The 49,165-nt window shown below is 56.3% G+C and carries 49 protein-coding genes, 1 tRNA gene and 2 pseudogenes (1 of these 52 running past the window's edge); 37 read left to right on the top strand and 15 right to left on the bottom strand.

Going from position 1 to position 49,165, the window contains the following annotated elements; all coding sequences use genetic code 11:
* Positions 1-14 precede the first annotated feature (14 nt).
* Positions 15-920 (top strand): annotated as a pseudogene (locus N6P30_RS17270) (IS3-like element ISEc52 family transposase); the annotation flags it as partial.
* Position 921: 1 nt separating this feature from the next.
* Here N6P30_RS17270 and N6P30_RS17265 read toward each other — a convergent pair.
* The 4 genes and pseudogenes from N6P30_RS17265 to N6P30_RS17250 all read right to left on the bottom strand — a co-directional run.
* A pseudogene (locus N6P30_RS17265) lies at positions 922-1,320 on the bottom strand (Arm DNA-binding domain-containing protein); the annotation flags it as partial.
* 233 nt (positions 1,321-1,553) lie between these two features.
* Complete coding sequence (locus tag N6P30_RS17260) at positions 1,554-2,753, bottom strand: tyrosine-type recombinase/integrase (protein WP_007851503.1); 1,200 nt, start codon at positions 2,751-2,753, stop codon at positions 1,554-1,556.
* Positions 2,754-2,928: 175 nt separating this feature from the next.
* Positions 2,929-3,003: transfer RNA gene (locus N6P30_RS17255), tRNA-Arg, on the bottom strand.
* Between the two features lie 75 nt (positions 3,004-3,078).
* Positions 3,079-4,008 (bottom strand): formate/nitrite transporter family protein, encoded by a 930-nt coding sequence (locus N6P30_RS17250; protein WP_008502620.1) that lies wholly within the window; start codon positions 4,006-4,008, stop codon positions 3,079-3,081.
* 315 nt (positions 4,009-4,323) lie between these two features.
* Between N6P30_RS17250 and mlaA the strand changes: the two genes are divergently transcribed.
* Complete coding sequence (mlaA, locus tag N6P30_RS17245) at positions 4,324-5,076, top strand: phospholipid-binding lipoprotein MlaA (RefSeq protein ID WP_008502619.1); 753 nt, start codon at positions 4,324-4,326, stop codon at positions 5,074-5,076.
* 44 nt (positions 5,077-5,120) lie between these two features.
* Here mlaA and fadL read toward each other — a convergent pair whose 3' ends face one another.
* On the bottom strand, positions 5,121-6,404 hold the full coding sequence (fadL, locus tag N6P30_RS17240) for a long-chain fatty acid transporter FadL (RefSeq protein ID WP_008502618.1): 1,284 nt from the start codon (positions 6,402-6,404) through the stop codon (positions 5,121-5,123).
* 372 nt (positions 6,405-6,776) lie between these two features.
* On the opposite strand from fadL, the gene N6P30_RS17235 reads away from it, so the two are divergent.
* From N6P30_RS17235 to sixA, 4 genes are all read left to right on the top strand, one after another.
* Positions 6,777-7,061 (top strand): YfcZ/YiiS family protein, encoded by a 285-nt coding sequence (locus N6P30_RS17235; protein WP_023294142.1) that lies wholly within the window; start codon positions 6,777-6,779, stop codon positions 7,059-7,061.
* A 278-nt stretch (positions 7,062-7,339) separates the two neighbouring features.
* The gene (fadI, locus tag N6P30_RS17230; RefSeq protein ID WP_023294141.1) at positions 7,340-8,650 is read left to right on the top strand and encodes an acetyl-CoA C-acyltransferase FadI; all 1,311 of its coding nucleotides are present in this window, start codon (positions 7,340-7,342) and stop codon (positions 8,648-8,650) included.
* Complete coding sequence (gene fadJ, locus N6P30_RS17225) at positions 8,650-10,797, top strand: fatty acid oxidation complex subunit alpha FadJ (RefSeq protein ID WP_023294140.1); 2,148 nt, start codon at positions 8,650-8,652, stop codon at positions 10,795-10,797. Before fadI ends, fadJ begins: the two co-directional genes overlap by 1 nt.
* Positions 10,798-11,006: 209 nt before the next feature.
* The gene (gene sixA / locus N6P30_RS17220; protein ID WP_014884683.1) at positions 11,007-11,492 is read left to right on the top strand and encodes a phosphohistidine phosphatase SixA; all 486 of its coding nucleotides are present in this window, start codon (positions 11,007-11,009) and stop codon (positions 11,490-11,492) included.
* 46 nt (positions 11,493-11,538) lie between these two features.
* Here sixA and smrB read toward each other — a convergent pair whose 3' ends face one another.
* A complete protein-coding gene (smrB, locus tag N6P30_RS17215; RefSeq protein WP_008502613.1) occupies positions 11,539-12,090 on the bottom strand; it encodes an endonuclease SmrB in 552 nt (183 codons plus the stop codon).
* Positions 12,091-12,235: 145 nt separating this feature from the next.
* On the opposite strand from smrB, the gene prmB reads away from it, so the two are divergent.
* From prmB to N6P30_RS17185, 6 genes are read left to right on the top strand one after another with little or no spacing between them, the layout of a single operon-like run.
* Positions 12,236-13,168 (top strand): 50S ribosomal protein L3 N(5)-glutamine methyltransferase, encoded by a 933-nt coding sequence (prmB, locus tag N6P30_RS17210; protein WP_008502612.1) that lies wholly within the window; start codon positions 12,236-12,238, stop codon positions 13,166-13,168.
* Positions 13,169-13,228: 60 nt separating this feature from the next.
* Positions 13,229-14,314, top strand: coding sequence for a chorismate synthase (aroC, locus tag N6P30_RS17205; RefSeq protein ID WP_021241578.1), 1,086 nt, complete (start codon positions 13,229-13,231; stop codon positions 14,312-14,314).
* Positions 14,315-14,316: 2 nt separating this feature from the next.
* Positions 14,317-15,141 (top strand): penicillin-insensitive murein endopeptidase, encoded by an 825-nt coding sequence (gene mepA / locus N6P30_RS17200; protein ID WP_023294138.1) that lies wholly within the window; start codon positions 14,317-14,319, stop codon positions 15,139-15,141.
* On the top strand, positions 15,141-15,950 hold the full coding sequence (locus N6P30_RS17195; protein ID WP_021241577.1) for a sulfite exporter TauE/SafE family protein: 810 nt from the start codon (positions 15,141-15,143) through the stop codon (positions 15,948-15,950). The genes mepA and N6P30_RS17195 overlap by 1 nt, the downstream gene beginning before the upstream one ends.
* Entirely contained in the window at positions 15,950-16,495 is a 546-nt protein-coding gene (locus N6P30_RS17190; protein ID WP_023294137.1) for an elongation factor P hydroxylase, read from the top strand. The genes N6P30_RS17195 and N6P30_RS17190 overlap by 1 nt, the downstream gene beginning before the upstream one ends.
* Before the next feature lie 13 nt (positions 16,496-16,508).
* The gene (locus N6P30_RS17185) at positions 16,509-16,784 is read left to right on the top strand and encodes a YfcL family protein (RefSeq protein WP_008502607.1); all 276 of its coding nucleotides are present in this window, start codon (positions 16,509-16,511) and stop codon (positions 16,782-16,784) included.
* A 97-nt stretch (positions 16,785-16,881) separates the two neighbouring features.
* Here N6P30_RS17185 and mnmC read toward each other — a convergent pair whose 3' ends face one another.
* Positions 16,882-18,879 carry a bifunctional tRNA (5-methylaminomethyl-2-thiouridine)(34)-methyltransferase MnmD/FAD-dependent 5-carboxymethylaminomethyl-2-thiouridine(34) oxidoreductase MnmC gene (gene mnmC / locus N6P30_RS17180; RefSeq protein WP_023294136.1) on the bottom strand — a complete coding sequence of 666 codons (1,998 nt, stop codon included), beginning with the start codon at positions 18,877-18,879 and terminating at the stop codon, positions 16,882-16,884.
* A gap of 158 nt (positions 18,880-19,037) precedes the next feature.
* Here mnmC and fabB point away from each other — a divergent pair, with 158 nt between their 5' ends.
* Entirely contained in the window at positions 19,038-20,255 is a 1,218-nt protein-coding gene (fabB, locus tag N6P30_RS17175; protein ID WP_008502605.1) for a beta-ketoacyl-ACP synthase I, read from the top strand.
* Positions 20,256-20,462: 207 nt separating this feature from the next.
* A complete protein-coding gene (locus N6P30_RS17170) occupies positions 20,463-21,641 on the top strand; it encodes an MFS transporter (RefSeq protein WP_023294135.1) in 1,179 nt (392 codons plus the stop codon).
* Positions 21,642-21,731: 90 nt separating this feature from the next.
* Here the strand turns inward: N6P30_RS17170 and flk are convergent, their stop codons facing one another.
* Complete coding sequence (flk, locus tag N6P30_RS17165) at positions 21,732-22,736, bottom strand: flagella biosynthesis regulator Flk (protein ID WP_008502603.1); 1,005 nt, start codon at positions 22,734-22,736, stop codon at positions 21,732-21,734.
* Between the two features lie 113 nt (positions 22,737-22,849).
* Between flk and pdxB the strand changes: the two genes are divergently transcribed.
* The 15 genes from pdxB to hisP all read left to right on the top strand — a co-directional run bounded on the left by pdxB (position 22,850) and on the right by hisP (position 36,871).
* A complete protein-coding gene (gene pdxB, locus N6P30_RS17160) occupies positions 22,850-23,986 on the top strand; it encodes a 4-phosphoerythronate dehydrogenase PdxB (protein ID WP_023294134.1) in 1,137 nt (378 codons plus the stop codon).
* Between the two features lie 67 nt (positions 23,987-24,053).
* Positions 24,054-25,067 (top strand): aspartate-semialdehyde dehydrogenase, encoded by a 1,014-nt coding sequence (locus N6P30_RS17155; RefSeq protein ID WP_023294133.1) that lies wholly within the window; start codon positions 24,054-24,056, stop codon positions 25,065-25,067.
* Positions 25,067-25,879, top strand: coding sequence for a tRNA pseudouridine(38-40) synthase TruA (truA, locus tag N6P30_RS17150; protein WP_008502600.1), 813 nt, complete (start codon positions 25,067-25,069; stop codon positions 25,877-25,879). Before N6P30_RS17155 ends, truA begins: the two co-directional genes overlap by 1 nt.
* A gap of 28 nt (positions 25,880-25,907) precedes the next feature.
* Entirely contained in the window at positions 25,908-26,567 is a 660-nt protein-coding gene (locus tag N6P30_RS17145) for a DedA family protein (RefSeq protein ID WP_008502599.1), read from the top strand.
* Positions 26,568-26,721: 154 nt separating this feature from the next.
* Positions 26,722-27,627, top strand: coding sequence for an acetyl-CoA carboxylase, carboxyltransferase subunit beta (gene accD / locus N6P30_RS17140; RefSeq protein WP_008502598.1), 906 nt, complete (start codon positions 26,722-26,724; stop codon positions 27,625-27,627).
* Between the two features lie 70 nt (positions 27,628-27,697).
* A complete protein-coding gene (gene folC / locus N6P30_RS17135; protein ID WP_023294132.1) occupies positions 27,698-28,966 on the top strand; it encodes a bifunctional tetrahydrofolate synthase/dihydrofolate synthase in 1,269 nt (422 codons plus the stop codon).
* Positions 28,956-29,654 carry a cell division protein DedD gene (gene dedD, locus N6P30_RS17130; protein WP_008502596.1) on the top strand — a complete coding sequence of 233 codons (699 nt, stop codon included), beginning with the start codon at positions 28,956-28,958 and terminating at the stop codon, positions 29,652-29,654. Before folC ends, dedD begins: the two co-directional genes overlap by 11 nt.
* Before the next feature lie 165 nt (positions 29,655-29,819).
* Positions 29,820-30,308, top strand: a complete 489-nt coding sequence (cvpA, locus tag N6P30_RS17125) for a colicin V production protein (RefSeq protein WP_000262116.1) — start codon at positions 29,820-29,822, stop codon at positions 30,306-30,308.
* A gap of 33 nt (positions 30,309-30,341) precedes the next feature.
* Positions 30,342-31,859, top strand: a complete 1,518-nt coding sequence (gene purF / locus N6P30_RS17120) for an amidophosphoribosyltransferase (protein WP_021241570.1) — start codon at positions 30,342-30,344, stop codon at positions 31,857-31,859.
* A gap of 89 nt (positions 31,860-31,948) precedes the next feature.
* Positions 31,949-32,518 (top strand): UbiX family flavin prenyltransferase, encoded by a 570-nt coding sequence (locus N6P30_RS17115; protein WP_032663144.1) that lies wholly within the window; start codon positions 31,949-31,951, stop codon positions 32,516-32,518.
* 291 nt (positions 32,519-32,809) lie between these two features.
* Entirely contained in the window at positions 32,810-33,592 is a 783-nt protein-coding gene (argT, locus tag N6P30_RS17110) for a lysine/arginine/ornithine ABC transporter substrate-binding protein ArgT (protein WP_008502593.1), read from the top strand.
* A 226-nt stretch (positions 33,593-33,818) separates the two neighbouring features.
* Positions 33,819-34,601 carry a histidine ABC transporter substrate-binding protein HisJ gene (hisJ, locus tag N6P30_RS17105; protein ID WP_008502592.1) on the top strand — a complete coding sequence of 261 codons (783 nt, stop codon included), beginning with the start codon at positions 33,819-33,821 and terminating at the stop codon, positions 34,599-34,601.
* A gap of 88 nt (positions 34,602-34,689) precedes the next feature.
* Positions 34,690-35,376, top strand: coding sequence for a histidine ABC transporter permease HisQ (locus N6P30_RS17100; protein ID WP_008502591.1), 687 nt, complete (start codon positions 34,690-34,692; stop codon positions 35,374-35,376).
* Positions 35,373-36,089, top strand: a complete 717-nt coding sequence (locus tag N6P30_RS17095) for an ABC transporter permease (protein ID WP_008502590.1) — start codon at positions 35,373-35,375, stop codon at positions 36,087-36,089. Before N6P30_RS17100 ends, N6P30_RS17095 begins: the two co-directional genes overlap by 4 nt.
* Before the next feature lie 8 nt (positions 36,090-36,097).
* Positions 36,098-36,871, top strand: a complete 774-nt coding sequence (gene hisP / locus N6P30_RS17090; RefSeq protein ID WP_014832781.1) for a histidine ABC transporter ATP-binding protein HisP — start codon at positions 36,098-36,100, stop codon at positions 36,869-36,871.
* 98 nt (positions 36,872-36,969) lie between these two features.
* On the opposite strand, the gene N6P30_RS17085 is transcribed toward hisP, so the two are convergent.
* The 4 genes from N6P30_RS17085 to yfcG all read right to left on the bottom strand — a co-directional run bounded on the left by N6P30_RS17085 (position 36,970) and on the right by yfcG (position 39,504).
* Positions 36,970-37,479, bottom strand: a complete 510-nt coding sequence (locus tag N6P30_RS17085) for a GNAT family N-acetyltransferase (protein WP_023294130.1) — start codon at positions 37,477-37,479, stop codon at positions 36,970-36,972.
* Positions 37,480-37,523: 44 nt separating this feature from the next.
* Positions 37,524-38,417 (bottom strand): TIGR01777 family oxidoreductase, encoded by an 894-nt coding sequence (locus tag N6P30_RS17080; protein WP_023294129.1) that lies wholly within the window; start codon positions 38,415-38,417, stop codon positions 37,524-37,526.
* A gap of 13 nt (positions 38,418-38,430) precedes the next feature.
* Complete coding sequence (gene folX, locus N6P30_RS17075) at positions 38,431-38,799, bottom strand: dihydroneopterin triphosphate 2'-epimerase (RefSeq protein WP_008502586.1); 369 nt, start codon at positions 38,797-38,799, stop codon at positions 38,431-38,433.
* Between the two features lie 75 nt (positions 38,800-38,874).
* Positions 38,875-39,504, bottom strand: a complete 630-nt coding sequence (yfcG, locus tag N6P30_RS17070; protein WP_008502585.1) for a GSH-dependent disulfide bond oxidoreductase — start codon at positions 39,502-39,504, stop codon at positions 38,875-38,877.
* A 140-nt stretch (positions 39,505-39,644) separates the two neighbouring features.
* On the opposite strand from yfcG, the gene yfcF reads away from it, so the two are divergent.
* Genes yfcF through yfcD form a run of 3 tightly spaced genes read left to right on the top strand, consistent with a single transcriptional unit; the run spans position 39,645 to position 41,507 of the window.
* On the top strand, positions 39,645-40,289 hold the full coding sequence (gene yfcF / locus N6P30_RS17065; protein WP_058673298.1) for a glutathione transferase: 645 nt from the start codon (positions 39,645-39,647) through the stop codon (positions 40,287-40,289).
* Between the two features lie 56 nt (positions 40,290-40,345).
* Positions 40,346-40,897 carry a phosphodiesterase gene (gene yfcE / locus N6P30_RS17060; protein WP_023294127.1) on the top strand — a complete coding sequence of 184 codons (552 nt, stop codon included), beginning with the start codon at positions 40,346-40,348 and terminating at the stop codon, positions 40,895-40,897.
* A gap of 55 nt (positions 40,898-40,952) precedes the next feature.
* On the top strand, positions 40,953-41,507 hold the full coding sequence (gene yfcD / locus N6P30_RS17055) for an NUDIX hydrolase YfcD (protein ID WP_008502582.1): 555 nt from the start codon (positions 40,953-40,955) through the stop codon (positions 41,505-41,507).
* 3 nt (positions 41,508-41,510) lie between these two features.
* On the opposite strand, the gene N6P30_RS17050 is transcribed toward yfcD, so the two are convergent.
* Positions 41,511-42,530, bottom strand: coding sequence for a LacI family DNA-binding transcriptional regulator (locus N6P30_RS17050; protein ID WP_021241565.1), 1,020 nt, complete (start codon positions 42,528-42,530; stop codon positions 41,511-41,513).
* Positions 42,531-42,764: 234 nt separating this feature from the next.
* On the opposite strand from N6P30_RS17050, the gene N6P30_RS17045 reads away from it, so the two are divergent.
* The 5 genes from N6P30_RS17045 (at position 42,765) to N6P30_RS17025 (ending at position 46,747) form a co-directional block, all read left to right on the top strand.
* Positions 42,765-43,208, top strand: a complete 444-nt coding sequence (locus N6P30_RS17045) for a PTS sugar transporter subunit IIA (protein WP_023294126.1) — start codon at positions 42,765-42,767, stop codon at positions 43,206-43,208.
* 80 nt (positions 43,209-43,288) lie between these two features.
* Entirely contained in the window at positions 43,289-43,561 is a 273-nt protein-coding gene (locus N6P30_RS17040) for a PTS sugar transporter subunit IIB (protein ID WP_003861447.1), read from the top strand.
* A 21-nt stretch (positions 43,562-43,582) separates the two neighbouring features.
* The gene (locus N6P30_RS17035) at positions 43,583-44,974 is read left to right on the top strand and encodes a PTS ascorbate transporter subunit IIC (RefSeq protein ID WP_023617386.1); all 1,392 of its coding nucleotides are present in this window, start codon (positions 43,583-43,585) and stop codon (positions 44,972-44,974) included.
* Positions 44,971-45,801: a transketolase gene (locus tag N6P30_RS17030; protein WP_023294124.1), complete on the top strand. Its 831-nt coding sequence runs from the start codon at positions 44,971-44,973 to the stop codon at positions 45,799-45,801. The genes N6P30_RS17035 and N6P30_RS17030 overlap by 4 nt, the downstream gene beginning before the upstream one ends.
* Positions 45,794-46,747, top strand: coding sequence for a transketolase family protein (locus N6P30_RS17025; RefSeq protein ID WP_023294123.1), 954 nt, complete (start codon positions 45,794-45,796; stop codon positions 46,745-46,747). The genes N6P30_RS17030 and N6P30_RS17025 overlap by 8 nt, the downstream gene beginning before the upstream one ends.
* Positions 46,748-46,858: 111 nt before the next feature.
* On the opposite strand, the gene pta is transcribed toward N6P30_RS17025, so the two are convergent.
* Entirely contained in the window at positions 46,859-49,000 is a 2,142-nt protein-coding gene (gene pta, locus N6P30_RS17020) for a phosphate acetyltransferase (RefSeq protein ID WP_023294122.1), read from the bottom strand.
* A gap of 76 nt (positions 49,001-49,076) precedes the next feature.
* Positions 49,077-49,165: the 3' portion of an acetate kinase gene (gene ackA / locus N6P30_RS17015; protein WP_008502876.1), read on the bottom strand. 1,114 nt of this gene lie beyond the right edge of the window; 89 of the gene's 1,203 nt are visible here — the last part of the coding sequence; its start codon lies beyond the right edge, outside the window; the stop codon is at positions 49,077-49,079.

Below are 49,165 nucleotides of genomic sequence, written 5' to 3'. Positions count from 1 at the left end.
ATTGAATCTACAACCGCGCTCTTGATGTCAGACTCCCTGAACAGTTCTCGATAATCAGGAAACTCAGAGCGCGTTATCCTGTGGCCACTCTCTGCCATGTGTTCGGGGTCCATCGCAGCAGCTACAAATACTGGAAAAACCGTCCTGAAAAGCCAGACGGCAGACGGGCTGTATTACGCAGCCAGGTACTTGAACTGCATGGCATCAGCCACGGCTCTGCCGGAGCAAGAAGCATCGCCACAATGGCAACCCAGAGAGGCTACCAGATGGGGCGCTGACTTGCTGGCAGACTCATGAAAGAGCTGGGGCTGGTCAGTTGCCAGCAGCCGACTCACCGGTATAAGCGTGGCGGTCATGAGCACGTTGCTATCCCGAATCATCTTGAGCGACAGTTCGCCGTAACGGAACCAAATCAGGTGTGGTGCGGTGATGTGACCTATATCTGGACGGGTAAGCGCTGGGCGTACCTCGCCGTTGTTCTCGACCTGTTCGCAAGAAAACCAGTGGGCTGGGCCATGTCGTTCTCGCCGGACAGCAGGCTTACCATGAAAGCACTGGAAATGGCATGGGAAACCCGTGGTAAGCCCGTCGGGGTGATGTTCCACAGCGATCAAGGCAGTCATTATACGAGCAGGCAGTTCCGGCAGTTACTGTGGCGATACCGGATCAGGCAGAGTATGAGTCGGCGTGGAAACTGCTGGGATAACAGCCCAATGGAGCGCTTCTTCAGGAGTCTGAAGAACGAATGGGTGCCAGCGACGGGCTATGTAAGCTTCAGCGATGCAGCTCACGCAATAACGGACTATATCGTTGGATATTACAGCGCACTAAGACCGCACGAATATAATGGTGGGTTACCACCAAACGAATCAGAAAACCGATACTGGAAAAACTCTAACGCGGTGGCCAGTTTTAGTTGACCACAACAGTAAAGAGATTATCCTCCAGACTTTTCAAAACACGAGCGCTATGCGATGCCGACCACTTCTGATTGCTGGCGTGCCAGTCTCTGGCGACTACTTCAAACGTTATCGCCTCTTGTTCCTGTTCTACCTTAACAGCTTTCTTGTTTTCACTGGGATCGACACCATTAGCTAAAAGCTTACGAGCCTCATCCCGGTGTGCCCTGGCATCCGCCAACGACACTTCGGGGTATTTCCCCAATGCCAGCATCTTCTCTTTGCCGCCAAAGCGATAACGTAGCCGCCAGTATTTGGAGCCGTTAGGGTGAACCAGCAAAACCATGCCTTCACCGTCGGTCAGCTTATAGGCTTTTGCTTCAGGCTTAGCCGAACGAACCTTCACATCACTCAGAGCCATGATGAGTATCCTTTCAAGGGTTCTGTGTGGGTACAAACATTATCGAACCGGGAAATACCCGCAGTTGTACCCGCATCAGTAAGTTGATGTAGATTGAATCAGGTTGACTTAGGTTGAGTGAAAAAGCGAGGAAAGCCTTGCGGATACTGGATTTTAGGCACAAAAAAAGACGTCCGTTGACGTCTATTGATGTTCCGATGGTGCCCGAAGGCCGAACTCGAATCGGCTCTTCATTAACTAACTCTGGCAACGTTTCCATCCAATCGCAATCCATCCAAATAGTCCCCATACCACTGCATCATCTCTTTCCTCCCTTCAAGATACTGCGCATGGTTATAGGTCCCGCGAATCGCGTTCTTGTCCACATGCGCGAGCTGGGTCTCAATCCAAGCAGTGTTGAATCCTTCCTCATGCAAGATTGTGCTCATGGTGTGACGAAAACCATGTCCGGTTGCTCTCTTATCGTAACCAATCCTTTTAATAACCATATTGATGCTGGCTTCGCTCATTGGTTTATTAACATCGTTTCGACCTGCAAAGATAAACTGGTAAGTACCGGTCAATTGCTTTAGTTGCCGAAGTGCTGCTAAGGATTGAGCAGAAAGGGGGACTATGTGGGGTCGCCTCATCTTCATTCTACTTTTCGGTATTTCCCAGATATGGTTTTCGAAGTCGATTTCACTCCATTCTGCCATACGTAATTCGACGGTTCGTAAGCCCGTAAGCATGAGTAGTCGGGTCGCCAGAAGCGTTACTAGACTGCCGGTGTATTGTGAAAGCTTTTGTAAAAACTCGGGTAGCTCAGCAGCAGTAAGAAAGGGATAATGTTGTTTCTCGTACCCCTGTAAAGCACTACCAAGATCAGCCGCAGGGTTGTACTCGGCTCGGCCAGTAACAATAGCGTAACGGAACACTTCGCTACAACGTTGGCGCACTTTACTGGCAAGCTCCGGCGCACCTCGCTTTTCCATACGCTGCAATACAGACAGAAGCTCCAGTGGCTTTATCTCATTAACCGGCTGCGATCCAACAAAGGGAAATACATTGTTTTTGAAGGCCCGGTTAACATAGTCAGCGTAGTTTTTTGACCAGCCAGAAACTTTTGCGTTGTACCACTCAACCGCTATCGCTTCAAAAGTATTCGTAACCGATAGTTTTTGGGCAAGTAGTTCGGCTTTTTTAACTTCACCGGGATCTTTATCATTTGCCAATGTTTTTCTCGCTTCATCGCGCTTAGTGCGGGCTTCCGCAAGTGAGATGTCAGGATAGGTTCCGAACGAGAGTTTTTTCTCTTTACCGGCAAATCGATACTTCATTCGCCAGTACTTTGAACCGTTAGTATTGACCATGAGATAGAGCCCTCCGCCATCAGCGAGTTTATAGGCTTTATCTCTGGGCTTTGCAGTCTCGACCTGACGAGCATTCAGTGGCATTTGGGGGCCTCATTTTCCGTTGAACAGGATAAGCCCCCACTTAGGCCCCCAAACGTTTATTGATTCACGTAGATATGGGTAGACTTCAGTTGACGTCGCATAGCCTGAGAAGAGGAGTTATGGCTGATTATAAAAGGTTTTTATTGAATTCGGTAGACATCAGGAGAGTTATATCTGGTGTCCCCTGCAGGAATCGAACCTGCAACTAGCCCTTAGGAGGGGCTCGTTATATCCATTTAACTAAGGGGACGAGGCGGCACGAGTATAGCGTCATTTACACTTTGCGTTAAGCGCATCGCCGCCTGACTGCTCAAAGAGTCACCATTCAGGACGATTTTTTTGTCGATTTATCATCATTTTCCCGCGCTTTAAGCTCCGCTTTGCGTTTGTTCGACATGTCGTTACGGATTTGGGCATGGCTTAACAGCGCGAAGATAAACGTTCCGCCGCAGATGTTTCCTGCTAGTGTCGGTAAGGCGAACGGCCAGAAAAAGTCGCTCCAGTGAAGCGTACCGTTAAAGACCAGATACAGTATTTCTACGGTACCGACCACAATATGCGTGGTGTCAGCCAGCGCAATCAGCCAGGTCATCAATATAATCACCACAATTTTGGCGCTCCCTGCTGAAGGAAACATCCAGACCATCGTGGCGATGATCCAGCCGGAGATGATGGCATTCGAGAACATCTCGATCGGGGTGTTTTTCATCACATCCATGCCGATTTTTACAAATGCATCCCGGGTGGGTTCATCAAAGATCGGCATGTACTCAAACGCCCAGGCCGCTATGCCCGTGCCGATGATATTACCCAGCAGGACGACGCTCCACAGACGCATCAATAAACCGAAGTTGCCGAGGGTAGGGTTTTGCATCACCGGCAGAACGGCGGTCACCGTGTTTTCGGTAAACAGCTGCTGGCGGGCCATGATGACAATCACAAAGCCGAAGGTATAGCCGAGATTCTCGAGTAAAAAACCGCCCGGCACACCTTCCAGCTGAACATGAAATATCCCTTTGGCGAGCAGAGATGCGCCCATTGAGAGCCCTGCGGCGATAGCTGACCAGAAGAGGGCCATGGCATCGCGCTCCATCTCTTTTTCACCGTCCTGGCGTATATGCTCATGGATGGCCATCGCGCGGGAAGGGAGGCGATCTTCATCAATTTCTATTTTCTCGCCACGCGCTTTCTCCTCGCTTTCAATTTCAAGTTCCTCATCGCTCTCGCCAATTTTTTCTTCGCCCACTTCTTTCATATCTGCTCCCGGAGGTTGATCTTTCTGTTAAGCGTAGCGGCTTTTATCGGGATGCCTGTGGGGATGCTCTTAAATTGGCGGCAATGACAACAAAGGTGATACATCTCTTTCAAAGACATTATAAAATTGCCAGCGAAACGAATTCCAAAAGCCAGGCTATGCTGAGATCAGAGTCACGGTGATTACTGCCCGTAATTGTGCTCATAGACATCGGTAAACGTGCTGTTACAATCGCTTGCACGTTTACAGACGGAGCATCAACGGCTCCGTTACGGATGGCAATCAACGATAGCCATACTGAACAGGGAGATATTTATGAAACTTCGGCTGTCGGCGCTTGCGCTTGGCGCGACGATGCTTGTGGGCTGCGCCAGCTCCGGGGAGCAAACGGGACGCTCCGATCCTCTCGAAGGATTTAACCGCTCCATGTATAACTTCAACTACAACGTGCTGGACCCGTATGTGGTTCGCCCGGTGGCAGTGGCATGGCGCGATTATGTTCCCCAGCCCGCGCGTAACGGGTTAAGTAACTTTACCAGCAACCTCGAAGAGCCTGCGGTAATGGTGAACTACTTCCTGCAGGGCGACCCGTATCAGGGGATGGTGCACTTTACCCGCTTCTTCCTGAACTCCATTCTGGGGATGGGCGGCTTTATTGACGTGGCAGGCATGGCGAACCCGAAACTGCAGCGTGAGCAGCCGCACCGTTTCGGCAGCACAATGGGACATTATGGCGTCGGGTACGGTCCGTACATGCAATTACCGTTCTACGGTAGTTTCACCCTTCGTGATGATGGCGGCGATATGGTTGATACGCTGTATCCGGTTCTGTCGTGGCTGACCTGGCCGCTGTCGGTGGGTAAATGGACGGTGGAAGGGATTGAAACCCGTGCGCAACTGCTCGACTCTGATGGCTTACTGCGCCAGTCTTCTGACCCGTATATTATGGTGCGAGAAGCGTACTTCCAGAATCATGACTTTATTGCCAACGGCGGTAAGCTGAAGCCGGAAGAGAATCCAAACGCGAAGGCGATCGAGAACGAACTAAAAGATATCGATTCGGAGTAAATAAAAAAGGTGAGCAATGCTCACCTTTTTCAATTCCTGCGCGATTAGAACGCGTAGTTGAAGTTCGTACCGAACAGCCAGGCTTTACCTTCAGAGGTAAACTCGTAAGGGCCTTCCTGGAACGTCACTTTCTGACCGTGCATATAAGATACGCCCGCATCGATGGATGCATTCTCGTTGAACGCATAAGTCGCGCCTGCACTTATCCAGAAGCGGTCCTGATCCGGAATGGAAATGGAACGCTTGTCTGCCGGAACCGGGCTGTCGTCAAATGCGATACCGGAGCGGAAAGTCCAGTTTTTATCGTAGTAGTAGGTGGTACCCAACGCAATACGATAAGCGTCGTGGAAGCTTTCGTCCTTATAGAACAGCGTTTGACCATTGCTTCCGGTCGCTTTCAGCTCCTGGAACTGGCTCCAGCTGGTATAGGCCAGGCTGTAGTGGATCGCCCATTGCGGTGCAACGCGGTTATAACCGGAGACTTCCCACATTTCTGGCAAATGCAGTGACAGCGAACCTGGAACGGTCTGGTTTGACGTTCCCCAAGGAATGGTGGTACCCGCACCAGGAACCACGTTGTTCACAGGCTTCAGGATGCCGCTCTTGTAATCGCCGTCGAAGTCAATTTTCACTTCGGAGCGATAGGTCAGGCCCCAACGGTTGTTTTTGTCCAGCTCGTACAGGATACCGGCGTTCCAGCCATAGCCCCACTCATCACCTTCAAGGCTGGCAATTTTGTTGCTGTTTTTTGGCAGGCGAGCAGTTTGCTCCCCGGAGTAACGTTCAATTTTGGCATCGGCGTAGACGGCATCAAAGCCCAGACCAAAGCTCCAGTTGTCGTTCAGGCGATAAGCACCACTCAGGTTAAGGTTCAGCGTAGTAAGGTCTGTTTTACCGCCGTATTCACCAGCCGGGTAGTTGCTATTGAACTCGGTAGCAAGCCCGTAGTTAGAGGTTACGGATGCTCCCCAGCCAAACTGTTCATTGATAGGCGCAACGAAGTGCAGGTTAGGGACCCATGCTGTTGGGGCAATATTGTCCGCTTTAAGGCTCGCACCCGTGTAAGGCGACTTGCCAGAAATGTTGACATCAGGATCGATATAAACCGCACCGGCAGAGAAGGTCGGACGATCAAACATCATGATCAATGCGGGGTTACGACTTGCGTTACCCGCATCATCAGCAATAGCGCCTTCCCCTGAATACGCGCGGCCAAGGCCAGAGGAAGAAAATTCGTTTAACTGAAAGCCCGCTGACCATGCGGAAGTGGAGACGAGTGCCACTGCGACTGCCAGCGCAGTCTTGTTGAACAGGGTTTTCTGGCTCATGACCATAACCTCATTGAGTTATTTTTATTCAATAATTGTTACATACCGTAACAGGAGCGCGAAGTGTAGGGTCTGAGGTATGACAGACAAATCAGACCAGTGGCCAGAGTATAGGTCCGACCAGCCTGAATGTTGCAAGTTTGTTTATTAATATTTTCAAACATGTTTCGTGAAACGAGATCTGGTTGGCAAAATTGTGACCATCGCGACTCACCCAAAAGGGTGGTTTTTGTTTTAGATCATTTTTTAGTGTGATATTGGTCACTTATCCGATTTTGCGCCATTAACGGCTGGAGAGAGCCCGCGCCGGGGCGTAAAATATCAGCATCGTGTTTATCTCGCGCGCTGCGCGAATACAGAGGAAATTGAGCTATGAGTAAATGCAGTGCTGATGAAACCCCGGTTTGCTGCTGTATGGATGTTGGCACCATCATGGACAACTCCGATTGCACCGCGTCTTACAGCCGTGTGTTCACCAACCGCGCCGAAGCGGAAGAGACCCTGGCCGCGCTGAGCAAGCGTGCGCGTGATGTTGAATCCGATCCGTGTGAAATCAAGTCGACCTTTACCGAAGTGGAAGGCGGCGTGAAGCTGGACATCGACTTTGTTTTTGCCTGTGAAGCTGAAACGCTGATTTTCCAGCTGGGTCTGCGTTAATTTCTGCGGCCTGATGCCCTCACCCCGACCCTCTCCCACGGGAGAGGGCGCAAGCATTAAAAACGGTAACCTACTGGTTACCGTTTTGCTTTTACCTTGCGCACCCGGCAACATACCGCACAAATGCCCATGCCATGCAGGGGCATTTTCTTTTTCTTCTCTGTGTTTTAGCTCGCACTTTTTCGTTTCCCCGATTGGCTGAATGTAAAAAAATGGTTAAGACTATTATCAGGTCAGACCACTTAGTGTTTGCGAATATTTTTTTACAGGGGAGTGTTATGAGTCAGGCATTACCGCTTATTACCCGTCAGGGCGATCGCATTGCCATAGTCAGTGGATTGCGCACGCCATTTGCGCGTCAGGCAACGGCGTTTCATGGCATACCGGCCGTCGACCTGGGGAAAATGGTAGTGGGGGAGATGCTGGCTCGCAGCGAAATTCCGCCGGAGGTCATCGAACAGCTGGTCTTCGGCCAGGTCGTGCAGATGCCTGAAGCCCCCAACATTGCGCGGGAAATCGTCCTCGGTACCGGGATGAATGTTCATACCGACGCCTACAGCGTCAGCCGCGCCTGCGCAACCAGTTTCCAGGCCGTGGCTAACGTCGCCGAAAGCCTGATGGCGGGCACCATTCGCGCCGGGATAGCGGGTGGAGCGGACTCCTCTTCGGTACTGCCAATTGGGGTCAGTAAAAAGCTGGCGCGCATCCTGGTGGATGCCAACAAAGCCCGTACGACGGGTCAGAAACTCAAACTCTTCTCGCGTTTACGTCTGCGCGACCTGATGCCTGTACCTCCTGCCGTCGCGGAATACTCCACCGGCCTGCGCATGGGCGACACCGCCGAGCAGATGGCCAAAACCTACGGCATTACTCGTGAACAGCAGGATGCGCTGGCGCATCGTTCACATCAGCTTGCGGCAAAAGCCTGGTCGGAAGGCAAGCTGACCGATGAGGTCATGACCGCCTATATTCCGCCCTATCGCGAACCGCTTGCGGAAGATAACAATATTCGTGGCACGTCAACGCTGGCGGATTACGCCAAACTGCGCCCGGCGTTTGACCGCAAGCACGGCACCGTGACGGCGGCGAACAGTACGCCGCTGACGGACGGGGCTGCCGCCGTGATCCTGATGACCGAATCCCGTGCGAAAGAGCTGGGCATTATTCCCCTGGGCTATTTACGCAGCTACGCCTTCACCGCCATTGACGTCTGGCAGGACATGCTGTTAGGTCCGGCATGGTCCACGCCGTTGGCGCTGGATCGCGCGGGGCTGACGCTGGCTGATTTAACCCTGATTGATATGCACGAAGCGTTTGCCGCGCAAACCCTGGCAAACGTCCAGCTGCTGGCAAGCGAGCGTTTCGCACGTGATGTGCTGGGCCGCGCGCATGCCACGGGCGAAGTGGATCAGAGTAAATTCAACGTGCTGGGCGGCTCTATCGCCTACGGTCATCCGTTTGCCGCTACAGGGGCGAGGATGATCACGCAAACATTACATGAACTCCGTCGCCGTGGCGGTGGGTTTGGCCTTGTTACCGCCTGTGCGGCGGGCGGCCTTGGCGCAGCAATGGTTCTGGAGGCTGAATAATGGATATGCCATCTGCATTTAATCTGACGGTTCGCCTCGATAACGTGGCCGTTATCACTATTGATGTGCCTGATGAAAAGATGAATACCCTGAAGGCCGAATTTGGCGTTCAGGTGCGCGCGATGCTAAAGCAGATCCGCGAGAACAAAGCCATTCGCGGCCTGGTGTTTATCTCTGCCAAACCCGACAACTTTATCGCCGGGGCGGATATCAACATGATTGCCCGGGCGCAAAGCGCGCTGGAAGCCGAAGAGCTGGCGCGTCAGGGCCAGCAGGTGATGTCGGAGATCAACAGTCTCCCAATCCCGGTCATCGCAGCGATCCACGGTGCGTGTCTGGGCGGTGGGCTGGAGCTGGCGCTGGCCTGCCACAGCCGCATCTGTACCGACGATGCGAAAACCATTCTGGGCCTGCCGGAAGTGCAGCTGGGCCTGCTGCCTGGTTCTGGCGGAACGCAGCGTCTGCCGCGGCTGGTGGGCGTCAGCACGGCGCTGGAGATGATCTTAACCGGTAAACAGCTGCGTGCCCGTCAGGCGCTGAAAGCCGGTCTGGTCGATGACGTCGTGCCGCAGTCCATTTTGCTGGAGGCCGCCGTTGAGCTTGCGCTGAAAGGGCGTCAGGCAAAACGTCCTCTGCCGGTTCGCGAGCGCGTGCTGGCCGGTCCGCTGGGGAGAACGCTCCTGTTCAATATGGTGGGCAAAAAGACCGAACAAAAAACCAAAGGCAATTACCCGGCGGCAAAGCGGATCCTCGACGTGATCGAAACCGGGCTGTCGCAGGGCAGCAGCAGCGGCTATGCCGCGGAGGCCAAAGCCTTTGGCGAACTGGCGATGACGCCGCAGTCACAGGCATTGCGCAGCATCTTCTTCGCCAGCACTGACGTCAAAAAAGATCCCGGCAGCAAGGCGGAGCCTGCGCCTCTGCGTGCCATTGGCGTACTGGGTGGGGGGCTCATGGGCGGCGGTATCGCTTTTGTTACCGCCAGCAAAGGCAAATTGCCGGTACGCATCAAAGACATTAACCCTAAGGGAATCAACCACGCGCTGCAGTACAGCTGGCAGAACCTTGATCAAAAGGTCAAACGCCGCCATATCAAGGCAAGCGAGCGTGATAAAACCCTGGCGAGGATCTCCGGTACGACGGATTACAGCGGTTTTGCGCACCGCGATCTGGTGATTGAAGCCGTGTTTGAAGATCTGGCGCTTAAGCAGCAGATGGTGGCAGACGTTGAGCAGCATTGCGCCCCGCACACCATTTTTGCCTCTAACACGTCGTCATTACCGATTGGCGATATCGCGGCGAAAGCCGCGCGTCCAGAGCAGGTGATCGGGCTGCACTTCTTTAGCCCGGTAGAAAAAATGCCGCTGGTGGAAGTTATTCCACACGCGACCACCAGTCCGCAAACCATCGCCACGGTAGTCAAACTTGCGAAGAAGCAGGGTAAAACGCCGATCGTGGTCGCAGATAAAGCCGGCTTCTACGTCAACCGTATTCTGGCGCCCTATATTAATGAAGCCATGCGGCTGCTGACGGAAGGCGAGAAGATCGAGCACGTCGACGAGGCGCTGGTAAAGTTTGGTTTCCCCGTTGGCCCAATCCAACTTTTGGATGAGGTGGGAATAGACACCGGCACTAAAATTATACCTGTGCTGGAGGCGGCTTATGGCGATCGTTTTAGCCCGCCTGCAAACATTGTTTCTGCAATTTTGAAGGACGATCGCAAAGGCAGAAAAAATGAACGCGGTTTCTATCTTTACGGCGCGAAAGGGCGTAAAAGCAAGAAACAGGTCGACCCTTCGGTTTATGGGCTTATTTCGACCACCGGTCAGGGAAAACTGTCTGCCGTTCAGTGCGCTGAACGTTGCGTGATGATGATGCTCAATGAAGCGGCGCGCTGCTTTGGTGAGCAGGTGATCAAGAGCGCACGCGATGGCGACATCGGCGCGGTATTTGGTATTGGTTTTCCGCCGTTCCTTGGCGGCCCGTTCCGCTACATGGATACACTCGGCGCGGGTGAAGTGGTTGCCATTTTGCAACGTCTGGCCTCGCAATATGGCCCACGGTTTACACCGTGTGACGAATTATTGCAGATGGCGGAACGGGGCCAGACATTTTGGCCTGCACGGGAAACTGATTTCGTAAACTGAAGTCAAAGAAGGGTAAATCCTGAGGTGAATGAACCTGTTCTGGCGATTTTGTAAACAGAGATTGACTATACTTACGCCATTGAGGTAAAAAACAGCGTTTCATTCATCGAATGGATCAGGCACAATGCCCGGCCATCGGGTTTTCTACCTCTTAGCATTTATCGCGGGTAGTTAACGCCGGTGATTCTGGTTAACAAAAGCGGTGCAATATGCAAGTTTTCATCATGCGTCACGGCGACGCGGCACTCGATGCCGCCAGTGACTCAGTACGTCCTTTAACCGTCTGTGGCTGCGACGAATCCCGTCTGATGGCAACCTGGCTTAAAGGTCAAAAAGTGGACATTGAACGCGTTCTTGTGAGTCCGTTCCTGCGTGCAGAACAGACGCTGGATGTGGTAGGGGAGTGTATGAACCTGCCGTCCAGTGTGGATGTTCTCCCCGAACTGACACCATGCGGTGATGTCGGCCTTGTCAGCGCTTATCTTCAGGCGCTGTGCAATGAAGGTGTCGCTTCCGCACTGGTCATTTCCCACCTGCCGCTGGTCGGCTATCTGGTATCTGAGCTGTGCCCGGGCGAAACGCCGCCTATGTTCACCACTTCCGCGATTGCCAACGTCACCCTCGACGAAACCGGCAAAGGGGTCTTCAACTGGCAAATGAGCCCGTGCAACCTGAAGATGGCAAAAGCGATCTGACGTGACGTGTGACAGGGCGGGGTGCTATATCTTTCCCGCCCTTCTGTCAGGGCAACTCTGGCGGCTGCCACTCCTCAACTTCAATCAACACCAGCAAGGCGGCATCTCCGCCATACTCTTTCGGTGCCTGATGAAACGCCATTACGTGTGGGTGCTGAGCCAGCCACAGCGGCGTTTGTTGCTTGAGAATATGTTTCCCGTGGCCATGCATCACGCAGGCGCAAAAAACATGTTCGCGGCGACAGGCGGCAATCAACGCCCCCAGCTCCTGTTTCGCCTGCATTTGCGTTAAGCCGTGCAGATCCAGAAACAGCTCCGGCGAATAATCTCCCCGGCGTAACTTTTTCAGTTCGAAATGGCTGACGTCCTCGCGCACGTATTTCACCGCGCCCTGGGTATTAAGCAGCGGCTGAAACTCGTCTGAAAAGTAGTGGCTGTTATCGGCCTGCTCCTGCAGCAGCCGTTTGACCGGGACTTCGCTGATTTTTTTACGCTGCGGGCGATGAACAATCGTGTCCTGCGCGATTTTCCGCGTCCCGGTCATCAGCTGTCGGAAGAGCGCCTGATCCTCCTCGCTGAGCGATGTTTTCTTTTTCATTCGTCATTCTCATCTCGTATTTCCGATAGTGTACCCGACTAAACGCATTTTTTAACCTCAAGCGGTACGCGTCATTGCTGATTTATCGCCGTCTTCATGGCAAACTAGCCGCCGAAAATTATGCGAGCATGCCCTGGAGGAAAGAGTGGATAAAATATTTGTCGATGAAGCAGTAAACGAGCTGCATACCATACAGGACATGTTGCGCTGGTCGGTTAGCCGCTTCAGCGCCGCCAATATCTGGTACGGACACGGTACCGACAACCCGTGGGATGAAGCCGTGCAGCTGGTGCTGCCGTCCCTCTACCTGCCGCTGGATATTCCGGAAGACATGCGCACCGCGCGCCTGACCTCGAGCGAAAAACACCGCATCGTTGAGCGCGTAATCCGTCGCGTGAACGAGCGTATTCCGGTCGCCTATCTGACCAACAAAGCCTGGTTCTGCGGCCACGAGTTCTATGTCGATGAACGCGTGCTGGTGCCGCGCTCGCCGATTGGTGAGCTGATCAACAACCACTTTGAAGGCCTGATCGGCCATCAGCCGCAGCACATTCTGGATATGTGTACCGGGAGCGGCTGTATCGCCATTGCCTGCGCTTACGCCTTCCCGGAAGCGGAAGTGGACGCGGTTGATATCTCCACCGACGCGCTGGCCGTGACCGAGCACAACATTGAAGAGCACGGCCTGATCCATCACGTTACGCCAATTCGCTCTGACCTGTTCCGCGATCTGCCGACGCTGCAGTACGATCTGATCGTCACCAATCCGCCGTACGTCGATGCGGAAGACATGTCCGATCTGCCGAACGAATACCGCCACGAGCCGGAGCTGGGTCTGGCGTCGGGCTCTGACGGCCTGAAGCTGACCCGCCGCATTCTGGCCTGCGCGCCGGATTATCTGACCGACGACGGCGTTCTGATTTGTGAAGTGGGCAACAGCATGGTACATCTGATAGAGCAGTATCCGGATGTGCCGTTCACCTGGCTTGAGTTCGACAACGGCGGTGACGGCGTCTTTATGCTGACCAAAGCGCAGCTGCTCGACGCGCGCGAACACTTCAGCATCTATAAAGATTAATCCAGCGGGCTTCGGCCCGTTTCACAACGCTCAAACACAAACAACAACATCGGAGCCGTGATGGCAGGAAACAGTATTGGACAGGTATTCCGCGTGACCACCTTTGGCGAGTCGCACGGGCTGGCGCTGGGCTGTATCGTTGATGGCGTACCGCCAGGCATCGAACTGACCGAAGCCGATTTGCAGCACGACCTCGACCGTCGTCGTCCGGGCACCTCTCGCTACACCACGCAGCGTCGCGAGCCAGACCAGGTCAAAATTCTCTCCGGCGTCTTTGAAGGACGCACTACAGGCACCAGCATTGGTCTGCTGATTGAAAACACCGATCAGCGCTCCCAGGACTACGGCGCCATCAAGGACGTGTTCCGTCCAGGCCATGCCGACTACACCTACGAACAAAAGTACGGCTTCCGCGACTATCGCGGCGGCGGACGTTCCTCCGCGCGTGAAACCGCGATGCGCGTGGCGGCTGGCGCCATTGCTAAGAAATACCTGCAGCAGAAATTTGGCATCGTGATCCGCGGCTGTCTGACCCAGATGGGCGACATTCCGCTGGCGATCAAAGACTGGGATCAGGTCGAGCAAAACCCGTTCTTCTGTGCGGATGCCGACAAGCTGGACGCGCTGGACGAACTGATGCGCGGTCTGAAAAAAGAGGGCGACTCCATTGGGGCGAAAGTCTCCGTCGTGGCCGACGGCGTCCCGCCAGGCTGGGGCGAGCCGGTATTTGACCGTCTCGATGCCGACATCGCGCACGCGCTGATGAGCATCAACGCGGTGAAGGGCGTTGAGATTGGCGACGGTTTTGACGTGGTATCCCTGCGCGGCAGCCAGAATCGCGACGAAATCACGAAAGCGGGCTTCCAGAGCAACCACGCGGGCGGCATTCTGGGCGGGATCAGCAGCGGGCAGCAGATTATTGCCAATATCGCGCTGAAACCAACTTCAAGCATTACCGTGCCGGGCCACACGATTAACCGCGATGGCGAAGAAGTTGAGATGATCACTAAAGGACGTCACGATCCGTGCGTGGGGATCCGTGCGGTACCGATCGCAGAAGCGATGCTGGCGATCGTGCTGATGGATCACTTCCTGCGCCAGCGCGCGCAGAATGCGGATGTGACGACCACCATTCCACGCTGGTAAACATGAAAAAAACCGCAATTGCTCTGCTGGCGCTGCTTGCCAGTGGAGCCAGTCTGGCCGCCACGCCGTGGCAAAAAATCACCCATCCGGTGGCGGGGAGCGCGCAGTCCATCGGCGCCTTTTCCAACGGCTGTATCGTGGGGGCTCAGGAACTTCCGCTGCAATCGGATACCTATCAGGTGATGCGTACCGACCAGCGTCGTTACTTCGGCCACCCGGATCTGGTGCTGTTCATCCAGCGGCTAGGAAACCAGGTGCATAATCTGGGGCTGGGCACGATGCTGATCGGCGATATGGGGATGCCTGCGGGCGGGCGTTTTAACGGTGGACACGCCAGTCACCAGACCGGACTGGATGTCGATATCTTCCTGCAGCTGCCTAAAGCGCGCTGGAGTTCAGCCCAGTTGCTGAAACCGCAGGCGCTGGATCTGGTGTCGAGCGACGGTAAGCGCGTTGTGCCCTCACTGTGGACGCCGGATATCTTCAGCCTGATTAAGCTGGCGGCAAAAGATAACAACGTCACGCGGATCTTCGTCAACCCGGCTATCAAGCAACAGCTCTGCCTCGATGAGGGAACCGATCGCGACTGGTTGCGCAAAGTGCGCCCGTGGTTCCAGCATCGTGCGCACATGCACGTTCGTCTGCGCTGCCCGGCGAACAGCCTGGAATGCGAAGATCAGCCGCTACCGCCGCCAGGCGATGGCTGTGGTGCGGAACTGCAAAGCTGGTTTGAACCGGCAAAACCTGGAACCTCTAAGCCTGAGAAGAAGACACCGCCTCCGTTGCCGCCTTCCTGCCAGGCGCTACTGGATGAGCATGTACTTTAATGGATAATTTCGTCGATCTGTTTATGGTGTCACCGCTGCTGCTGGTGGTGTTGTTCTTTGTGGCTATGCTGGCCGGTTTTATTGATGCCCTTGCGGGCGGCGGCGGGCTATTAACCGTACCCGCGCTGCTGGCGGCGGGCATGAGCCCGGCGCAAGCGCTTGCCACTAACAAGCTACAGGCCTGCGGCGGCTCGCTTTCGGCGTCGCTCTATTTTATCCGCCGCAAGGTGGTGAACCTGGCCGACCAGAAGCTCAATATCCTGATGACCTTTATCGGTTCCACGTCGGGCGCGCTGTTGGTTCAGCACGTGCAGTCGGATATTTTGCGCCAGATCCTGCCGGTTCTGGTCATCTGCATCGGGCTTTATTTCCTGCTGATGCCGAAGCTCGGCGAGGAAGACCGTCAGCGTCGTCTGCACGGCCTGCCGTTTGCGCTGATTGCCGGGGGCTGCGTCGGTTTTTACGACGGTTTCTTCGGCCCGGGGGCAGGCTCGTTTTACGCGCTGGCGTTCGTGACGCTGGCCGGGTTTAACCTCGCCAAGTCGACCGCCCATGCCAAAGTGCTCAACGCGACCTCGAACGTCGGCGGCCTGCTGCTGTTTATCATTGGCGGCAAGGTTATCTGGGCAACCGGGTTTGTGATGATGGCAGGGCAGTTCCTGGGCGCGCGCGCGGGCTCGCGTCTTGTATTAAGCAAAGGGCAAAAGCTGATCCGTCCGATGATCGTTATCGTCTCGGCGGTGATGAGCGCCAAACTTCTTTATGACAGCCATGGACAGGAGATCCTCACCTGGTTGGGGATGCACTAATGAACAGTACGCATAAATATGAACAGCTGATTGAGATCTTTGACGGCTGTTTTGCTGACGATTTTAATACCCGTCTGATTAAAGGCGACGACGAACCGATCTATCTTCCTGCTGATGACGAGGTTCCGTATAACCGCATCGTCTTTGCCCACGGCTTTTACGCCAGCGGTTTGCACGAAATTTCGCACTGGTGCATCGCCGGAAAAGCGCGTCGCGAGCTGGTGGACTTCGGTTACTGGTATTGCCCGGACGGGCGAGACGCCGCGACGCAGGGGCAGTTTGAGGATGTGGAAGTGAAGCCGCAGGCGCTGGAATGGCTGTTCTGCGTGGCGGCGGGTTTCCCGTTCAACGTCAGCTGCGACAACCTCGAAAGCGACTTCGAGCCAGACCGTATTGTCTTCCAGCGCCGCGTGCATGCGCAGGTGATGGAATACCTTGAGAAAGGCATCCCGGCACGTCCGGCGCGCCTGATCGAGGCCTTACAGAATTATTACCACACGCCGGCGATTGCGGCGGAAAGCTTCCCTTGGCCGGAAGATCTTTAACAGAGGAAAGAAGATGATCGCAGAATTTGAATCACGCATTCTGGCGTTAATTGATGACATGGTGGAACACGCCAGCGATGATGAGCTGTTCGCCAGCGGTTATCTGCGTGGTCACCTGACGCTCGCGGTAGCCGAGCTGGAAGCAGGTGACGATCACTCTGCCGACGCTGTTCATGAGGAAGTGACCCGCAGTCTGGAGAAAGCCATTCAGGCCGGGGAGCTCTCTCCGCGCGACCAGTCACTGGTGCTGGGTATGTGGGACAACCTGTTCCAGCAGGCTAAACGCTAAGTCATTGTTTTTCGCCCGGTGGCGCTGCGCTTACCGGGCCTACTAATTTTCCCTCTCCCTGTGGGAGAGGGTTAGGGTGAGGGCACCAGACCGCACCTTACTTAACCATTTTCCCCTTCAGCAGTTTCCTTACCCACAAGCGATTCGGATTCAGTCCCGCAAGCGTAACCCTGTCCAGCGGAATTGGCTCGTCGCTCATTTGCGCGGCTAACGTTTCAGCCAGCAGCGGCGCGGAGCACAGCCCACGGGAACCCAGCCCGCCCAGCATAAACAGCTCCGGATACACCGGTGCGGCCACCGCCGTTTCCTTGTTTTCAGCCAGATCTTCATAGGCCGCAAGCGTCGCGTCATAGTCCGGCGCGTTGCCCGCCATCGGCAGATGATCGCGGGTGGCACAGCGCACGCCGCAGCGCGCGTCACCCTCGCTGACGTCAACCTCTTTCGTCCACGCCGCATCCGGGAAACAGTCAATCAGGCGCTGGCGGTTTTGCGCCTGATCCGCTTCGCTATAGCGCATATCCGTTTCGCCACGATGATAGCTGGCCCCGATGCAGTGATGGCCGTTAGACGGATTTTGCGGTGTCAGATAGCCGTCATAGCACAGCACCTGGCGCAGTTTGCCGAGCGCAGGCGCGGTGGGGATATGGCTTACCTGGCCGCCGACCGGATAAACCGGCAACGCTGCTGTCTGGATAAACTGGCTGATGTGATGCCCGTTGGCCAGCACAACGCTGGCATGGCTCGCCTCCTTGCCATCAGCAAAACGCAGATCCCAGCGTTCTTTCCGGCTGAGCGATTCCACCTTGTGGGCATAATGCGTCGTCAGCCCGCGCGACTGCGCCAGGGCAATGACCGCCGCGGTCAGTTCAGCCGGACACAGCCAGCCGCCGAGCGGGTACTGAATGCCCCCACACCCGGTTTCTACGCCAGCGGTGTCCGCCACCTCTTGCGCACTGACCGCGCGGGCAATCTCTTCCGGCAGGCCCAGCGACAGCATCTGCGCGATCTTCTGCTGGCTCTTCTCATCCCAGCCGAGCTGCGTGACGCCGCACCAGTCATGGTCGAACGTTACCGGCAGGGCATCGTACAGGCGGCGGGCGAAGGTAAAGGCCGCGGGGAAAAACTGGAACAGGGCCGGATCGTGTGCGCTTAAAAGCGGGTAAAGCGCGCCCTGGCGGTTGCCGGACGCGCCGCTGGCGGGCGCCTCGTCAGCGCAGTAGAGCGTCACCTGCCAGCCCCGGTGCAGCAGCGCGAGAGAGAGCAGGGCGCTGGCGATCCCACCGCCAACGATCGCTACGTCGCGCGATGCGCTGGCGCGGCGCGCAAACCAGGGCGTCTGAGCGGGGATGTCCAGCGTCTGCTCCATCCTGCCGACCAGCATGTCGCGCTTGCGGCCAAAGCCTTTGGTCTTCTGCATGGTAAAGCCCGCCTCCTGCAGCCCACGGCGGACAAAGCCCGCCGAGGTGAAGGTGGCAAGGGTAGCCCCAGGGCGCGCCAGTCGCGCCATCGCGTTAAACAGATGCTGGCTCCACATGTCCGGGTTTTTGGCAGGGGCAAAACCGTCCAGGAACCACGCGTCGACCTTCTGATTCATCGAATCATCGAGCCTGTCGGTCAGGTCGTTGATGTCGCCGAGCCATAAGTCCAGCGTGACGCGTCCACCGTCCAGCATCAGACGGTGACAGCCGCCGATGTGGGGCGGCCACTGCGCCTGAAGCTGTTCTGCCCAGGGCGCAAGCTCCGGCCAGCGCTGGTGGGCAAGCCGCAGATCGTGCGCGGTGAGCGGGAATTTTTCGAAACTGATGAAATGTAATCTTTGTAGCGTAGCTTCAGGGTGAGCAGCGTGGAACTGATTAAACGCCTGCCAGAGGGTTAAAAAATTCAGACCGGTGCCGAATCCACTTTCCGCGACCACAAACAGGCTCCGCGGGTGCGCCGGGAAGCGGGTGCTGAGCTGGTTTCCGTCGAGGAAAACATAGCGAGTTTCTTCGAGTCCGTTATCATTAGAAAAATAGACGTCATCAAAATCTCGGGAAACAGGTGTACCCTCAGCGTTGAATTCGAGGTTGGCGGGTTGTATAGCGTTTTGTTTCACGTAAGTTACTCGTCTGACAGGCAGTGGCACGATCTTAACGATGTGAGTCCATCGGTGCAAATTTCCGCAGAAAATGTCTGATCGGACTTGTTCGGCGTACAAGTGTACGCTATTGTGCGACTCGAAACTTACTATAGTGCGACTTACAGAGGTATTGAATGAAACGTGCAGTGATTACTGGCCTGGGCATTGTTTCCAGCATCGGTAATAACCAGCAGGAAGTCCTGGCATCTCTGCGTGAAGGACGCTCCGGGATCACTTTCTCTGAAGAGTTTAAAGATTCAGGTATGCGTAGCCACGTATGGGGTAACGTCAAACTGGACACCACCGGTTTGATCGACCGCAAAGTGGTTCGTTTCATGAACGATGCCTCTATTTATGCTTATCTCTCCATGCAGGAAGCGATCAAAGATTCTGGCCTGAGTGAAGAGGTTTATCAGAACAACCCGCGCGTGGGTCTGATTGCCGGTTCCGGCGGCTCATCTAAAGCGCAGGTATTCGGTGCTGACGCCATGCGTAGCCCGCGTGGTCTGAAAGCGGTAGGTCCGTACGTGGTCACGAAAGCCATGGGTTCTGCGGTTTCCGCGTGCCTGGCGACCCCGTTCAAAATCCACGGTGTGAACTACTCCATCAGCTCCGCGTGTGCGACCTCCGCACACTGTATCGGTAACGCTGTTGAGCAGATCCAGCTGGGTAAACAGGACATCGTATTTGCTGGCGGCGGCGAAGAGCTGGGCTGGGAAATGGCCTGTGAATTCGACGCGATGGGCGCACTGTCCACCAAGTACAATGAGACCCCGGACAAAGCCTCCCGTACCTACGATGCGCACCGTGACGGTTTCGTTATCGCGGGCGGCGGCGGTATGGTTGTGGTTGAAGAGCTGGAGCACGCGCTGGCACGTGGCGCGCACATCTACGCTGAGATCGTGGGCTACGGTGCAACGTCTGACGGCGCCGACATGGTTGCGCCATCCGGTGAAGGCGCGGTGCGCTGCATGAAGATGGCGATGCACGGCGTTGACACCCCAATCGACTACCTGAACTCTCACGGTACTTCTACGCCGGTAGGCGACGTGAAAGAGCTGGGTGCGATCCGTGAAGTCTTCGGCGACAACAGCCCGGCAATCTCCGCGACCAAAGCCATGACCGGTCACTCTCTGGGTGCGGCTGGCGTACAGGAAGCGATCTACTCTCTGCTGATGCTGGAAAACGGCTTTATCGCGCCAAGCATCAACATCGAAGAGATGGACGAGCAGGCTGCTGGCCTGAACATCGTGACCAAACCAACGGACGCGACGCTGACTACCGTCATGTCCAACAGCTTCGGTTTCGGTGGCACCAACGCCACGCTGGTCATGCGTAAGCTGAAAGCATAAGTTTTATGTTTGATTCGAAAGGGGAGCCATAAGGCTCCCTTTTTTATGCATTGACAAGCGGCTGATCTCACAGGCAAACTTCACCACTCAACATTATCCTCACGATAATGCGTAAGCGTTTAACGTCAACCAACGCACCTTAATCCTGATAATCAGGTAGAGGGGGCGTGGCATTTCCCCGCCTTACTCTTCATTTCGGAGTAAAGCATGACTGCAGTAACTCAAACAGAAACAACCCCTTCAGCGAACGTCTCGCTGTTCCGTATCGCCTTTGCGGTATTCCTGACCTATATGACCGTTGGCCTGCCGCTGCCGGTGATCCCGCTGTTCGTACACCAGGAGCTGGGCTATGGCAACACCATGGTCGGCATTGCCGTGGGTATCCAGTTTTTAGCGACGGTTTTAACCCGCGGCTACGCCGGACGGCTGGCGGACCAGCACGGTGCCAAACGTTCGGCGCTGCAGGGCATGTTTGCCTGCGGCCTGGCGGGCGGCGCATGGCTGCTGGCGGCTGTTCTGCCGGTCGACGCGGCGTATAAATTTGCGCTGCTGGTGCTGGGCCGTTTAATTCTCGGCTTCGGTGAAAGCCAGCTGCTGACCGGCACCCTGACTTGGGGAATGGGGCTGGTAGGGCCAGCACGTTCCGGCAAGGTGATGTCCTGGAACGGCATGGCCATCTACGGCGCGCTGGCCGCCGGGGCACCGCTTGGTCTGCTGATCAACAGCCAGTTCGGTTTTGCGGCGCTGGCTGCCACCACCATGGCGCTGCCGCTGGTGGCATGGGCGTTTAACGGCTCGGTGCGTAAGGTGCCTGCGCACAAAGGCGAGCGTCCTTCCCTGTGGAGCGTGGTCGGCCAAATCTGGCAGCCGGGCCTGGGTCTGGCGCTGCAGGGCGTGGGTTTTGCGGTGATTGGGACGTTCGTCTCGCTCTATTTTATGAGCCGCGGCTGGGCGATGGCCGGTTTTACGCTTACCGCGTTTGGCGGCGCGTTTGTGCTGATGCGCGTCTTCTTCGGCTGGATGCCGGATCGCTTTGGCGGCGTGAAGGTGGCGGTGGCGTCGCTGGTCATTGAAACCATCGGTCTTCTGCTGTTGTGGAATGCACCCGTGGCATCCGTTGCGCTGCTTGGTGCGGCGCTGACCGGCTGCGGCTGTTCTCTGATTTTCCCAGCGCTGGGCGTTGAAGTGGTGAAGCGCGTGGCTCCGCAGGTGCGCGGGACGGCGCTCGGCGGCTATGCGGCGTTTCAGGATATCTCATACGGGGTAACCGGGCCGCTGGCCGGGCTGTTAGCCACCTCGTTTGGCTATCCGTCCGTCTTCCTGGCCGGTGCGGTTTCCGCGGTGGTGGGGATCGTGGTGACGCTGGTGGTGTTTCGCAGAACGTGAGTCGTTGTTGCCGGGTGGCGGCTGCGCCTTACCCGGCCTACGGTTCAAGCCGTTGTAGGCCCGGTAAGCGCAGCGCCACCGGGCAAAATATCAGGCAACCAGCCAGAAAATCGCCAGCGCAATCAGTAATGCAATAAACATCAATCCCGGACGCGCAGAAAGTGTTCTGAAGGTCTCCACGACCGGCGCAAACAGCGGGCTGTAGATCGGCTGAATATTTCTCACCTCTGGTACGCCGCCTTCGCGCTCGGCGCGGCGAACAAAGATCTGGTTGAGCAGATCCTGCACCTGCGCGGTAGTCAGTACCGTTTGCGGCGTGGCCTGCCAGTTCTGCTGGGCATAATCCCGAATCACCTCGAACTCGTGCGGCTCAAGCGGCTGTTTCAGCGCGGCCTGGACAGTATGCAGAGTCGGGGCGCTCTGGGTGCTGAGCGTCTGGCGTGCCTGGAGCCAGGTCACCAGATGGGTAAACTGTTTGGCCGGGATCAGCTCGCCTGCCTTCACGCCCGACAGTTCCAGCATGGATTGCCAGATAAGCTTCGTCGGTTCGCCGGTGGCCGCGGCCAGCTTGGTCACCATCTGCTTGAGCGTATTGTGCTCGGCGGGCAGCAGCGGACGCTCGGTCGCCGGGCGCACCTGCGGCTGCGGAATCGACAGCTCATTGTTCTGCAGCAGCGTCAGCACGGTTTTGAGCTGGTCGGGCGTCAGTTGGCCCAGCGCGGTCTGACCATACTGCTGGCGAATAAAATCACTCACCGCCTGGCGGTTATTTCCCTGGCCCAGCAGCTCCGTCAGCTGAGAAACAATCTGGCGCGTGGTGTGGTTCTGCTGCGCGGTCGTAATACGCTGGTTCAGATTTTGCTCGGCAGCAGGGAAATGACGCGACTGCAGCGGTGCGTCGTTCCTCACGCCTAAATCATGCTTCACCCCGGCCCAGACTTCCGCGTTTTGCTGCGAAGTCAGCGCAATCAGGCGCGTGATCAGTCGCTCCAGCACGGTGCGCTGTTGCGTGGATAGCGGTTGTTCACCGGCAACGTTTGGCGTGACAGGGCCTTCACCCGGAGGGCGTGGCGGCGTACCTGAAATGGGCTGCATCGTCAAAAATCCTTAAAGTCAAAACTCAGCGTAAACCTGGCAGACGTATATGCCTGGCGGCCAGATTATGGCACACTTGGCAGGTTTTCTTCCTCTCAAACAGGTACTCAGACGTGAAAATCCTCGTTGATGAAAATATGCCTTACGCCCGTGAGCTGTTTAGCCGCCTGGGTAACGTTAAGGCTGTTCCTGGTCGCCCGATCCCGGTCAACGAACTGGACGACGCCGACGCCCTGATGGTGCGCTCGGTGACCAAAGTAAATGAGGCGTTGCTCGCCGGTAAGGCGATTAAGTTCGTTGGGACCGCAACGGCAGGGACCGATCATGTGGATGATAAATGGCTGAAGCAGGCCGGAATCGGTTTCTCCGCCGCGCCGGGCTGTAACGCGATTGCCGTCGTGGAATACGTTTTCTCCTCGCTGCTGATGCTGGCCGAGCGCGACGGGTTTGCGCTGAAAGACCGCACCGTGGGGATTGTCGGCGTGGGTAACGTCGGCGGACGCCTGCAAAAGCGCCTGGAAGCGTTAGGGATCCGCACGTTGCTGTGCGATCCGCCGCGCAAAGACAACGGCGATGACGGGGATTTCCGTTCGCTGGACGAGCTGGTTGAACAGTGCGACGTGCTGACGTTCCACACGCCGCTGTTTAAAGAGGGGCCGTATAAGTCTCTGCATCTGGCCGATGAGGCGTTAATTCGCCGTCTGAAGGCTGGCACTATTCTGATAAATGCCTGCCGTGGTCCGGTAGTCGATAACGCCGCGCTGCTGACGTGTCTGAACGAAGGACAAGACCTCAGCGTGGTGCTGGACGTCTGGGAGCCTGAGCCGGACCTCAACGTTGAGCTGCTAAATAAGGTTGATGTGGGCACGGCGCATATCGCTGGTTATACCCTCGAAGGGAAAGCCCGCGGTACGACGCAGGTCTTCGAAGCCTACAGCGCCTTTATCGGCCATCCGCAGCAGGTGGCGCTGGATACCTTACTCCCCGCGCCTGAATTTGGCCGCATTACCCTTCACGGTCCGCTCGATCAGGCAACGCTGAAAAGGCTGGTGCATTTGGTGTATGATGTGCGCCGCGATGATGCGCTGCTGCGTAAAGTGGCGGGGATCCCGGGTGAGTTTGATAAGCTGCGCAAGAACTACGTTGAGCGCCGCGAGTGGTCTTCCCTCTATGTGATGTGCGACGACGCGTCGGCGGCGACGCTGCTGCACAAGCTGGGGTTTAACGCCGTTCATCACCCGGCGCATTAATGTCTTCTTAATGCTCCCTGTCGGATACTCCGACAGGGACGCTTTTTTATTTCTGGAGTAAACCACCATGTCTGAAGGCTGGAACATTGCCATTTTAGGTGCCACGGGTGCCGTGGGCGAAGCCCTGCTCGAAACGCTTGCTGAGCGTCAGTTCCCGGTGGGCGATATCTATGCGCTGGCGCGAACGGATAGCGCGGGTGAGCATCTGCGTTTTAACAATAAATCCGTCATGGTTCAGGATGCGGCGGCGTTCGACTGGACGCAGGCGCAGCTGGCGTTTTTCGCCGCGGGCGCTGAAGCCACTGCGGCGTACGTTGAAGAGGCGACCAACGCAGGCTGCCTGGTCATCGATCTGAGCGGTCTGTTCTCCATGGAGCCGGATGTGCCGCTGGTGGTGCCGGACGTGAACCCGTTTGTGCTGGCTGACTACCGCAACCGTAACGTCATTGCGGTGCCGAACAGCCTGACCAGCCAGCTTCTGACTGCACTGAAACCGCTGATCGACGACGGCGGCCTGTCGCGCATTACCGTCACCAGCCTGCTGTCGGCGTCCGCAAACGGCAAAAAGGCCGTTGACGCGCTGGCCGGGCAGAGCGCGAAGCTGCTGAACGGCATTCCGATTGATGAAGATGATTTCTTTGGCCGCCAGCTGGCGTTCAACATGCTGCCGCTGCTGCCGGACCGCGAGGGCTCCGTGCGCGAAGAGCGTCGTATCGTTGATGAGGTGCGTAAAATTCTGCAGGACGATGGCCTGATGATCTCCGCAAGCGTCGTGCAGTCCCCGGTCTTCTACGGTCACGCGCAGATGATCGGCTTTGAAGCGCTGCGTCCCCTGGCGGCAGAAGAGGCGCGCGATGCGTTTGGCCGCGGGGAAGACATCGTCCTCTCTGAAGAGAGCGAGTTCCCGACGCAGGTAGGCGACGCCACCGGTAGCGCGCATCTTTCCGTTGGCTGCGTGCGTAACGACTACGGTATGCCGGAGCAGGTTCAGTTCTGGTCCGTTGCCGACAACGTTCGTTTCGGCGGCGCGCTGATGGCGGTCAAGATCGCCGAGAAACTGGTGCAGGAGTACCTGTACTGATGTCAGACGTGGAACAAAAGCCGGTTCATAAAATTGCCCTCGGTATTGAGTACGATGGCAGTAAATATTATGGCTGGCAGCGTCAGAATGAGGTGCGCAGCGTCCAGGAGAAACTGGAGAAAGCGCTCTCTCAGGTGGCAAACGAGCCGATTAACGTCCTGTGCGCAGGCCGTACGGACGCGGGCGTTCACGGCACGGGGCAGGTGGTGCACTTTGAGACCACCGCCGTGCGTAAGGATGCCGCCTGGACGCTGGGTGTAAATGCGAATTTGCCTGGTGACATTGCGGTGCGCTGGGTGAAAGCTGTGCCGGATGATTTTCATGCGCGTTTCAGCGCCACCGCGCGTCGTTACCGTTATGTCATCTACAACCAGCGTCTGCGTCCGGCGGTGTTAAGCCAGGGCGTGACGCATTTTTATGAACCGCTCGATGCGGAACGCATGCATCGCGCGGCGCAGTGTCTGATTGGTGAAAATGACTTTACCTCGTTTCGTGCGGTGCAGTGTCAGTCCCGCACGCCGTGGCGTAATGTCATGCACATTAACGTCAGCCGTTTTGGCGCGTATGTGGTGGTGGATATCAAAGCCAATGCCTTTGTACATCATATGGTGCGGAATATTGTGGGCAGCCTGATGGAAGTGGGTGCCGGACACCAGCCGGAGAGCTGGATTGCAGACCTGCTGGCAGCGAAGGACAGAACGCTTGCGGCAGCCACGGCGAAAGCGGAAGGGCTGTATCTGGTCTCGGTAGACTATCCGGATCGGTTTGACCTGCCGAAACCGCCAATGGGGCCGCTGTTTTTAGCGGACTAAACAAAGGTGCAATTAAGGCTTAGACAATATGGACGTAATTCGTTTTTTGATTGATTTCATCCTGCATATTGATGTTCACCTGGCAGAGCTGGTCGCGCAGTACGGCGTCTGGGTTTATGCCATTCTGTTCCTCATTCTGTTTTGTGAAACCGGGCTGGTTGTCACGCCGTTCCTGCCGGGCGATTCACTGCTGTTTGTCGCCGGGGCGTTATCGGCGCTGCCCACCAACGATTTGAATGTGCATCTTATGGTGGTGCTGATGGTGATTGCCGCCATCGTCGGTGATGCGGTCAACTACACGATTGGACGCGTATTCGGTGAGCGGCTGTTCAGCAATCCCGATTCAAAAATTTTCCGTCGCAGCTATTTAGATAAAACACATGCGTTTTATGAACGCCATGGCGGAAAAACCATCATCCTTGCGCGCTTTGTGCCTATTGTGCGCACATTTGCACCGTTTGTGGCGGGAATGGGACATATGTCCTATCGTCATTTTGCCATGTATAACGTCGTGGGGGCGCTGCTTTGGGTACTGCTGTTTACCTATGCGGGTTACCTGTTTGGCGATCTCCCGGTGGTTCAGGAAAATCTTAAGTTACTGATTGTAGCGATTATTGTGCTTTCCGTACTGCCGGGCGTTATCGAAATTATTCGTCACAAACGTGCGGCGGCAAAGCAAGCTAAGTAAATGCACGCTGGCGGTTCGACCACTTTTTTATCCAAAGTTTCGGGCTGTTATGTTTTAATGTGCAACATTCATGGTCTGTTGGAGGCAAAAATGGCATTATTCGCCTCTTATAGCAAAACTGGCATACGACCAGGTTCAGGCAGAAAGGTTATCAATGAGCTGGATTGAACGAATTAAAAGCAACATTACCCCAACGCGTAAAGCGAGCATTCCTGAAGGGGTATGGACGAAGTGTGATAGCTGCGGCCAGGTTCTGTATCGCGCAGAGCTGGAGCGCAACCTTGAGGTGTGTCCGAAGTGTGACCACCATATGCGTATGTCGGCGCGCAACCGCCTGCATAGCCTGCTGGACGAAGGTTCTCTGGTAGAACTGGGCAGCGAGCTTGAGCCAAAAGACGTGCTGAAGTTCCGCGACTCCAAAAAATATAAAGATCGTCTGGCCTCCGCACAGAAAGAGACCGGCGAGAAAGACGCGCTGGTCGTCATGAAAGGCACCCTGCATGGGATGCCGGTTGTTGCCGCTGCGTTTGAGTTCTCCTTTATGGGCGGCTCAATGGGCTCCGTGGTCGGTGCGCGCTTCGTGCGTGCCGTTGAGCAGGCGCTGGAAGACAACTGTCCGCTGATCTGCTTCTCTGCCTCCGGCGGAGCACGTATGCAGGAAGCCCTGATGTCCCTGATGCAGATGGCTAAAACCTCTGCAGCGCTGGCGAAGATGCAGGAGCGCGGTCTGCCGTACATCTCCGTGCTGACCGACCCAACTATGGGCGGCGTCTCCGCGAGCTTCGCGATGCTGGGCGACCTGAACGTCGCTGAGCCAAAAGCGCTGATCGGCTTTGCGGGTCCTCGCGTTATCGAGCAGACCGTTCGTGAAAAACTGCCGCCGGGATTCCAGCGCAGTGAGTTCCTCATTGAGAAAGGCGCCATCGATATGATCGTCCGCCGTCCGGAAATGCGCCTGAAGCTGGCGCGCATCCTGGCGAAGCTGATGAATCTGCCAGCGCCGAACCCGGATGAGCCGCGTGAAGGCGTGGTGGTACCGGATCAGGAACCCGAGGCCTGATAACTGAAAAGGGCAGGGCCGGTTGGCGCTGCCCTTTTGCTTTCTAATCTGTTAATGACAACCGGGCATTATGGAAAATAAAAGCATTCCCCAAGCCACGTCGCCCCTGGCCGCGTGGCTTTCTTATCTGGAAAACCTGCACAGTAAAACCATCGATATGGGGCTTGAGCGCGTAAGCCAGGTTGCCGCGCGTCTTGATGTGCTGAAACCGGCGCCTTTCGTGTTCACCGTCGCAGGCACCAACGGCAAAGGTACCACCTGCCGCACGCTGGAATCCGTCCTGAAGGCGGCGGGCTACAGGGTCGGCGTGTACAGCTCGCCACATCTGGTACGCTACACCGAGCGGGTTCGTGTGCAGAACCGCGAGCTGCCGGAGTCGGCGCATACGGCATCATTCGCGGAAATTGAAGCCGCGCGCGGAGAGACCTCATTAACCTATTTTGAATACGGCACTCTGTCGGCCCTGTGGCTGTTCAAACAGGCCCAGCTGGACGTGGTGATCCTTGAGGTTGGTCTTGGCGGACGTCTTGATGCGACCAATATCGTTGATGCAGACGTGGCGGTAGTGACCAGCATCGCGCTGGATCATATCGACTGGCTGGGGCCCGATCGTGAAAGCATTGGCCGCGAGAAGGCTGGTATTTTCCGGGCAAATAAACCTGCCGTGGTGGGCGAGCCGGACATGCCGCACACCATTGCTGACGTGGCGAACGAAAAGGGCGCACAGCTGCTGCGCCGCGGCGTTGACTGGCACTATGAGGTTCAGGACAACGGCTGGCGCTTTAGCGACGCGCAGGGGGCGCTGGATAACCTGCCGCTGCCGCAGGTCCCGCAGCCAAATGCGGCAACCGCACTGGCGGCACTGCGCGCCAGCGGCCTCGTGGTCAGCGAACAGGCGATCCGCGAGGGTATACAAAACGCGATTCTGCCAGGACGTTTCCAGATTGTGAGCGAGTCACCGCGCCTGATTCTGGACGTGGCGCACAACCCCCACGCGGCGGCGTATCTCGCGGGACGTCTCAAATCGTTACCAAAAACCGGGCGCGTGCTGGCGGTTATCGGTATGCTTCATGATAAAGATATCGGCGGGACGCTGGCCTGCATGGAGAGTGTGGTCGATAGCTGGTATTGTGCTCCTCTGGAGGGGCCTCGCGGCGCGACGGCTGAGCAGCTGATGGAACATCTCGGCAAAGGCGCAATCTACAGTAGCGTGGCGCAGGCCTGGCATGCCGCGATGGCGGAGGCTAAACCAGAAGATACCGTGCTGGTGTGTGGTTCATTCCACACGGTGGCACATGTCATGGAAGTGATGGACGCGGGGAGAACCGGTGGCGAGTAAGTTTCAGAACCGTTTAACAGGAACCATTGTGCTGGTCGCGCTCGGGGTGATTATTCTTCCCGGGCTGCTCGACGGGCAGAAAAAGCATTATCAGGATGAGTTTGCCGCGATTCCGCTGGTGCCGAAACCGGGCGACCGCGATGAGCCGGATATGCTGCCCGCGGCGACGCAGGCATTGCCTGCTCAGCCTCCGGAAGGGGCGGCGGAAGAGGTGCGCGCGGGCGATGCCGCCGCACCGTCGCTCGATCCGTCTCGCCTGGCGGCCACGAGCAACAGCGATATCGATCCTGTGCCGGTCGAGCAGCCTAAACCGGTTGAAAAACCGAAGCCGGTTGAGAAGCCGCAGCCGAAACCGCAGCGTGATAAAGCGGCAGAACAGCTCGCCGCAGCGTCAGAGACGCCTCCGCCAGCAAAACCGACGCAGCAGGACGCTGCTGCCCCAACGGGCAAAGCCTACGTGGTGCAGCTCGGTGCGCTGAAAAATGCGGACAAGGTGAATGAGGTGGTGGGTAAACTGCGCAGTGCGGGATATCGTGTTTACACTTCACCTTCCACGCCGGTGCAGGGTAAAATTACCCGTATCCTCGTGGGGCCAGAAGCGTCTAAAGACAAACTGAAAGGGTCGCTGGGTGAGCTGAAGCAGATCTCCGGCCTGAGCGGTGTAGTAATGGGCTACAGCGCGAACTAAGTACGACCTGCTCCTGTAAGAGAGAGGCGATAAGCCACGGCGTTGAACATTTTTTCAGCGCCTTTTTTATTTACGCGCGGGAAGGAAATCCCTACGCAAACGTTTTCTTTTTCTGTTAGAATTCGCCCCGAACTGGATGACAGGGCGTTTAATCGTGGGACACATATGGTCTGGATTGATTACGCCATCATTGCGGTGATTGGTTTTTCCTGTCTGGTTAGCCTGATCCGTGGCTTTGTTCGTGAAGCGTTATCGCTGGTGACCTGGGGTTGTGCTTTCTTTGTCGCCAGTCATTACTACACTTACCTGTCTGTCTGGTTCACGGGCTTTGAAGATGAACTGGTCCGAAATGGAATCGCTATCGCGGTGCTGTTTATCGCAACGCTGATTGTCGGCGCTATCGTGAATTACGTGATAGGTCAGCTGGTCGAGAAAACCGGTCTGTCAGGAACGGACAGGGTACTCGGGATCTGTTTCGGGGCGTTGCGAGGCGTGCTGATTGTGGCCGCGATCCTGTTCTTCCTGGATACCTTTACCGGGTTCTCCAAAAGTGAAGACTGGCAGAAATCGCAGCTCATTCCAGAGTTCAGCTTCATCATCAGATGGTTCTTTGACTATCTGCAAAGCTCGTCGAGTTTTTTGCCCAGGGCATAAACCCTGAGATGTGGCTTAACGAGGAAAAGACGAATGTGCGGTATTGTCGGTATCGCCGGTTTCATGCCGGTAAACCAGTCGATTTATGACGCGTTAACGGTGCTTCAGCACCGTGGGCAGGATGCTGCGGGTATCATCACCATTGATGCAAACAACTGCTTCCGTTTACGCAAGGCGAATGGCCTGGTAAACGATGTGTTTGAAGCCCGCCATATGCAGCGTCTGCAAGGTAATATGGGGATCGGTCACGTTCGTTATCCTACCGCTGGCAGTTCCAGCGCCTCTGAGGCACAGCCTTTCTACGTCAACTCACCGTATGGCATCACCCTTGCCCATAACGGCAACCTGACCAACGCGCATGAGCTGCGTAAAAAGCTGTTCGAAGAGAAACGTCGCCACATTAACACCACCTCTGATTCTGAAATCCTGCTCAACGTGTTCGCCAGCGAGCTGGATAACTTCCGTCACTATCCGCTGGAAGCGGACAACATTTTTGCCGCGATTGCCGCGACAAACCGTCAGATCCGCGGCGCGTACGCCTGCGTGGCGATGATCATCGGTCACGGCATGGTGGCCTTCCGCGATCCAAACGGCATTCGTCCGCTGGTGCTCGGCAAGCGCGACCTCGGCGATGGCCGTACCGAATATATGGTTGCCTCGGAGAGCGTGGCGCTGGATACCCTGGGCTTCGAATTCCTGCGCGACGTTGCGCCGGGCGAAGCGGTGTATATCACCGAGAAGGGCCAGCTGTTCACCCGTCAGTGTGCCGACAACCCGGTCAGCAACCCGTGCCTGTTTGAATACGTCTATTTTGCCCGTCCGGATTCGTTCATCGACAAGATTTCCGTCTACAGCGCGCGCGTCAACATGGGCACGAAGCTCGGCGAGAAGATTGCCCGCGAGTGGGACGATCTCGACATCGACGTGGTGATTCCTATCCCGGAAACCTCCTGCGATATCGCGCTGGAGATCGCCCGCATTCTGGATAAGCCATACCGTCAGGGCTTCGTGAAGAACCGCTACGTTGGCCGCACCTTTATCATGCCGGGGCAACATCTGCGCCGTAAGTCCGTGCGCCGCAAGCTGAACGCTAACCGCGCGGAATTCCGCGACAAGAATGTTCTGCTGGTGGATGACTCCATCGTTCGCGGTACCACCTCTGAGCAGATTATCGAGATGGCCCGCGAAGCGGGTGCGAAGAAAGTCTATCTGGCCTCTGCTGCGCCGGAGATTCGCTTCCCGAACGTGTACGGTATTGATATGCCAACCGCCAACGAGCTGATCGCTCACGGGCGTGAAGTGGATGAAATTCGCCAGATCATCGGTGCTGACGGCCTGATTTTCCAGGACCTCAACGACCTCATCGACGCGGTGCGTGCCGAGAATCCGGAAATTCAGCAGTTTGAATGCTCCGTGTTCAACGGTATTTACGTGACCAAAGACGTTGACCAGCAGTACCTCGACTATCTTGATTCGCTGCGCAACGACGACGCCAAAGCCGTTCAGCTGCAAAACGATCTCGAAAGCTTAGAGATGCACAACGAAGGTTGATGTTCCGGCAGGTGAGGGCGTATGCCCTCACTTGCAACTCCCCGCAAAATCCTGCACAGTCTGCCCTGAAATCAGTAAGGGCGAAAATCATGAAACGACTCATAGTTGGGCTCAGCGGTGCCAGCGGTGCGATTTACGGCGTACGTTTGCTACAGGTTCTGCGTAACGTGGCGAACGTCGAAACCCATCTGGTGATGAGCCAGGCGGCGCGGCAGACCCTCTCTCTGGAAACCGATCTCTCCCTGCGCGATGTTCAGGCGCTTGCGGATGTCGTTCACGATGCCCGTGATATCGCCGCCAGCATCTCCTCAGGCTCGTTTAAAACCGCCGGCATGGTGATCCTGCCCTGTTCAATCAAAACGCTCTCCGGCATTGTGAACAGCTATACCGACACCCTGGTGACGCGTGCGGCGGATGTGGTGCTGAAGGAGCGGCGTCCTCTGGTGCTGTGCGTGCGGGAAACGCCGCTGCACCTGGGTCATCTGCGCTTAATGACGCAGGCTGCTGAGCTGGGGGCTGTCATCATGCCGCCGGTGCCCGCGTTCTACCATCGTCCGCAAACGCTGGACGACATTATCAACCAGACCGTTAACCGCGTACTCGATCAGTTCGACATCGACCTGCCCGAGGATCTCTTCACCCGCTGGCAGGGTGCCTGAATCTGTGCACATAGCCGGTGCATGAAAAGACACGTTGCCCTGTTTCAGGGCAATTATGCAACGGCGATCATATCCTCGACATTTAATTCGTTTTTTCCCTTTTTCTCTCTCCGGTTCGTTCGGCAGACCTGCTATCTTTCACCATTAAGGCAGTATCGCAACGTTTTATTAACATATTTAACGTCGAAGTTTTAACCAGACGGCAATGTGGCATAAGACCTGCAAGATGAAGCCTGCAAAACAACACACAACACAATACATAATAAAATCACGGTACTTGAGGGTAAATGTATGAAGAAGACGGTTCTGGCTCTGTCTTTGCTGGTGGGGTTAAGTGCGGCAGCAGGTAGCTACGCAGCGCTTCCACAGACGGTTCGTATCGGTACAGACGCAACCTACGCGCCATTCTCTTCCAAGGATGCGAAAGGCGATTTCGTGGGGTTTGATATCGATCTGGGTAATGAAATGTGCAAACGCATTGCGGTGAAATGCACATGGGTGGGCAGCGACTTTGACGCGTTAATCCCGTCGCTGAAAGCCAAGAAAATCGACGCCATTATCTCTTCTCTTTCCATCACTGAAAAACGCCAGCAGGAGATTGCCTTCTCTGACAAGCTCTACGCCGCGGATTCTCGCCTGATTGCGCCTAAAGGCTCCCCGATTAAGCCCACCATCGACTCGCTGAAAGGCAAGCATGTCGGCGTGCTTCAGGGCTCGACGCAGGAAGGCTATGCCAATGCTAACTGGCGTGAGAAGGGCGTAGACGTGGTGGCTTACCAGAACCAGGATCTGATTTACTCTGACCTGGCGGCAGGCCGTCTGGATGCGGCATTCCAGGATGAAGTCGCCGCGAGCGAAGGCTTCCTGAAGCAGCCTGCGGGTAAAGACTACGCGTTTGCAGGCCCGTCGGTGAAAGACAAAAAGTACTTTGGCGACGGCACCGGGATTGGCCTGCGTAAGGATGATACCGAGCTGAAAGCCGCCTTCGACAAAGCCTTTGCAGAGCTGCGTAAAGACGGTACTTACGACAAACTGGCGAAGAAATACTTCGACTTCAACGTATACGGTGAATAACACCTGGCGGTGACGCACCGGAAAGGTGCGTTACGGGAGCGGTTGACCCAATACGGTGCATTTGATGCACTGTATTGGATCGCTGTGTGCATACTTACGCATTAATAATGCAAAAATTCCCGCTGGAAAGGCATTAATCTTTGCCTGACTGAGGGGAATAATGGCACATTAGCACCACCCCGTCGTCGTAAAAATCCCGTATGAAGACAGTTTGTTGAGGACAAATATGAAAAAACTCGTGTTGTCATTATCACTGGTACTGGCCTTTTCCAGCGCCACCGCGGCATTCGCAGCTATTCCGCAGAAAATTCGAATTGGTACCGACCCTACCTATGCGCCGTTCGAATCGAAGAATTCAAAGGGTGAACTGGTCGGTTTTGACATCGATCTGGCCAATGAGCTGTGCAAACGCATCAAAGCACAGTGTACCTACGTTGAGAACCCGCTGGATGCGCTGATCCCGTCCCTGAAAGCGAAAAAAATCGACGTAATCATGTCCTCCCTCTCCATCACTGAAAAACGCCAGCAGGAGATTGCCTTCACCGACAAACTCTACGCGGCCGATTCACGTCTGGTGGTGGCGAAATCGTCTGATATTCAGCCTACGCTGGAATCGCTGAAGGGCAAACGCGTGGGCGTGCTGCAGGGCACCACTCAGGAAACCTACGGCAACGAGCACTGGGCACCGAAGGGGATTGAAATTGTCTCCTATCAGGGCCAGGAAAATATCTACGCTGACCTGACGGCAGGCCGTATTGATGCCGCATTCCAGGATGAAGTCGCGGCTAGCGAAGGCTTCCTGAAAACGCCGGTAGGTAAAGATTACAAGTTTGGCGGCCCGTCTATTAAGGACGTGAAGTTGTTTGGTGTGGGCACCGGTATGGGCCTGCGCAAAGAAGACAACGAACTGCGTGAAGCGCTGAACAAGGCGTTCGCTGAAATGCGCGCAGACGGCACCTACGACAAGCTGGCGAAAAAGTACTTTGATTTTAATGTTTACGGCGGCTAATCGCCCCGTCATATAACGTGCGGCCCCTCCCACGGCGGGAGGGGAAAAGACACGGTTCCACCACTCACGATACGACAGGGCTCGCGGTATGCTGTACGGATTTTCTGGCGTTATTTTACAGGGCGCGCTTGTCACCCTTGAGCTGGCTATCAGCTCCGTGGTGCTGGCGGTGCTGATAGGTCTGGCAGGCGCAGGGGCGAAGCTTTCAGCTAACAAACCCCTGGCGCTAATCTTTGAAGGCTACACCACGCTCATTCGCGGCGTTCCCGATCTGGTGCTGATGCTGCTGATCTTTTACGGTCTGCAGATTGCGCTTAACGGCATAACAGACGCGATGGGCATGGGACAAATTGATATCGACCCGATGGTGGCCGGTATTATTACCCTCGGTTTTATCTACGGCGCCTACTTCACTGAAACCTTCCGCGGTGCTTACATGGCCGTGCCGAAAGGTCACATTGAGGCGGCAACCGCATTTGGTTTTACCTCATCACAAACGTTTCGTCGGATTATGTTCCCGGCCATGATGCGCTACGCGCTGCCGGGCATCGGGAACAACTGGCAGGTTATCCTCAAAGCAACAGCGCTGGTCTCGCTGCTCGGTCTGGAAGACGTCGTGAAAGCGACTCAGCTGGCGGGTAAGAGCACCTGGGAGCCGTTCTATTTTGCGGTGGTCTGTGGCGTGATTTATCTGGTCTTTACGACCGTCTCCAATGGTGTGCTGCTTCTGCTGGAGCGTCGCTACTCCGTGGGTGTGAAGAGGGCTGACCTGTGATTGAGATTATTCAGGAATACTGGAAATCGCTGCTGTGGACAGATGGCTACCGCTTTACCGGCGTGGCGATTACGCTCTGGCTGCTGATCTCCTCCGTGGTAATGGGCGGTATTCTGGCGGTGTTTCTCGCCATTGGCCGCGTCTCGAACAATAAATTTATCCAGTTCCCGATCTGGCTGTTCACCTACGTCTTTCGCGGTACGCCGCTGTACGTGCAGCTGCTGGTGTTCTACTCGGGAATGTATACGCTTGAGATCGTAAAAGGCACTGAGATGCTGAATGCGTTCTTCCGCAGCGGTCTGAACTGTACGGTGCTGGCGTTGACGCTCAACACCTGCGCCTACACCACGGAGATTTTCGCGGGGGCGATTCGTTCTGTTCCTTACGGTGAAATTGAAGCTGCCCGGGCCTACGGCTTCTCGTCGGTGAAACTCTACCGCTGCATCATTCTGCCATCGGCCCTGCGTATCGCGTTACCAGCCTACAGTAACGAAGTGATTTTGATGCTGCACTCGACTGCGCTCGCCTTTACCGCGACGGTGCCGGACCTGCTCAAAATCGCGCGCGATATTAACTCCGCAACCTATCAGCCGTTTACCGCGTTTGGCATTGCGGCGGTGCTCTATTTAATTATCTCTTATGTTCTGATTAGCCTGTTCCGTAAGGCTGAAAAACGCTGGTTGCAGCATATAAAACCTTCTTCGACGCACTGAGAAAGATGATGGCTGAGAACAAATTAAACGTAATTGATTTGCACAAACGCTACGGCGAACATGAAGTGCTGAAAGGGGTGTCGCTGCAGGCGAATGCGGGCGACGTGATCAGTATCATCGGCTCATCCGGCTCGGGAAAAAGTACCTTCCTGCGCTGCATCAACTTCCTCGAAAAGCCGAGTGAAGGCTCAATTGTGGTGAGCGGGCAGAATATCAACCTGGTGCGTGACAAAGACGGTCAGCTGAAGGTGGCAGACAAGAACCAGCTGCGCCTGCTGCGTACGCGCCTGACGATGGTATTCCAGCACTTTAACCTCTGGAGCCACATGACGGTGCTGGAGAACGTGATGGAAGCACCGGTTCAGGTGCTGGGCCTGAGCAAGCATGAAGCCCGCGAGCGCGCGGTGAAATACCTGGCGAAAGTGGGCATTGACGAACGCCAGCAGATGAAATACCCGGTGCATCTCTCCGGCGGTCAGCAGCAGCGTGTCTCTATCGCCCGCGCGCTGGCGATGGAGCCCGAGGTGCTGCTGTTCGACGAACCGACCTCCGCGCTGGATCCTGAACTCGTTGGCGAAGTGCTGCGCATCATGCAGAAGCTGGCCGAAGAGGGCAAAACGATGGTGGTCGTGACGCACGAAATGGGCTTCGCCCGTAACGTCTCGAACCACGTGATTTTCCTGCATCAGGGGAAAATTGAAGAGCAGGGGCATCCGGATGAGGTGCTGGCGAACCCGCAAAGTCCGCGTTTACAGCAGTTCCTCAAAGGATCTCTGAAGTAAGAGGGCATCAGACCGCAGTGCAGCCCAATCGCCCGGTGGCGCTTCGCTTACCGGGCCTACAAAACCGTAGGCCGGGCAAACGCAGTGCCGCCCGGCATTCAGGCCGCACTACACTCCAGCCGGTACACCCAGTCGTCATAGCGTAAGCCGTCAATCTCATACGCCTTTTCCAGTACCTGCATACGCACAAACCCGGCTTTCTCCAGCACCCGTATCGACCCGCCATTGTCCGCCAGTACGTACGCATTAATCGCCTTCACGCCGGTCTGGTTAAAGGCGTAATCACACACCGCGCGCAGCGCTTCGCTGGCGATACCTTTCCCCTGCGCGGCAGGCACAACCGTATAGCCGATGTCGGCCTCTTCACGATTCTCAGCGCTGATTTGCAGGCCGATATCGCCCAGCGGCGTATCATCATCCCGGGCGCGAATGACAAACACATGAGCAGCAGCGAGTCGCGCGGCAAACACGCGTCGGGTCTCTTTTTCCGGGGCGATGGCGGCCATATAGCGCATGATGCGGCGATCTTCACGCAGCGAGCGGAAGAAGGCCCAGTCAGTGGGTTCAAAAGGGGTGAGGTAAAGCCGGGGAGTGGTGATGGTTGCCATTGTTACGCCATTTCTTCGGAACATGGCCTGTCACTGTACCATATTCACCGCACCACATCCCCCAGCGCCTCTTCTAATTCATACCAGCGGAACGCAAACCCGGCCGCTTCCAGCCGTTTTGGCAGCGCTCTCTGTCCGCCCAGTGCCAGAACAGACGCTTCACCCATCAGCAGCCGAATCGCCGTCGCAGGCACGCGCAATATCGCCGGGCGGTGCAGGGCATGTCCCAGCGCGTGGGCAAACTGTTCATTTCGCACCGGATACGGCGCAACCATGTTAAACGGCCCGCGCAGATCGTTATCCAGCAGCCAGAGAATCCCGTTGACCATATCGTCGATATGGATCCACGCCATATACTGACGGCCATTACCAATCGGGCCGCCAAGGCCGAGTCGGAATGGCGGGAGCATCTTCGCCAAAATGCCGCCTTTCGGCGCGAGGACGACACCGGTCCGCAGCAGGCAGACGCGAGTCCGATCGCTCTGCGCCGCGCAGGCGATACGCTCCCACTGGGCGCAGAGTTTATGGGTAAACTCGTTATGGGGAGGCTCTTCCTCGGTCACCACCACCTCGCCGAGATCGCCGTAATAGCCCACTGCTGAACCCGAAATCAGCACGGCAGGCGGCGTATGGCTGTTGCGGATCAGCTCGACCAGCTTTTCGGTAATGTTCCACCGGCTGCTGCATAACAGCTGTTTTTGCTCTTCCGTCCAGCGCTTATCGGCGATGGGTTCTCCCGCGAGGTTAATAACGGCGTCGAAACCGTCCAGATTTTGCTGCTCGGCCAGATTTTTCCAGATATCAACACCTGCCCCTAGCACCTGACGCGCTTTTTCCGGGCTGCGCGTGACCACGGTGATGTCGTGGTGCAAGGCCTGCAGACGCGCAATGAGGTGACGACCTATCAGGCCAGTACCGCCGGTCAGCAAAATCTTCATACAACCTCCAGGTTTACGCCTGGCGTTTCCAGCTTAACGTCATAGAGACGGAGTCGGCGTAACGCAGGGCGTGAAGTTTATCGATCTCAACTTCAGCATAAGTGACCCAGTGATGTTCGCGTGCGATATCGAGCACATCCTGAGTTAATTTTTCCAGCAGAGAGAAACGGTTATTCTCCACAAACTGGATAATGTTCTTGGTGATTGTGCGGTAGTTCAGCGCGTCATTGATGTCTTCGCTGGCGCGCGCTTTGTCTGCGGGGTAGTGAATCACCACGTTAATAACAATATCCTGACGGTTGGCGATCTCTTCCTCTTTGATACCGATGAAGGTACGCAGGCGTAAATTTTTTATACGAATAATGGCGTCTGGCTGTGACATTGCAGGTCTTCTCCGTGTCAGTATTTCCTGCCCATAATACATGAGAGCCTCACAGGCACCCAGCCTCATACCGGGTTAAATTTGCTGGATTTTTTGCATCGCTCGCTCGGTCGCCGGGCGGGTCCGGATGCGCTCAAACCAGTTGTTCACCGCCGGGTAAGCGGCCAGGTCAATTCGGTGTTTTTCATGCGTATTCACCCACGGCCAGCAGGCGATGTCGGCAATACTGTAATGATCGCCCCCGAGCCACGGCGTTTTCTCCAGCCGACGGTTCAGAACGTCATAGAGCCGCTGCGTCTCAACCTGATAGCGCTCTATCGCATAAGGAATGGGTTGCGGGGCGTAAGCGGTAAAATGATGATTTTGTCCCAGCATGGGGCCCAGCCCGCTTGCCTGCCAGAAAAGCCATTGCAGCGTATGGTGGCGCTCGCGCAGTTCGCCGCTCAGCAGCTTGCCGGTTTTCTCCGCCAGGTAGAGCAAAATTTCACCGGATTCAAACAGGCTCAACGGTCTGCCCCCGTCCGCCGGCTGGTTATCAATGATGGCCGGGATTTTATTATTCGGCGAGATAGCCAGAAAGAGAGGGCTGAACTGCTCGCCTTTGCTGATATCCACGCGAATGATCCTGTAATCCAGCTCGGCTTCTTCAAGAAAGAGGGTGATCTTATGGCCGTTTGGGGTAGGGGCATAATAAAGGTCGATCATTCTCAACTCCTGTCCATGCGAATAGTGGTGCCATGACAAATGAGTATAGGTGGTTGTTGTAAATCGTGAGTTTTCATCAAGTGACAGCGAGGCCAAGAGATTATATGTTGAGTAAAAACCGATCAGCCTATGAGGATGTTATGAACCAGCCCGTCATCACGTTGTGGTCCGATGCGAACTTCTTTTCTCCCTATGTCATGAGCGTTTACGTTGCGCTGGCCGAAAAAGGACTCGCTTTTACCCTGAAGACCGTTGATCTCGACGGCGGTGAACATCTCAAGCCGCAGTGGCAGGGTTACGACCTGACCCGTCGCGTGCCGGTGCTGGAGATTGACGGATTTGCCCTGAGCGAATCGTCGGCGATCGATGAATATCTGGAAGATCGGTTCGCCCCCCCGGAGTGGGAGCGTATCTATCCTCACGATCTGCAAAAGCGCGCCCGGGGGCGGCAGATCCAGGCGTGGCTGCGCAGCGATCTGGTGCCGATTCGCGTCGAACGCTCCACGGATGTCGTGTTTGCCGGGGTGAAAAAGCCCGCCCTCAGCGCAGAAGGCCAGGAAAGCGCGCAGAAGCTGATTGAAACCGCCTCCTTACTGCTCGCCCATGGCAACCCAAACCTGTTCGGCGAGTGGTGCATTGCGGATGCCGATCTGGCGTTGATGCTAAACCGCCTGATCCTCAACGGTGACGAGGTGCCGCAGCTGCTGGTGGATTATGCCGCGTTCCAGTGGCAGCGTGCCTCCGTGCAGCGCTATGTGGCACTCTCGGCCAAGCGCGCGGGCTGATAAGCCCTGACGCTTCAGGTATGATGGGGGCAGTCTGTTTTCCCGAGGAGTGACTGATGAAACTGATGTTTGCGTCGGATATCCATGGATCGCTGCCCGCGACCGAGCGTGTCCTTTCTCTGTTTGAGCAAAGTGGTGCGAAGTGGCTGATTATTCTGGGTGACGTGTTGAATCACGGCCCACGCAACGCGCTGCCGGAAGGCTATGACCCTTCGCAGGTCGCGGAAAAACTCAACCCGTATGCCTCGCGCATCATCGCCGTTCGCGGCAACTGTGACAGCGAAGTGGACCAGATGCTGCTGCATTTTCCCATTACCGCGCCGTGGCAGCAGGTGCTGCTCGAACAACACCGTCTGTTCCTGACCCACGGGCATCTTTTCAGCCCGGATAATCTCCCGGCGCTCGCGGCTGGCGATGTCCTGGTTTACGGTCATACTCATATTCCGGTTGCGGAAAAACGCGGTGAGATTTATCACTTTAATCCGGGCTCGGTCAGCATCCCAAAAGGCGGGTATCCTGCGAGCTACGGCATGCTGGAAGGAAATACCCTGAGCGTTATCGCACTTAATGATCAGCAAGTTATTGCGCAGGTAGCGATTAATCCGTAAGTTACACCTCAACTGCAAACGCGCCGAAAGAGCGCTTAGAAAAGAAGGTTTCCCGATGGTGGAGCAGAGTCATTTGGCAAGTACAGAGTGGGTTGACATTGTCAACGAAGAGAATGAAGTGATCGCGCAGGCCAGCCGCGAGCAAATGCGTGCGGAGCGCCTGCGCCACCGTGCGACATATATCGTTGTGCATGACGGTATGGGTAAAATTCTGGTTCAGCGCCGCACGGACACCAAAGATTTTCTCCCGGGTATGCTGGATGCCACTGCAGGCGGCGTCGTCCAGGCGGATGAAGTGCTGCTGGATTCTGCGCGTCGTGAAGCGGAAGAGGAGTTAGGCATCGCCGGCGTGCCGTTTGCCGAGCACGGTCAGTTCTATTTCGAAGACGAGAACTGCCGCGTCTGGGGCGGACTGTTCAGCTGCGTCTCCCACGGCCCGTTCGCCCTGCAGGAAGAAGAAGTGAGTGAAGTCAGCTGGATGACGCCGGAAGAGATCACCGCGCGCTGCGACGAGTTCACGCCGGATTCGTTAAAAGCGCTGGCGCTGTGGATGACCCGCAACGCCAAAAACGAATCGACCAAATCAGAAAAAGAGGAAGAGGCTGAGTAATCGTCAGCAGCTCTCTCTCAGACACAGGCTGGACGCGATGGGCTTTTGATCGCGCCAGTCTCCGCCATTCAGGCGCTCCAGTAGCGCTTTCCCGGCTTCGATGCCAATCTTACGATGCGGCACCGCCATGGTCGTCAGCGGCGGCTGACAGACGCGGCTCACGTCGCTATCGCCAAACCCTACCACTGCCAGATCGTCCGGCACTTTGATTCGCCTGCGCTGGCACTCGTACAGCGCGCCGCAGGCCAGCTCGTCAGAGACGCACACCAGCGCATCCAGCTCAGGCCACGCCAGCAGGAATTCGGGCAGCTGCGCCGCGCCGGTCGAGAAGCTCGGCGGCATCGCCGCGTTAATGACCCGGTTAGGCGACATATGGTGGCGAAGCATGGCTTTATACCAGCCCTGCAGATGCTGCTGGAAAATCCACTGCTCCTGGTTGGCGCACAGCAGGCCAATGTTTTGATAGCCGCGCTTAATCACCATTTCCGTGAGCTCAAACATGGCCGCCACGTTATCAATCCCGATGTTCATATCAATCGGATCGGCGCGCATGGCGCCCATCTCCATCACCGGAATCGAGGCGTTTTTCAGCCAGTGGCGAACGGTGTCGGTATGTTCAACGCTGAGCAAAATCGCTGCGGCGATATTTGACGCCAGCAGCGTCTCCAGCAACTTCTCCTCCTGCTCAAGACGATGCTGGGATTCTGCCAGCATGATCTGATATCCGGCAGGCTGCAGCACCTGCTGTAGCCCGGCGAACATCTCCGAGCAGCCGGCTTCGGAGAGGTTGGGCACCACCATGGCTATTGTCCATGACGAGGCCGAGGCAAGGGCACTGGCTGCAAGATTGGGCATATAGCCTAACTCTTGTACCGCGGCTTCTATTTTTTCTCGTAGTTTATCGGAAACCTGTTCGGGCGTGCGAAGCGCACGGGACACGGTCATCGTGCCCACACCGGCAAGCTGTGCGACATCGGCGAGTGTCACTTTACCAGTACTGCGCCGTTTTCGGGTTAGAGACATACACCTTCCTGCTGACCAGACGCGTTCTTTTTTTCCTTCGTTTCACGTGACAGGCAGTATACGCCTTAAATCCCTTTTTTTGCTGTGATTTAGCAACGTGATTGCAATTTGATAGCGCTATCACATTTCTGCATGTTAACGATTGGTAGCGCTATCTTTGTGATCGCGATCGCAGTCAATCCGCGATGCGTTGAATAAAGTTTGCTCATCTTAAACGTGTGGCGGGAGTGAAAAGTGCTCAAAAAATGGATATATGATACAACCATCACGCTGCAGGAGAGCGTGGAAGACTGGCCGCAGGCGCTGAAGCTGTGCGCGAAGCCGCTGCTGGATTTGCAGGTGATTGAGCCTGACTACGTCACGGCCATCATCAAGCAGCACCACGCGTTAGGATCTTATTATGTGCTGGCACCAGGGCTGGCGATGCCGCATGCGCGGCCGGAGGAAGGCGCCAAAGGACTGGGGTTGTCGTTATTAAAACTAAAACAGGGCGTCTCGTTTGGTGCCGGTGAGTTTGACCCTGTCGATGTGATTATCATGCTCGCGGCACCAGACAAACATAGCCATATCGAAATGATATCCGCACTCGCAGAATTATTTTCCAGCGACGAGGAGATGGAGAAACTGCATCAGGCGAATACCCTGGAGGAAATTAAAACAATTATTAACCGCTTCTGATTTAATTCTGTAATCCGGTTTTTCACTACATTACGCGTCAGCGTGATGGGGCGTACTCTACTCAAAATAAGGGGACAACAATGAAAATCATGGCTATTTGCGGTTCTGGCCTGGGCAGCAGCTTTATGGTCGAAATGAATATTAAAAAGGTGCTCAAAAAGCTGGAGATCGAGGCTGAGGTTGAACACTCCGATCTCTCCTCGGCGACGCCGGGCGCGGCCGATCTGTTCGTGATGGCAAAAGACATTGCGGCCAGCGCCAGCGTGCCGGAGAGCCAGCTGGTGGTGATCAACAACATCATCGACATCAACGAACTTGAAGCGCAGCTGCGCGCCTGGTTCGAAAGACAATAACCCTGATAAGGCGAGGTGGATATGTTTATCCTTGAAACGCTGAATTTCGTTGTTGATATTTTAAAAGTCCCTTCGGTGCTGGTGGGCTTAATTGCGTTAATCGGTCTGGTTGCGCAAAAAAAAGCGTTTTCAGATGTGGTGAAAGGGACCATTAAAACTATTCTGGGCTTTATTGTACTGGGCGGCGGTGCCACCGTGCTGGTGGGATCATTAAATCCGTTAGGCGGCATGTTTGAACACGCTTTTACTATTCAGGGCATTATTCCAAATAATGAAGCCATTGTGTCCATTGCACTCGAAAAATACGGTGCAGCGACCGCGCTGATTATGGCCTTCGGGATGGTGGCGAATATTATCGTCGCCCGCTTTACCCGCCTGAAGTACATCTTCCTGACAGGACACCATACGTTTTATATGGCGTGCATGATTGGCGTGATCCTGACGGTGGCGGGCTTTGAAGGCGTAGGGCTGGTCTTTACCGGGTCGCTGATCCTCGGCCTGATCATGGCTTTCTTCCCGGCGATTGCGCAGCGCTACATGAAGCGCATTACCGGCAACGATGAGATTGCCTTCGGCCACTTCGGCACGCTGGGCTACGTGCTGTCCGGCTGGATTGGCAGCAAAGTCGGCAAAGGCTCCCGCTCCACCGAAGAGATGAACCTGCCGAAGAACCTGAGCTTCCTGCGCGATTCTTCGATCTCCATCTCCCTGACCATGATGATTATCTACCTGATCATGGCGGTGAGCGCCGGGCGCGAGTACGTCGAGGCCACCTTCAGCGCCGGTCAGAACTACCTCGTGTACGCCATCATCATGGCTATCACCTTCGCGGCGGGCGTATTCATCATCCTTCAGGGCGTACGCCTGATTCTGGCGGAAATCGTCCCGGCTTTTACCGGCTTCTCGGAAAAACTGGTGCCGAACGCGCGTCCTGCGCTGGACTGCCCGGTGGTGTATCCCTATGCACCTAACGCGGTGCTGATTGGCTTCCTGTTCAGCTTCCTCGGCGGGATTGTGGGGTTGTTCATCTGCGGTCAGTTTAGCTGGGTGCTGATCCTCCCGGGCGTGGTGCCGCACTTCTTCACCGGCGCAACCGCGGGCGTGTTCGGTAACGCCACCGGCGGACGTCGTGGGGCGATGATTGGCGCCTTTGCCAACGGCCTGCTGATTACCTTCCTGCCGGTCCTGCTGCTGCCGGTACTGGGCGCCATTGGCTTTGCCAACACCACCTTCTCTGACGCCGACTTCGGTGCGGTTGGGATTGTGCTCGGCAACCTGGCGCGCTTCCTGTCGCCGCTGGCTATCACCGGGCTGGTCGTGGCGCTGTTCGCGCTGCTGGTGGCGTACAACGTCTTCGCGAAAAACAAACCTGCGGGCGGTAACGCGCAGGAAAACACCGGAGCCAAATCATGAATGAGAAAGAGATAACCGAACTCGCGCGTCAGATCCGCCTGGAGACGCTGAAATCCCTGACGCAGCTGGGCTTTGGCCACTACGGGGGCAGCATGTCGGTGGTTGAAACCCTGGCCGTGCTGTACGGCGCGGTGATGAAAATCGACCCGGCGGACCCGGACTGGCCGGAGCGAGACTATTTCGTGCTGTCAAAAGGCCATGCGGGCCCCGCGCTCTACAGCACCCTGGCGATCAAGGGCTACTTCCCGACAGAAGAGCTGAGCACGCTCAACCAAAACGGGACGCGCCTGCCGAGCCACCCGGACCGTCTGAAAACGCGCGGCGTAGATGCTACCACCGGTTCGCTGGGACAGGGGATTTCCATCGCCGGCGGCATGGCGCTGTCGCACAGGCTGGCAGGGCGGCCGAATCGGGTCTTCTGCATCGTCGGCGACGGCGAGCTGAACGAAGGGCAGTGCTGGGAGGCGTTCCAGTTTATTGCCCACCATCGCCTGAACAACCTGACGGTATTTGTCGACTGGAACAAACAGCAGCTCGACGGCGAGCTGGACGAGATCATCTGCGCGTTCGACCTCGAGGGCAAATTCCGCGCCTTTGGTTTTGACGTGGTGACGGTCAAGGGGGACGACATTCCGGCGCTGCTGGCGGTGACGTCGCGGGTCCCGACTGCCGATGCGCGTCCGTTAGTCGTCATCCTCGATAGCATTAAGGGGCAGGGGGTGCCGTACCTGGAACAGCTCAGCAACTCGCACCACCTGCGATTGACCGCGGAGAGCAAAGCGGCCCTCAATGAGACGATTCGCCAACTGGAGGCTTCACATGATTAAGGTTGCACCGGCAGGACAGAAAGACGCCGTTGAGATGCGTAAAGTTTACGCGGGCTTCGTGGCAAAGCAGATTGAGGCCGGAAGCGACATCATTGCGCTTGAAGCCGACCTGATGAGCTCGATGGCGATGGACGGCGTGGCGCGCGACTATCCGCAGCACGTGATTAACTGCGGCATTATGGAAGCTAACGTCATCGGCACGGCAGCCGGGCTGTCGCTTACCGGCCGCAAGCCGTTCGTTCACACCTTCACCGCCTTTGCCAGCCGCCGCTGCTTTGACCAGCTGTTTATGTCCCTGGACTATCAGCGCAACAACGTGAAGGTGATTGCCTCAGACGCGGGCGTGACGGCCTGCCACAACGGCGGAACGCATATGTCGTTTGAGGATATGGGCATTGTGCGCGGGCTGGCGCATTCGGTGGTGCTGGAGGTGACCGACGCGGTGATGTTTGAGGACGTGCTGCGCCAGCTTATCGATCTCGACGGCTTCTACTGGGTGCGGACCATTCGTAAGCAGGCGCCGAGCGTGTATGCGCCGGGCTCCACCTTCACCATTGGAAAAGGTAACGTGCTGCGCGAGGGGAGCGATATTACGCTGATTGCCAACGGCATCATGGTTGCAGAAGCTCTTGAGGCGGCGCGGCAGCTTGAGCAGGAGGGCGTCAGCGCGGCGGTCATTGATATGTTTACCCTGAAGCCCATCGACCGGATGCTGGTGAAAAACTACGCCGAGAAAACCGGGCGCATCGTGACCTGTGAAAACCACAGCATTCACAACGGGCTGGGGTCGGCGGTGGCAGAAGTGCTGGTGGAAACCTGCCCGGTGCCGATGCGGCGGGTCGGGGTCAAGGAGCGTTACGGCCAGGTGGGAACGCAGGATTTCCTGCAGAAAGAGTATGGCCTGACGGCACATGACATTGTATCGGCGGCGCGCGAGCTGCTGTAAATAAAAAAGGCGACCAGTTAAGTGGTCGCCTTTTTGTTGCCCGGTGGCGCTAGCGCTTACCGGGCCTACGGTTTTGTAGGCCGGATAAGCGAAGCGCCATCCGGCAATAGATTACTGCTGCTGCGAAGACTGGATCGCTGTCAGCGCGATGGTGTAAACGATATCGTCTACCAGTGCGCCACGAGACAGGTCGTTCACAGGTTTGCGCATGCCCTGCAGCATTGGCCCGATGGAGATCAGGTCGGCAGAACGCTGTACCGCTTTGTAGGTGGTGTTACCGGTGTTCAGATCCGGGAAGATGAACACGGTAGCGCGACCTGCAACCGGCGAGTTCGGCGCTTTGGATTTTGCAACGTCAGCCATGACTGCGGCATCGTACTGCAGCGGGCCGTCGATCATCAGATCAGGACGTTTTTCCTGCGCAATACGGGTCGCTTCACGCACTTTCTCTACGTCGCTACCTGCACCAGATGTGCCGGTGGAGTAGGAGAGCATCGCCACGCGTGGCTCGATACCGAAAGCGGTCGCGGAGTCTGCGGACTGGATAGCGATCTCTGCCAGCTGCTCTGCGGTTGGATCCGGGTTGATCGCGCAGTCGCCGTAAACGTAAACCTGTTCAGGCAGCAGCATGAAGAACACGGAAGACACCAGAGAGCTGCCTGGCGCGGTTTTGATCAGCTGCAGCGGTGGACGGATGGTGTTCGCCGTGGTGTGAACCGCACCGGAAACCAGGCCGTCAACTTCGTCCTGCTCCAGCATCAGCGTGCCCAGCACCACGTTGTCTTCCAGCTGCTCACGCGCAACGGCTTCGGTCATGCCCTTGTTCTTACGCAGCTCAACCAGACGGGCAACGTAGCTTTCGCGAACCACTTCCGGGTCAACGATTTCGATGCCAGCGCCCAGCTCAACGCCCTGAGAGGCCGCTACGCGGTTGATCTCATCCGGGTTACCCAGCAGCACACAGGTCGCGATGCCGCGCTCTGCACAGATAGCCGCCGCTTTAACGGTACGTGGTTCGTCGCCTTCTGGCAGAACAACGCGTTTGCCCGCTTTACGCGCCAGCTCGGTCAGCTGGTAACGGAAGGCTGGCGGAGACAGACGGCGGCTGCGCTCGGAGGTCGCGGTCAGGGATTCGATCCAGTCTGCGTTGATGTAGCCCGCAACGTATTCCTGTACTTTCTCGATACGTTCGTGGTCATCAACCGGCACTTCCAGGTTGAAGCTCTGCAGGCTCAGGGAGGTCTGCCAGGTGTTGGTGTTCACCATAAAGACCGGCAGGCCGGTAGCGAACGCGCGTTCGCACAGCTTGCTGACGCGTGGGTCCATCTCGTAGGCACCGGTCAGCAGGATCGCACCGATTTCCACGCCGTTCATTGCGGCCAGGCAGGCTGCAACCAGCACGTCAGGACGGTCTGCGGAGGTCACCAGCAGGGAACCTGCGCGGAAGTGTTCCAGCATGTGCGGAATGCTACGCGCACAGAAGGTCACGGACTTCACGCGACGGGTGTTAATGTCGCCTTCGTTAATCACGGTCGCGTTCAGGTGACGCGCCATGTCGATTGCACGGGTGGCAATCAGATCGAAGCTCCATGGCACCGCGCCCAGAACCGGAAGCGGGCTGGATTCCTGCAGCTTAGCCGGGTCAACTTTGATGACTTTCGCTTTGGACGAGTCGTCGAAGATCTCGGACAGGTCAGGGCGAGTACGGCCCTGCTCATCAACTGGCGCGTTTAGCTTGTTGACGATCACGCCGGTGATGTTGGTATTTTTCGCGCCGCCGAAGCTGCTGCGCGTCAGTTCGATACGCTCGTTCAGCTGTTCCGGGGTGTCAGTGCCCTGAGACATCACGAAAACGATCTCTGCGTTCAGGGTTTTCGCGATTTCGAAGTTCAGAGACTGGGCAAACTGGTGTTTGCGGGTTGGAACCAGACCTTCAACCAGCACCACTTCTGCGTCTTGCGCGTTAGCATGGTAGTTGGCGATGATCTCTTCCATCAGCACGTCTTTCTGGTTGCTGGAGAGCAGAGACTCAACGTGGCTCATCTTCAGCGGTTCAGCCGCCGGCAGATTGGAGTTCTTGCGAACGATGGTGGTGGTCTGGTCTGGTGCATCGCCACCGGCACGTGGCTGGGCGATTGGCTTAAAGACGCTCAGACGAACGCCTTTGCGTTCCATAGCACGGATAACGCCAAGGCTGACGCTGGTCAGGCCGACGCTGGTTCCGGTAGGGATCAGCATAATAGTACGGGACACGGTTTATCCTCTTTCGTTACCGCCCAAATCGGGCGGGTTACAAAACAGCACCGCCAGCATTGCTGGCGGTGTGGAATCAGGCAGTCAGGCGGTGCGCGTCTTGCGCGATGACCAGTTCTTCGTTAGTTGGGATAACGAGAGCAGGGCGGGTGCCTTCTTTGTTGA

It is taken from the genome of Enterobacter sp. PL1 (genome assembly GCF_945957325.1).
Lineage (GTDB): Bacteria > Pseudomonadota > Gammaproteobacteria > Enterobacterales > Enterobacteriaceae > Enterobacter > Enterobacter roggenkampii.
This window is presented reverse-complemented; position numbering and strand designations above follow the sequence as displayed.

Bases quoted from the DNA above. Each gene is read 5' to 3' on its own strand.
- folC (WP_023294132.1), top strand. From the start codon at position 27,698: ATGGAAAATAAAAGCATTCCCCAAGCCACGTCGCCCCTGGCCGCGTGG.
- flk (WP_008502603.1), bottom strand. From the start codon at position 22,736: ATGCAGCCCATTTCAGGTACGCCGCCACGCCCTCCGGGTGAAGGCCCT.
- folX (WP_008502586.1), bottom strand. From the start codon at position 38,799: ATGTCACAGCCAGACGCCATTATTCGTATAAAAAATTTACGCCTGCGT.
- N6P30_RS17170 (WP_023294135.1), top strand. From the start codon at position 20,463: ATGACTGCAGTAACTCAAACAGAAACAACCCCTTCAGCGAACGTCTCG.
- N6P30_RS17185 (WP_008502607.1), top strand. From the start codon at position 16,509: ATGATCGCAGAATTTGAATCACGCATTCTGGCGTTAATTGATGACATG.
- N6P30_RS17080 (WP_023294129.1), bottom strand. From the start codon at position 38,417: ATGAAGATTTTGCTGACCGGCGGTACTGGCCTGATAGGTCGTCACCTC.
- yfcD (WP_008502582.1), top strand. From the start codon at position 40,953: ATGGTGGAGCAGAGTCATTTGGCAAGTACAGAGTGGGTTGACATTGTC.
- N6P30_RS17235 (WP_023294142.1), top strand. From the start codon at position 6,777: ATGAGTAAATGCAGTGCTGATGAAACCCCGGTTTGCTGCTGTATGGAT.
- cvpA (WP_000262116.1), top strand. From the start codon at position 29,820: ATGGTCTGGATTGATTACGCCATCATTGCGGTGATTGGTTTTTCCTGT.
- aroC (WP_021241578.1), top strand. From the start codon at position 13,229: ATGGCAGGAAACAGTATTGGACAGGTATTCCGCGTGACCACCTTTGGC.
- truA (WP_008502600.1), top strand. From the start codon at position 25,067: ATGTCAGACGTGGAACAAAAGCCGGTTCATAAAATTGCCCTCGGTATT.
- hisJ (WP_008502592.1), top strand. From the start codon at position 33,819: ATGAAAAAACTCGTGTTGTCATTATCACTGGTACTGGCCTTTTCCAGC.
- hisP (WP_014832781.1), top strand. From the start codon at position 36,098: ATGGCTGAGAACAAATTAAACGTAATTGATTTGCACAAACGCTACGGC.
- N6P30_RS17155 (WP_023294133.1), top strand. From the start codon at position 24,054: ATGTCTGAAGGCTGGAACATTGCCATTTTAGGTGCCACGGGTGCCGTG.
- yfcE (WP_023294127.1), top strand. From the start codon at position 40,346: ATGAAACTGATGTTTGCGTCGGATATCCATGGATCGCTGCCCGCGACC.
- mepA (WP_023294138.1), top strand. From the start codon at position 14,317: ATGAAAAAAACCGCAATTGCTCTGCTGGCGCTGCTTGCCAGTGGAGCC.
- N6P30_RS17145 (WP_008502599.1), top strand. From the start codon at position 25,908: ATGGACGTAATTCGTTTTTTGATTGATTTCATCCTGCATATTGATGTT.
- N6P30_RS17190 (WP_023294137.1), top strand. From the start codon at position 15,950: ATGAACAGTACGCATAAATATGAACAGCTGATTGAGATCTTTGACGGC.
- purF (WP_021241570.1), top strand. From the start codon at position 30,342: ATGTGCGGTATTGTCGGTATCGCCGGTTTCATGCCGGTAAACCAGTCG.
- N6P30_RS17035 (WP_023617386.1), top strand. From the start codon at position 43,583: ATGTTTATCCTTGAAACGCTGAATTTCGTTGTTGATATTTTAAAAGTC.
- N6P30_RS17195 (WP_021241577.1), top strand. From the start codon at position 15,141: ATGGATAATTTCGTCGATCTGTTTATGGTGTCACCGCTGCTGCTGGTG.
- N6P30_RS17050 (WP_021241565.1), bottom strand. From the start codon at position 42,530: ATGTCTCTAACCCGAAAACGGCGCAGTACTGGTAAAGTGACACTCGCC.
- N6P30_RS17030 (WP_023294124.1), top strand. From the start codon at position 44,971: ATGAATGAGAAAGAGATAACCGAACTCGCGCGTCAGATCCGCCTGGAG.
- N6P30_RS17085 (WP_023294130.1), bottom strand. From the start codon at position 37,479: ATGGCAACCATCACCACTCCCCGGCTTTACCTCACCCCTTTTGAACCC.
- N6P30_RS17100 (WP_008502591.1), top strand. From the start codon at position 34,690: ATGCTGTACGGATTTTCTGGCGTTATTTTACAGGGCGCGCTTGTCACC.
- yfcF (WP_058673298.1), top strand. From the start codon at position 39,645: ATGAACCAGCCCGTCATCACGTTGTGGTCCGATGCGAACTTCTTTTCT.
- N6P30_RS17025 (WP_023294123.1), top strand. From the start codon at position 45,794: ATGATTAAGGTTGCACCGGCAGGACAGAAAGACGCCGTTGAGATGCGT.
- N6P30_RS17040 (WP_003861447.1), top strand. From the start codon at position 43,289: ATGAAAATCATGGCTATTTGCGGTTCTGGCCTGGGCAGCAGCTTTATG.
- fabB (WP_008502605.1), top strand. From the start codon at position 19,038: ATGAAACGTGCAGTGATTACTGGCCTGGGCATTGTTTCCAGCATCGGT.
- mlaA (WP_008502619.1), top strand. From the start codon at position 4,324: ATGAAACTTCGGCTGTCGGCGCTTGCGCTTGGCGCGACGATGCTTGTG.
- sixA (WP_014884683.1), top strand. From the start codon at position 11,007: ATGCAAGTTTTCATCATGCGTCACGGCGACGCGGCACTCGATGCCGCC.
- yfcG (WP_008502585.1), bottom strand. From the start codon at position 39,504: ATGATCGACCTTTATTATGCCCCTACCCCAAACGGCCATAAGATCACC.
- N6P30_RS17260 (WP_007851503.1), bottom strand. From the start codon at position 2,753: ATGCCACTGAATGCTCGTCAGGTCGAGACTGCAAAGCCCAGAGATAAA.
- N6P30_RS17115 (WP_032663144.1), top strand. From the start codon at position 31,949: ATGAAACGACTCATAGTTGGGCTCAGCGGTGCCAGCGGTGCGATTTAC.
- fadI (WP_023294141.1), top strand. From the start codon at position 7,340: ATGAGTCAGGCATTACCGCTTATTACCCGTCAGGGCGATCGCATTGCC.
- fadL (WP_008502618.1), bottom strand. From the start codon at position 6,404: ATGAGCCAGAAAACCCTGTTCAACAAGACTGCGCTGGCAGTCGCAGTG.
- smrB (WP_008502613.1), bottom strand. From the start codon at position 12,090: ATGAAAAAGAAAACATCGCTCAGCGAGGAGGATCAGGCGCTCTTCCGA.
- accD (WP_008502598.1), top strand. From the start codon at position 26,722: ATGAGCTGGATTGAACGAATTAAAAGCAACATTACCCCAACGCGTAAA.
- argT (WP_008502593.1), top strand. From the start codon at position 32,810: ATGAAGAAGACGGTTCTGGCTCTGTCTTTGCTGGTGGGGTTAAGTGCG.
- N6P30_RS17250 (WP_008502620.1), bottom strand. From the start codon at position 4,008: ATGAAAGAAGTGGGCGAAGAAAAAATTGGCGAGAGCGATGAGGAACTT.
- fadJ (WP_023294140.1), top strand. From the start codon at position 8,650: ATGGATATGCCATCTGCATTTAATCTGACGGTTCGCCTCGATAACGTG.